This window comes from Echinicola shivajiensis (assembly GCF_018642165.1).
In the GTDB taxonomy this organism is placed as follows: domain Bacteria; phylum Bacteroidota; class Bacteroidia; order Cytophagales; family Cyclobacteriaceae; genus Echinicola; species Echinicola shivajiensis.
Window position 1 is genome coordinate 115,344 of record NZ_JAHHZM010000002.1, and the last position, 57,671, is coordinate 173,014.

Sequence of the window (57,671 nt, forward strand, 5' to 3'; positions counted from 1 at the left end):
ACAAGTATTATCAAATGTAAAAGCGGGTCAATTGGCCCAATTGAATGCTGATCAGATGAATAAGGTAAAGGAAGTTTACAATAATTATATTAAGGCAAGTGTTCACCAACTTTGGTAATGGTAGTAGGGGAATTGATTGTTTATTTTATTTATTAAGAATTTACAAAGTGAACTTGTAATGAAATACCATCAACTTGGAAAGTCATCTATCAAAGTTAGTGAGGTGTCCTTTGGATGTATGTCATTGAGAGGAAGAAAGGCAGATGATATGGCATTGATACGCGAAGCATTTGACCAAGGAATCAACTACTTTGATACTGCTGATCTTTATGATGCAGGAGAGAATGAGAAACTTGTCGGGGAAGCCTTAAAAGGAATAAGAAATGAAATTGTTCTGGCCACAAAGGTTGGAAATGAGTTAAGGCCTGATGGAAGTGGCTGGGACTGGAATCCCCGCAAATCCTATATTTTGAAGGCTGTTGAGAAAAGCCTTCAAAGTTTACAAACAGATTATATCGACTTATATCAATTACATGGGGGGACGATAGAAGACCCAATTGATGAAACTATTGAAGCTTTTGAGCAATTAAAAAAAGAGGGTAAAATCAGGGAATATGGTATATCTTCCATCCGCCCAAATGTAATTAGGGCATATTTGGAAAAATCCAGTATGGTTTCAGTAATGATGCAATATAGTTTATTGGATAGAAGACCGGAAGAGGAATGTTTGGAACTTCTTGCAAAGAATGATATCAGTGTACTTGTTAGAGGGGCTTATGCCAAAGGCTTATTGCTGGACAAACCTGTCAAGCCTTACTTGAACTGGTCGGAGAAGGAAGTGGGAAATATTAGGGGGAAATTGGATGAACTTAGTTCAGGTTTAGTGGAAAAGACTGAACTGATCTTGAAATACTTGCTCACGCAGCCAGCAGTGATATCGATAGTTTCAGGGATTAGGACAAAAGAACAATTGCATGAAACCTTAAAAGCCTTAAATAGCTCAGGGCAATGGGACCAGGTGATAGCACAATTAAAAAAGGAATTGCCAATTAATAAGTACGACACACACCGTTAATCAAGGAGCTGGAAGCGAATAAAAGTTTCCCAGCTCATTTAATTTTTGTTATTATTTAAAATTCACGGGAACATTTCTAGAAATATATCCGTAGGTTTTATAAACTTTTGCATACTTTTGAAAATAGTAAACTTGATTTAAAGATAGCCTTTGGCAGATTATACAACATATAGAAAAGCTGTTGCCACCATTTTTTTGGTGATTTTTGCATTATTGGTAGTGGGTCCAAGCGCCATAGCTTTGATCGACGACCAAATAGATGTTTCTATTTGTTATTCAATGGTAGAAGAAGAAGAGGAGGAAAGTGCTGAAAACCATAAGCCTGAAAAAGAAGAGTTTATGGATAAAACCCTTGGATGGGATGCTATCATAGCCCAATTGAATATTAAGTCCGATTTGAATTTTCACCGGATACAAGATTATCATTTTGTCCTTAGGGATCAGTTCTGCCCCCCTCCAGAATTATCGTAATATTTTGCAGCCACTATTGAGCTGAGTCTAGGCAAGCTAAAAAATCCTTTTTGAGTCAAGGGAGTTCCAAAGGAACAATTATTAAAATCGTTCCTAAGATTGTTTGCGCGCCTTTTAAAATTACGAATCAAAAAATTAAAAAATTTATGACAAAGAAGACTAATCTCTTTGCAAACCTCAAGTCAGACTTGCCATCTGGTCTTGTAGTATTTCTTGTAGCCCTACCATTATGTTTAGGGATTGCAATGGCATCCGGTGCACCGTTGTTCTCAGGTATCATCACCGGAATAGTTGGAGGTATTGTAGTTGGCTTTCTAAGCCAGTCCCATATTAGTGTTTCTGGTCCGGCCGCAGGTCTTACAGCTATCGTTATTGTTGCTATCCAGGATTTGGGTGGTTTTGATATATTCTTGGTGTCAGTAGTACTAGCAGGACTTATACAGCTTTTGCTAGGTTTTTTGCGTGCCGGAAGTATATCTAATTATATCCCAAGCAATGTCATCACAGGTATGCTTGCAGGTATAGGGGTGATTATCTTCATCAAGCAAATACCAGTTGCTTTAGGATCCAATGTAGAAATTGGGGGCGGTCTAGCTATCTTCTCTGATATTGCCGCTTCCTTTACAGATATTCAGCCAGGAGTGATATTGGTAACAGCCATTTCTCTAGGCATATTGATTGCGTGGGATAAGATTCCCGCATTGAAAAAATTAAAACTGGTACCCGCAGCTTTAGTAGCTGTAATTTGCGGTGTATTGGTGAATGAGTTTTTGATTATGTCAGGAAGTTCTCTGGCGATCGGAGAAAAATACCTGGTAAGTTTACCTGTTCCTACCTCTACAGAAGACTTTAAAAATTTAATTACCCTTCCTAAATTTGGAGCAATTGCCAATCCTGAGGTATGGATTGTTGCCATCACCATTGCCATTGTTGCATCGATTGAAACTTTATTATGCATAGAGGCGGCAGACCGTATGGATCCTATGAAAAGGGTAACCAATACCAATGTGGAATTGAAAGCCCAAGGGATAGGAAATATGGTCAGTGGATTGATTGGAGGCTTGCCGATGACTTCTGTAGTTGTCAGGACTACAGCTAATGTTAATTCAGGTGCCAAGTCTAAAATGTCAGCAGTAATACATGGTGTGTTTTTGTTGATAAGTGTATTGACAATTCCAGTTGTTCTAAATAAGGTTCCATTGGCTACCTTAGCCGCAATTTTGTTGTTGATAGGCTATAAATTAGCAAAGCCATCTACCTTTGCTTATTTTTGGAATCAGGGAAAATATCAGTTTTTGCCATTTATAGCGACTTTGGGTGCAGTGGTTTTCTTGGACCTGTTAAAAGGTGTAGCTTTGGGAATTGTGATCAGCGTATTCTTTGTATTGAAAGGCAATGCTAAGAGAGTATATTATTTCAAAAAAGAGGACTATAATGATGGAGATATTATTCATGTTGACCTTGCTCAGGAGGTGTCCTTTTTGAACAAAGCAGCTATCAAGCAGACCTTAAACCATATTCCAAAAGGAGCAAATGTGGTAATTGATGCATCTGATACAGTATATGTTACGCATGATGTTTTGGAACTTATCAGAGAATTTAAAGATATTCAGGCACCAGAAAAGGGAATATCCGTAAAACTAATAGGCTTTAAAGCATCGTATAATTTGGAGAATGACTTGGAGGAATCTAATCATGTCTCTACTGAGCACAAGGAAGTTTTATCCTATAGAAAAAACAGAAAAACATCTCATCAAGAAGTGATAACCGAATTGATTAATAATAATTCACAGAATTAATTAATAGAAATTTTAAAAATATGAGAGCACATACCGCTGAAACTCAAGCAACAGTAACTCCTGAAAAAGCATTGGCCTTTTTGAAAGAAGGAAACCAAAGATTTGTAAACAATCTGAAATACAATAGGAATTTGCTTGAACAAGTAAATGATACCAAAGATGGACAATGGCCTTTTGCCATAGTGTTGAGCTGCATTGACAGTAGGACTTCTGCAGAATTAATTTTCGACCAAGGTTTGGGTGATATCTTTAGTACTAGGATTGCTGGAAATATAGCCAATGAAGATATTCTGGGAAGTATGGAATATGCCTGTAAAGTTGCTGGATCTAGGCTTGTGGTGGTTTTAGGACATAGTAAGTGTGGGGCCATTAACGGCGCTTGTGCAGGAGTGAAAATGGGTAATCTTACTGGTCTTTTGGATAAAGTAAGTCCTTCAATCGAAGAAGTGAAAAAAGAGCAACCAGGGGCTTTGCCTTCTGATGCTGAATTTGTAGAGGCAGTTTCGCACCACAATATTATTCACACAATGGATGCCATTTTGGATAGAAGTGAAGTGTTGAAAGAATTGTATGAAGCTGGAGAAATCGGTATCGTTGGCGGATATTATAATGTGGAAACTGGCGAGGTGGAATTCACCAAAACTATGTTGAAAAGCTAATAATAGAAGCTGTTTGTATCAATAAAAAGGGCCGCGATCGCGGCCCTTTTTATTGATACAATAGACATCGTTTTTTAATCCTCGATTTGAACCTCATTGACAATATTCCCATCCACATCGTGGTGTTTGAGGATCAGCTTCGGGATATTATTTTCATATTTTAGTTCTGCACTTAAAAATCCTCCTTCAACCCTAAGAAACTCATGTTGAGGTAAGAAATCATCCGGATTCCAACCTTGAGCATGGGCATTGCTAGCAGGGCCTACGCTGAATTCCATTAAAGCAGTTTCAGGATCTTTTGAGACATATTGCCAGTGCCTGTCCCCACAGATTACTAGCATATGATTGTTATTGAGGAAATTTCTCAACCATTTTCCTTCTGTTCTGTAGGCATCATTGGAGTGGTTATCATTTTTACCAGTTTTACGGTCAGGGCCAATGACAGGTGTAGGGGAGGAAAGTATTTTTAACTTGGCATCAGATTCTGTTACTGTTTTTATAAACCAGTTTTTTTGTTCTTTTCCCCATATTGATTTATCCTCATTATCTGCTTGGCTATTTTTAGATCTGTAGTCCCTTCCTTCTACCAGCCATATTTCTAGATCCTTGCCCCATCTTATTCTTCTATAAGGTTTCTCAATGATGGGGGGTTCTTCCTGCCAAATCTTTTGGGCGGTAATGGCGGAAAGCTTACCATAATGTGTTTTCGAGGGATCATAATCATCCATAAGTAAATCATGGTCATCTTTTTGCATTAAGACGGGAACTTTGCTGAAAAAGTCTACTAGAGAAGGCCAACCATTGATCGCATGCCATTTATGACGTGCCTTTTTTGGTGATTTTGCCAATGGGCCAGGTTTGTCATAGTAAACATAATCCCCATTTTGGATAAAGAAATCAGGGTTTAGTTCATTCATGGCATCATATATTTTAAAACCTCTTTCTTTATCGTCAAAATCCCAGAAATACTGGCAGGTGGATACAGTAAACTTTACAGGACTGGGCATTTGATCTTCCGGAGCTGTTTTGAAGGAACCTTTGAACTGATTTGTCATTCCAGAGGTATGAAGTTTTCCCTCTACTATTACCTTGTATTTTTGATTGGGACGCAAATTCTCGATTAATACCTTTTGGGTATAGTCTGTGGAGGAATCAATTTTAACCCAATCGGTATTCAGAGAAAAGTTTTCGGAATTGATAGTGAATCGTAAATACCCTTCAGTTCCTTCTACAGCGCCATCCATTTTCTCAACAGGTATGTCATCGTCAAAAGCTATTGGGCTTTTAAAAGGAGCATCTTTCCTTTGGTGGCTTACTTTTATCGGCTGAGGAAATTTGCATAATCTACTCCACAAAACAACCGAATTTGTAGTGACCTCTCCAACTTTCAAACCATTGGTAAAGTAGGGTGTGTTCTGGGCGAGAGTACTCCAAGAAAGAAGGATAAATAATAGAAAAAAAAGGTTTTTTAGGTTCATAATGGAGTTGATTGAATGTTTTGGCTTTTTCAATAATCTGTATATCCGCAATTGCACCAGTAAGGTTCACCGTCCAAAATATGTTCTCAAAAATAGCCCATATCTAACCGAAATGAAGAATTAAATCAGTGTAAATCTGTGGAATCCGTGAGAAATAAGGTGACTGGTGTGAAAACGGATAATCATATTCAATAATTAAAAAATCAATTTGAATAAGTGCAATAATAACCAATCCATCAGAATTATAAATGAAACTGCATGATGAGGAAGTGAGTTTTTATGGTCGGGGCAGTTTTTATGGTTTGGCATTGAAGGTGATTGGATGGCAGGAGAGTAAAAGTGTCATTCCAAGATAATCTGAAATAATATTTTAAGGCTCGAGTTAAATTGCCCGAGCCTTAAAAATAACAGGTATTTTCCCATTAAGAATTAAGTAAGGGGCTTAGGCTTCGGCCTTGTTTTTATCTCCTAGAAGCACAAGGTCATTTACTTGGATTTCAGTGATGTATTTTTTTTGCCCTTCTTTATCTGTATAAGTTCGGTTGATCAATTTGCCTTCAATGGCTATTTCAGATCCTTTGTCGGTGTATTTATTGATGATTTCAGCAGTCTTTCCCCAGGCTACTAGCTGATGCCAGGTAGTGTCCTCAATGCGGTCACCTTTAGCATTTTTATATACCTCATTGGTGGCCAAGCTGATTCTGGCCATTGCGTTGCCATTGTCCAATACCTTAAAATCTGCCTTGGCACCTAATCGGCCAATCAGTTGAACTTTGTTTCTTAAAGTGTTCATAATAGTAAGAATTTAGGTTAAAGAATGAATTCCAATTATCGCATCAACGAAAATGCTTGATCCAATTTGGGTTTAGGAATGGGAAATAGTCGGGTATTAAATGTTTCTTTCCATTTGTAGTCGTTTGTAAGCGTTTGTTAATCTGTGCTTTGATTCGTAAATTCCATTAGTTTTTTCACATTAACCTTATTTTTTATGTATAATGAAAAGAAGCAATGTCTTTATTGCGAGGAAGTCATTCAGGGCAGGGCTGATAAGAAATTTTGCGATGATCAATGTAGAAACCATTATAATAACCAGTTAAAAGCGGTTAAGAATAATGAGATCAGGAACATCAATAATGCACTGAAAAAAAACAGGAGTATACTGGAAGATCTGTTGGGCAATGAGGATGGAACTTTCAAGGTGAACAGAGAGAAGCTCTTACAAGAAGGATTTCAGTTTAAGTACCATACCCATCATTATGTCAACAAGAAGGGTAATGTATATGTTTATTGTTATGATTATGGTTATTTGGAATTAGACCATGATTCGAATTGGTTTTTGGTCGTTAGGAAAAAATCAGGTTAAGTTTGAAAGTTAATCAATGAAGAACTATCGGTCTAATAGATTGTCGTTAGGATTAAATAATTGGTAAGGTTTAAAAGCGGAAATCGTGAAAAACAAAATAATTTATTTTTGGTCCATTCTCCAATCTACTTTTTGGTTTGTTCCCTTGCAATTGGTGCTCGCATCCATTATTGCCGCCACTTTCTTTATATATCTGGACAATGTGTGGGAGTTTGAGCCATCCGGAGTGATAAACTACTATGTTTTTGGTGGAGAGAATGCTGCGCGCAGTATTCTCTCCACCATTGCGGGAGCCATGATTGGCGTAGCGGGTACTGTTTTCTCCATTACGCTTGTAGCCTTGACTTTAGCCTCCTCACAATTTGGTCCCCGCTTACTGCAAAACTTTATGCATAACCGTATCAATCAAGTGGTTCTAGGATCTTATATAGCTACTTTTACCTACTGTTTGTTAGTTCTTAGGGCGGTAAAATCTGGAGGAGAAATGGCTTTTGTACCCAATATCTCGATTACCTTTGCCATTTTTCTGGCAATTATTAATATTTTCTTACTTGTGATTTTTATTCACCATATTTCTGTTAACATTCAAGCAGATCAGGTGATCTCCAATGTTAATCTAAATCTCCATAGAAATTTTAAAAGGCTGTTTCCCATAGAGGAAGACGAGGATACATTTCCTGAATTCGATGAGGAAAAATTATCCGATAAAAAATCCAAATTAAAAGAGAGGTTTGAAATATTTGCACGAAAGAGCGGGTATCTACAATCAGTGGACCATGCTGGTCTTTTTGATATGGCCAAAAGACTGGAAGGCTTAGTGGAAGTAAAAAAACATGCTGGTAATTTCATCATAGAAGGTCAGGTTTTGGTGTTGGTATTTAGCTCAGAAGAGTTGGAAGATGAAACAAAGTCACAAATAGAGTCTGCATTTATTATTGGAAGCAAAAGGACTTCAGCACAAGATGTGGAATTTTCGATAAGGCAGATGGTGGAGGTGGCAGCGCGAGCGCTTTCTCCCGGGGTAAATGACCCCTTTACCGCTATTACCTGCATTGATAAATTAGCTGATATTATTTGTTACTTGACTTCTGCTAAACTTCCAAGTCCGTACCATTTTGATGAGGATGGTGAAATATTTATGATTACCAAAACGATAAGTTTTGAGGATGTGATGAATGTTTCCTTCAACCAAATCCGTCAATACGGAAAAGATTCTCCAGCTGTTATTATTAGATTAATGGAGGCAATGCTAACTATTTATGGTTTTGCTAAAAAAGAGGATCAGAAGAAGATGGTTAAAAAGCATGCACGAATGATTATGCACTTGGGAGAAAAGAGTTTTGTCGAAGAAAGTGATTTGGATGATCTGAAGTCAAGATATGAGCGACTTACTTAGTGCTTGAGGAATAAGTAGAACTTCAAAAAAAGAATTAACAATGAAGGATAATTTCTCTGGACACGCGTCTGATTATAAGAAGTTCCGTCCAAAATACCCGAGTGAACTTTATGAATTTATCTTGACTAAGGTTCATGAAAGAGACGCTGCATGGGATTGTGGAACAGGGAATGGACAGGTTGCGGTAGTACTGTCTGATTATTTTGAAAGAGTTGAAGCTACAGATATTAGTGTCCAGCAATTGGCCCAAGCCCCGAAAAGGACTAATATTGCTTATAGTGTAAATTCTGCAGAAGAAAGTGGATTTGCAGAAAATAGTTTTGACCTAGTAACAGTGGCGCAAGCTGTCCATTGGTTTGAATTCGAAAGGTTTTTTCCTGAAGTTAAAAGAGTTCTTAAGCCCGAAGGAGTCATAGCCCTAATGGGATATGGATTGGTTCAGATGGAAAGAGGATGGGATGTCATGGAATATATTTATGAAGGCGTTTTGGGGGATTATTGGGATCCAGAAAGGAAGTACATAGATGATGAGTACCAAAGTATACCCTTTGAATTTAAACATATAAAATCACCTAAATTTTATATGGAATATGATTGGACATTGGATGAATTTATAGGTTACCTCAACACGTGGTCAGCGGTAAAACATTACGAAAAGGCAAAAGGAGAAAATCCGATTTACTTAGTCAAGGATCAATTTCAAAAAATATGGGGCAACCATAAAAGAATGAAGCTTAAATTCCCTGCAATTTTGAGGATTGGGATCAATATTAAATAGATAGCTTGATTTGGAAGTCTCGGTAAATGAATTTGAGTCTTAATTTTTTGTCCTTCCTTAAGTAGTTTTGCTATTTTTTCAACAGATAATTCATTTTATTATTTATTAGTTGACCTAACTGTTTTAATTTTATGGCATGTCTAAGGAACCAGAGAATTTGTCACCTTTTTTGGCTGATTTGGCCAAAGAATTAACCGGTGAGTTATATTACGATCAATTAATGAAAACCCTTTATGCCACAGACGCCTCGGTGTATAGGGAATTACCTTTGGCGGTAGCTATACCGAAAACCAAAGATGATATTAAAAGGCTTATTCAATTTGCTAATACTCATAATACTTCTTTGATCCCCAGGACAGCAGGGACCTCTCTTGCTGGTCAGTGTGTAGGGGACGGTATTGTGGTAGACGTATCAAAGTATTTTACCAAAATATTGGAGTTAAATAAAGAAGAAGGCTGGGTAAGGGTTCAGCCAGGTGTAGTTAGGGATGAGCTTAATGCCTATTTAAAGCCGCATGGTTTGTTTTTTAGTCCTGTTACATCCACTGCCAATCGAGCAATGATCGGTGGAATGGTCGGGAACAATTCTTGCGGCACTACTTCGATTATTTATGGTTCTACCAGGGAACACACACTGGAACTTCAAACGATCTTAAGTGATGGCTCAGAAGCCACTTTTGGAAAGGTTTCCAAAGAGGAGTTTGAGGAAAAAAGAAAGCAGAATGATCTAGAAGGGGAACTTTATAAAAAAGTATATGAGGAGCTAAGTCAAGCTACGAATCAGGAAAATATACGTAATCAATTTCCTAAATCCAGTATTCAAAGAAGGAATACGGGGTATGCAGTTGATTATTTATTGGAAACTGAGGTTTTTTCTGATACAGATACAGAGTTTGACTTTTGTAAGCTCCTTTGCGGATCTGAAGGTACACTGGCCTTTACCACTGAGATAAAAATTCATGTGGATCCACTTCCAGATCCCAAAGATGTGGTAGTGGCGGCCCACTTTGAAAGTATTCATGAATGTATGAAAGCCACACAGTTGGCGATGAAATATCATCCTACGGCATGTGAGATGATGGATAAAATTATTTTGGATTGTACCAAAGAAAATATCGAGCAAAGTAAAAACCGGTATTTTGTAGAAGGTGATCCAGAGGGAATCCTAATGATTGAATTCAGGGGGCAGACTGAAGAAGACGCCCTTATGGATGCCCAAAAGATGATTGATGGGATGAAAGAGGCCAATTTAGGCTATGCTTATCCAATCATTACAGGAGACAGGACCAATAATGTCTGGGCTTTGAGAAGTGCCGGACTTGGATTGCTAGCCAATATTCCTGGTGACAAAAAGGCGGTAGCTTGTATTGAAGATACAGCTGTAGATATAGATGATTTGGCCGATTTTATTGATGAATTTGGTGAAATCATGAAAGGCTTTGGACAAAAGCCTGTGCATTATGCACACGCTGGTGCAGGAGAGATTCACCTTCGTCCTATTCTTGACCTGAAAAAGTCAGAGGATGTAGAGGACTTTTATAAAATCACTGAAGCAGTTGCCAAGTTGGTGAAAAAATATGATGGTTCCTTGAGTGGTGAGCATGGAGATGGAAGGGTAAGGGCTGCTTTTATACCTATCATGGTGGGAGAGGAGAACTATCAGTTGTTTAGGAGAATTAAAAAATCCTGGGATCCCAATAATATATTTAATCCGGGAAAAATAGTTGATACAGCTCCAATGACCAGCTTCTTACGTTATGAGCCAGACATGGTCACGCCAGAATTTGAAACGGCCATGGACTTTGGTCATGTGGGAGGAATCCTAAGGGCTGCTGAAAAATGTAATGGTTCAGGCGATTGCCGTAAATTACCAATTTCTGGTGGTACCATGTGCCCAAGTTATATGGCTACCAGAAATGAGAAGGATACCACGCGTGGAAGGGCAAATACCTTAAGGGAATTTTTGACTAAAAACACCAAAGAGAATCCTTTTGATCACCCAGAGGTGAAAGAGGTGATGGATCTTTGTCTTTCTTGTAAGGGCTGTACATCTGAGTGCCCTTCCAATGTGGACATGGCCAGCCTAAAGGCAGAATTCCTCTATCAATATCAGAAGACCAACGGTGTGCCATTGCGTAGTAAGGCCTTTGCCTATATCAATAACCTTAATGAGCTAGGTAGCTTGGTGCCAGGATTGACCAACTTCATGATGACCAATAAGTCAACAGGAGGGATGATGAAAAAAATCTTGGGAGTAGCTGAGCAAAGATCCTTGCCAACCATAGCCAAGGTGAATCTAAGGAAGTGGTATAAAAAGAATTATAGCAAATTGCCTGTAGCTGCAAAGGCAAAAGGCAGGGTAAATTTCTTTTGTGATGAATTTACCAATTTCAATGATACTGAAATTGGAATCAAAGCCATCAGATTGCTACATCATTTAGGTTATGAAGTAGTGATGAGAGAGCATCCAGAAAGTGGCCGCGGAGCCATTTCCAAAGGATTATTGGACCATGCCAAAAACTTGGCCAATAAAAACGTAGCAGTGTTTAAGGATGTGGTGACCATTGATGAACCACTGGTAGGAGTAGAACCTTCTGCTATTTTAAGTTTTAAGGATGAATATCCAAGGTTGGTGAAAACAGATTTGGTGGAGGCTGCCAAAAAGTTGAAGCAAAACAGTATGATGGTGGATGAGTTTTTGGCTAAAGAAGTGATAAGGGGAAATATTACGGCTGATCAGTTTACCAAAGAAAGCAAGAAAGTCTTGCTTCATGGTCATTGCCATCAGAAGTCCCTGAGCTCTGTAAACTTCACACAAAAGCTATTGACTTTGCCCGAAAACTATACCTTGGAAACTGTACCATCAGGCTGCTGTGGTATGGCTGGTTCTTTTGGCTATGAGGAAGAACATTATGAGGTAAGTATGAAGGTCGGAGAGATGGTATTGTTTCCTACAGTAAGAAAGGCTGGTGAAGATACCATAGTAGTGGCACCAGGAACTAGCTGCAGACACCAGATTGCTGATGGGACTGGAAGAAAGGCCTTGCATCCGGTAGAAGTGCTGTTTGATGCGGCAGGATTGAAATAAAGTATATATTTGGTTGACAGTTGTCTATCTGGCTGTCAACCATTATTTTACTTTTTGATTTTTTGGTCGAATATTTGATGATGAACAATAAGTTGTATTTATAATTCATCCCTGAGATATATTCCTTCATTTTTTAGGTTTATATTTGCATTTTTAAAGGAAAAAATTGATGCCAAAGTTAATCCGTGTAAGTACTGTACCGATATCCCTGAAATTGCTTCTTTCAGGTCAAATGAAATACATGAAAGATGCAGGTTGGGAGGTGCTGATGGTAAGTGCAGATGGTAAAGAGGTTAGCGAGGTAAAACGTAAAGAGGGCTGTGAGCATGTGGTGATTCCTTTCAGTAGGAAAATTACGCCATTTCATGATTTGATTTGCCTCTGGAAATTAATTCAACTTTTTAAGCAGGAAAAGCCAGATATTGTCCATACCCATACCCCAAAAGCGGGATTGCTCGGTATGATTGCCGCAAAGTTTTCAGGGGTAAAAATCCGTATCCATACTGTGGCAGGAATGCCCTATGTGGTGACAAAGGACAACAAGCGGAAGCTTTTGGAGACCATGGAAAGGTGGACTTTTGGCAATGCAACCCATGTTTGGCCCAATTCCAATTCACTAAAGGATTTAATTCTCAAAGAAAAACTATGTGTTCCCGAAAAAGTGGAGGTTTTGGGAGATGGCTCTTCCAATGGTGTGGACTTGGAAAGGTTTAACCGTGATAATTTAAAGGAAAACCACTTGGTTGCGGCAACGATGAGAGTGATGCCTGGTGAAAAAGACTTTATCATTTTGGCGGTTGGAAGATTGGTGAAGGATAAGGGAATAGAGGAGCTGGTAAATGCCTTTCTAAATTCTAAGATTATCAATCAGTCAAAGTTGGTCCTATTGGGAGATTTTGAACAGGAACTTGATCCATTAGAAGAAGATATTATCCGTAAGATTGAGGATCACCCTAGAATTGTTCAGGTAAACTGGTCAGATCATGTGGAGCATTATATGGCTATTTCTGATGTCTTGGTGCATGCTTCACATAGAGAGGGATTTCCCAATGTACTTTTGGAAGCAGGGGCCATGCAACTCCCCATTATTTGTTCTGATATTATGGGCAATATAGACATCGTCTCTAATAAGAAAACTGGACTAGTTTTTCCGGTAAAGGATAAAGCTGTGCTCAAAGAAGCCTTGGAATTTGCCTTTGTTAAGAGGGAGGCCATGCAGACTTTGGCAGACCACCTTTATTTAGAAGTAACGGCCAAGTATGGCCGTAAAAAGATGCATGCTTTGATTTTGGAGAAGTACAGGGCACTGACTGCCAAGTAGCTTTTTGGCATAGAATGCCAATCTCGTACAAAATCTTATATTTGTTTCATGGAAGAGAGCAAGAAGGTACTCATCATCACCTATTATTGGCCTCCTAGTGCCGGATCTGGCGTGCAACGTTGGCTAAAATTTGCTAAGTTTTTACCGGAACATGGTTGGGAGCCAGTAATTTTCACCCCCGAAAACCCTGATTTTGAACTTAAGGATGAAACCATGGCCAAAGAGGTTTCTCCAAACTGGGAAGTGATAAAATTCCCCATTTGGGAGCCATATGGTGTTTTTAGGTTTTTAAAGAGGAAGAAAAATGGTAGGTTGGCTGATCCTTCGAAACTGATGGAAAAGCGAAATAGAAATTGGTTTGACCAAACTTCCATGTGGCTGCGCGCCAATGCCATGATTCCTGATCCAAGGGTTTTTTGGGTAAAACCTTCCGTGAATTATTTGCTGGACATACTTGAAAAAAATAAAATTCAGGCTATTATAACCACTGGGCCTCCTCATAGTATGCATCTAATTGGTAGGGACTTGAAAAGAAAATCCGGTTTGCCATGGATTGCAGATTTTAGGGATCCTTGGTCCACCTGGGAGTTTTTGGATACCTTGCCCATGATGAAGACCATTCGCCGAAGACATGAGCGCCTGGAGCAATCCGTATTTAGGGAGGCAGATAATGTTGTTACCATTTCGCCAACATTTCAGGAGGAACTTACCAAAATTTCCAATAGAAAAATCGATCTGATTACCAACGGTTTTGATTCTGCAGATTTGCCTAAAAACTTTAATAAACAGAAGCTTAGATCGGAGGGTTTTGAGATTGTATACACCGGAATTATTGATGCTATCCGTAATCCCATCCCATTTTTGAAAGCCTTCAAAGAGACTTTTGAGGCTATTGAGGAAAAAGGGAAATTGACTTTTGTAGGAAAGGTGAGTGAAAAGGTGACGAATTATATCAAAGCGGATGCTTGGTTAAAGGAACGGGTGGAATTTCCAGGTTATTTACCTCATGAAAAAGTCTTTGATTATTATGAGAAGGCTAACATGCTATTACTGATCCTTACCAATACCAAAAATGCTAAGGGGAATATTCCTGGTAAATTATTTGAATATATCGCTACAGGAAGGACCATTGTGGCCTTGGGAGACCCAGACGGAGATGCCAGCCAAATTATAGAAGAGGCGGGCGCGGGAAAAGTGTTTTCCCATGATTCTGTAGAAGAAATCCAGCAATTTTTAATGGATCAATTGGCCCTGGGAAATGGAGAGACGATAGAGCGGGATATCAACAGATTCGAGAGAAAAACACTGACCCAAAATTTAGCACAAATACTTGATGAAAAAATCAATACCCTTTCTTGAGCTTGTTCCCATGCATGCTGATTTGGCGGATGAGCTAAGATCAAAGTTTGCCAGTATGCTCCAGAAAGGGATTTTCTCTGCTGGTGATGAGGTAGAGAAACTCGAAAGAAATCTTGAAGTATATTTAAAATCACCCCACGCTATTGCTTGTGCCAATGGTACCGATGCCTTGGAGTTGGCTTTACGCGCCTTGGAAATAGGTCCTGGGGATGAGGTGATTGTGCCTGCCATGACCTGGGTTTCCACGGCTGAAGTAGTTAAAATGGTTGGAGCGGAATTGGTTTTTTGTGATGTTGATTCCGATGGTCTAATCAATATTGACCAAATGGAAAGTAAGATTAGCAGTAATACGAAGGCTGTAATTCCTGTTCACCTTTATGGGAAAATGGTAAATATGGAAAGGTTACTTTCCATTACAAAGCCGAAAGGAATCAAGGTGGTTGAGGATGCCGCACAAGCATTTGGAGCCTTTCAACAGGGAAGAAGTGTAGGGGCCTTTGGAGATATTGGCTGCTTTAGCTTTTATCCCACCAAAAACTTGGGAGCCTTGGGGGAAGCAGGTCTTATGCTTACGGAAGATGATGCTTTAGCTAGAAAATTAAGGTTATTGCTTACACATGGGCAGCCTGAAAGGGATGTTCATGAACTGATTGGTAGGAACAGTAGAATTGATACATTGCAGGCAGGTTTTTTGAATGTGAAGCTGGATTATTTTTTGCCCTGGCAACAAAAGAGAAAACAGCTTGCAGGAAAATATCTAGAGCATTTACAGCATCTAAAGGGAGTTACAGTACCCGATGGGATTTTAAGGGAAGATCATAATGCCCATATCTTCGCCATCAAACTGGAAGAAAGGGATAAGCTAAAAGCTTACCTGATTGAAAAGGGGATAGGCACAGCTATACACTATCCTTCAGCTGTGCCTGCAACGGAAGCCTTTAAGGAATATGGAGATTTTGAAGGGGCCAATGAGATTGCTCGAACGACACTTTCATTACCGCTTCATCCTTATTTGGGAGAAAGAGAGGTAAGGCAGGTTTGCGAAACTATTCATCGATTTTTTCGCTAGTAAATCCCTACTTTATCAATGATTAGTGACCTAGATCACAGTTTAGTGACAAGCTATTTTGTATTTTAAGCTTGAATCAAACCAAAACAAAAACCATGAATTACTTCTTTAATAAAACACTTCATAATACCACTTTTGATAAAGTAATTGACCAGGTGACAGAAGCTCTAAAATCTGAGGGTTTCGGGGTACTTACTGATATAGACGTAAAAGCTACCTTTAAGAAAAAGTTGGATGTGGATTTTAGGAATTATCGTATTCTTGGAGCTTGCAATCCTAATTTTGCCCATAAAGCCATAGGTGCTGAGGATAAAATTGGCGTGTTTTTACCCTGTAATGTAGTGGTGCAGGAATTGGGAAATGGAGACGTAGAGGTGGCAGCGGTCGATCCAATAGCTTCCATGTCAGCAGTAGAAAACCCTGCTCTTGGGGAAATAGCTGGCCAGGTCCAGGAAAGTTTGAAAAGGGTAGTAGCTGGACTTTAAGATATAATGAAATCAAGGGCCTAAGCTTTAAAGTTTAGGCTTTTATTTTATCCCAAACTTCTTCAAATATTTATCCATTACCACATTAAAGTCAGGTGAGCATTTTGTGAGATAAACAGCAGGCAAATAAAACACTAATACCAGACTTCCTTTAACCAGCAGGTTAAGGTAAATGTTTTCGATATTTGGGATTGTATCAATGATCAGCCAGATAATCCCAATTATGGTCAGAGTTTTGAGGCTTTCCCATGAAAAAGGAGTCAAATTGTATTTGTTTCTTAGGAATAAGTAGCGCATTCCATTGATCAAGATCATGCTGATCAAGGAGGCCATGGCAGCACCACTTACCCCCATTAAAGGGACTAAAAGATAGTTGGAAAGGATCAATAGGGCTAAGGTCAGGAAGCCCATAAACAGGTTATAATAATAATGCTTTGAAACAGCTATGATCTGGTAATTGACAGAAGTGATATTGTCCACTAACTGTGCCAGGGCAGTAAAAAGCAATACAGGTAGTGCAATGGCATAACTTTCCCCTAAATACCCTCCAATGCTATAGCGGTTTCCCCAAATACAGAGGAAAATCAATCCGCCGATGACCAATAAGGTTTGACTGCTTTTCCGGTAGATGTTTTGGATTTTATCGTAATCTCTAATAGCCATGGATTCTGAAATGGTTACGATAGACACTCGCCTAATCGCCTTAGCAGGTACACTAATTACAACTCCAAAAAAGAATAAGGTTGTATAAATGCCCACTGCTTCTTCACCAATCAACCATTGGATCATATAAGTATCTATGTATAAAATTAGCCCTCCGCTCAGAATCTCAAGAATCCCAGAAGACGAAATTCCAACAATAGTGTGTTTTTCAGACTTGTTAAAGGGACCAGGCTTTCCGAGGGTAAATGCCCTTGATCTTTTTAGAAAGAAAAATGACATCATTACAGGAATAAAGAAAATGCCCAAATTGAAATAAACCAGCTGCTGGAAATCAATCCAGCGCAAGTAAAATAAAACCAGCCCTATGATCGGAAGGGATTTTTGGATAATACTATCAGCAAAAACACCTGGTAAGGGTTGATGGTTGGTACGAAGGTAGGCGTCTAGAATATATTGAAAGATCCTGAATCCAATTACCAATAATATTCCCCCGTAGAAAGTAGCATTATAGTGAAAGCCCTCAAGCCCACCATCTTGTGTTTGGAAGATAAAATTTTTGCTTCCTAAAAATGCTGGAATGGCCAATAAGGTCCCAACCATTCCTACCAAGAGGGAAAAGGTGATAAAGCTTCTTTTTTTTTCGGGATTATCCTTGAATTCAGGAACCATTTTCAATGTGGTCAAGTTGGTGCCCAAAGTGAAAATGGATGCGAAAAGGGCTGTGGTGTTCAAGACTAATTGAAGCAGGCCAATTTCTCCCTCAGTTAATATTTTTGGTCGCAGGAGAGCAGACCCAACAAAACCGATCAGGATTCCTGCATAGGCGATGATGGTGCTTTGAGAAGATTGTTTCCTGATAATCCCCATGGTTTACGGTTTGATCCAAAAAGTAGTATCAGAAAGGCCAGTGGTGCAAGTGAAATGCTCCCAATCTTTAAGCACTTTAAATGCAAGCTGATAACTTGGCCGATCAGAATTGTCCAAAATCATCAAGCCACCAGATTTTAGTTTGGGAATAGAATTGAGCAGGCAGGCGACTCTTGCTCTTCCATCCACCAAAATAAAGTCAAAATAGGCATTTTCAAATTCATCAGCTACATGAAAATATTCCCAAAACTGGGGCTTAAATACATAATCTTCTTTTTTTAAATGTAGCTTTTCGAAGAATTGTGGTAATTCATTTGTCTGAAAATTGAGGTCTTCGGCGATGAAACGGTAGTCGATATTATCGAGTTGGTTTTCCTTAAACCATTTGGAAACATGTTCATACCAACCTTGGTGATGCTCTACACTAACCAGTTTTTTGATTCTTTGGGCAAAGAATTTAGAGCTTGCCCCACTTCCAAACTCCAGTCCAATCATATCCTTTTTCAACCACTCTTTAAAGAAATTCACTGCAGAAGGGGCAAACCAAGGTGTGGGGTTATTCCACCATCTAAAGGTATAGAAAACACTTTTGATCAACGGACGGCATATACGATAGCGTAAGTACGAAATGCCATCGCTTTTTTCTCTCCGCCAATTGTCATTAGGAAGTATGCTTTTATCTTGAGCTTTTTTAAGCTGTTGAATGATTTGATGTGCCATGCTATTGGATATGCCCTGTACTTATTAGTGATCAAACTTATAAAAAATCAGCTTATTTACCGCTGATCTTTTGAAAGATGTTTTTCCAGCGATAGGAACGGATAAATCTACCTTCTTCTTTGGAAACCACTGGGACGGTATTGCCCAAATTAGCACTGATATAGCCAATCATACTATGCAAAAGGTAAAGTGGTTTTTTTTGTTTGATACTTACTTTGGCCATGGATAAGAAAGCAATGCCCAAGCCGTAGCGCATTTTGTACATGGCTTGCCCTTGCATGTATTTAGCTTTTTTGGAATAGGAAGATCCTGTTGGGCGGAGGTGCCTGACTTTTAACTCAGGAAGGGTGATGACCTCAAAGTCATGGTATCGGCAAAGCAATTCATCTATGGTGTCCCAGCCTATACTACAACGTAATCCGTTCATTTTCTCAAAAAGGGATTTGGAATAGGCCTTGAAAGCACCTCTCACATGATCCTTGCCCATTGGATGGTTTAGTTTCCATTTGCCATTTTCCATTTCATAAGCAAATCCCCCTACAATCCCTGCTTTTTGGTTTTCTTTAAAGACTTTTGAAACCGTTTTGAAATAATTTTCAGGAAGGATAAGGTCAGCATCCAGTTTGACAATAAAATCAAAGTCTTGGTTTAGGATCTTAAATCCCTTTTCAAAGGCAGCAACTACTTTGCTTCCTGGCAATCGGGATGCTTCGGTAAGACTGTTGACCTTGCTGATCCAAGGGAATCGAGCAGCATAGGTATCAATTATATTCTCTGTTTTATCAGAGCTATGGTCATTGACAATGACAGCCTGGGAGGGAAGCAAGGACTGCTTGGCCAGAGAATCCAATAGTCCTGGTAAAAACTGCGCTTCATTGTGCGCAGGGATAATAACACTGTATTTTAGCATAAGGTTGGTTTGCGCTGCCCTTTACATCAGCAAATTCATCAAGTTAAATTGCAGCTTTTCCTTTTTGAGTGCCCATTTCTTTTTGGGAGTTGGCTGGCCCAATGTTTTTAGTGGTTTGAAAATAAAATATTGGAAATCATTTTCCTCATAAAAAACAGAATAAGTCATACTCTTTTCCAAGTAAAATCCATTATCGGTAATACTTTTTATCAAATCACCAATGTTTACAATGGGTTCAATAAACTGTAGGGATTCAGGGTCATTTTCTGCTTTCCAGGATGAAAATTCTGGGGTAGGCAAATTGATGAAAATGACAGAATCCTCATGTGAATGACGCTTTATTCCCTCAAAAATCCTGAAATGGTGATCCTTGGAAACCTGTTGCAAAATTTCAGAAATAATGAAAAAATCATATTTATTTCCCTTGCTTTCATAGGCTTTCATTTCGGCGATTTTAAAACTCAGGTTTTCCTGATTTTTCCAGAGCTCTTGCGCTTTAATCACGCTTTGAGGACTGATGTCAATGCCCAGAACATGACCGTTTTTGGTTTTTTGAGCTATAAGATGACTTAACTCTCCCAAGCCACATCCTATTTCCAAAACATGATGGTTTGATTTTAAACCGGCAGCAGCCAATTTTTCTAAAATGTGCAGGTAGCCTACATCTACCTTGTCCTTTTTGGGTTGAATATCAAAACGGTCGTAGTAACTGAAATATTTATCCTTTTTCTCTTCCATATTTTGGGTGCTTTGTGAATGGCAGTATTATCCCTGCCAATAGCAATAATATAATAAAATATTGGGAAGAAACTGCAATAAAAGAACCCTTAAAATAGGACTTGGGTTCAAAACTGAAAGTGATATTTGATTGGCCTTCAGGAACCATTAATCCCCTTAGGAGGTAGTTTGTGCGGATAATCTCTGCAGGTTTTCCATTGATGTTTGCTGTCCAACCAGCCGGGTAATAGATCTCAGAAAACACGATCAAGCCAGCCTTTTGGGCATTGACAGTGTATTCCAATCTATTAGGTTTGTAATTCACCAATTTAACAGAACCTGCACCAGCACTAGCTTCAAACTCATCTGTATTTACAGTGGCCTGGGTCTTTGTATTCATATTGGGAAGAGCCTTGATTTCTTCTTCATTTGAATTTAAAGGAATGATTTCTGAGGGAAACCAAGCTGGCCCATTTCTTTCAGGATTTTGGAAGACCGCATTTTCAGCTTGACCTGCTATGATATACTTCGTATTAAGCATATTGACAGCGTTGAGACTTTGGTAATCAAAATTACCTTCTTGTGCTTTTTGGACAAACTGGCTGATTTCTCCTTGCAAGACCCTGTCGATAAGGTCTTGGTACCTTCTCATTTTTGCACCATGATAACCTCCAATACTATTGAACCTATAACTGGTCCTGGCTTCTTGAAAGGTGTTTTGTAAGTTGAGCACTCGGAAATAGCCCTCGTCCTGCATGATTTTTTTGTCAGCACCATTAGGCGCAAAGTAAGTTTCACTAGGATTTTTTCTTAGGGATTCATCGTTGAGGTAGCGCTTGTTTACCGTCCATACATCTGCAATGACCATCACGGCTATACCCAAAGTTGCATAGAGATAAGTGGTTTTTTCTTTGATGGCCAGATAGATCAGAAGCCCACTTGCCACAATAAAGGCTAAGCTCCTTAAGGCGTCTTTTTGTAAAAGCGCCTTTCTGTCTGCCCGCATTGCCTTTGCCAACCATTCAGGGAAATTAGCATCTGCAGCACCTTTGAATCCAAACGCACCTGCTAAAAGAATCAATAAAAGTGTAAATCCTCCAACTATGGCCAAGGCAAGTAAAAAGGCTTTGAATTTTTCCTTCTGGTCTTTTTCAGCAAAGAGGTTTTCCAAACCAATACATCCCAACAATGGGATGGCAAAAAGGGTAATGCCCAAGGCCATGGAAACTGCCCTGAACTTATTATAGCCAGGCAAGAAGTCGAATAAGGTATAATTAAACCAAGCCAGGTTCTTTCCCCATGCAAGCATGAGTGAGATTATGGTGATAGCAATAAAAATATTTCTATACCTTTTTGGTGCATATATGATACCTATTACAAATAGAAATACCATAATGATGCTTCCATAGATAGGGCCTCCTGTAAAGGGTTGATCTCCCCAGTAGGTAGGTGCTCCTTGGATGAAATTGTTTAATTGTGCCCCAGAAACCCCATTTTGTTGAAGGGCCTTTTCTGTATTGGAATCGTCACCAAGGTCTTCCTGACTGGCACCGCCAGAAAAGTTCGGTACCAAAAGGGTCAAGGATTCTAATTTTCCTTGGGACCAACTGAAAGCATAGTCTTTGCTTAGTCCACTTTCGTTTTGGGTGTTTGCCTCCAAGGTTTTTTCACCGCGGATGGAATATTCTCCGTATTCTAAAATAGAGAGCAAACGGTTGGCATTGCCAGCGCCTGCAAGAACACCAGCAAGGACCAGGAGCCCGGCAATTTTCCCGAATTCAGTCAACCTTTTTTCTTTACTATAATAAACAAGTTGTCCTATTCCATATATCAAAATAACGATCAGGGTATAGTAGGTGATTTGTAAATGGTTAAACCGAATCTGCAACATTAAGGCCAAAGCAGTAATGGCAAAGCCCAATATTTTTTTTCCGTTGAAGGCCATGTGGATTCCTGCGAGAATCAATGGTATCAGGCATATAGCCCAGATTTTGGCATTATGGCCAGCCTCAAGACTGAGCATGTTAAAGGTGTTGAAGGCAAAGGCCCAGGCTCCCATAACAGATATTTCAGGTCTGACCTTAAAGCAAAGCAGAAGTATATACATGCCTACCATTCCAAAGAAAAGTCCATTGATAGGATGAGGCAGCCCCAAGGTTAGGATGGATATAACAGCTCTAGAGATATCACCAGGGTATTCAGTGTTGATCAGGTAAGCAGGCATTCCCCCAAACATGCGGTTGGTCCACAGTGCTTCCTCACCCGTTTCTTCGCGAAAGTCCAGTACCTCTTTAGCAGAACCTTCCCATTGGAGAATGTCATTTTGGAAAATCATTTTCCCATCAAAAAGGATGGGTGAGAAATATAAAACGACCAGGGTATAAAAAGAAACGATCCCTAAGAGGTGAGGCAAAACCTCTTTTTTAAAATTAATTTGCATGCTGCTTATTTGGTTATCCCTAATTTAAAATGATGTGCAAATTAAAAATTAATAGGGATTTCTAATAAGGAATATAGGGGAGAAGTTGGCTTTCGATAGGCAATGATGTTATTGGAGCAGAAGTGATGGATTGTGGGAAAAGAAATGTTGATATAATAAAGGTGAAAGACTTTGGATATTAACTGTTAGATTTTATGGGAAGGTATTAATTGAAGGGTAATTAATACCTTCCGTAAAGGTTGGTAAGGCTTCAAAGAATGAAATAGAGTTTAATCCTTGGAAAATTTAAACAGTTTTTCTGTGATTTTATCCAACTCCTCATCAACTTCACTTTTTGAAATATAGCTCAGAGCATCTTCCTTAAGTTTGGTCATGTTCTCAATGGAACCATTGTCCATAGCAGTATCGGCCTGGATAAGCTCGGGTTCCAGACGATGATAGTCCTTCATATCTTGTGGCCTGAGAGTTTTATATATCTGGTCCAGATGATGATGCACAGTTTTGGCATTTCCTGACATCATGATTTCAATAATAGGCTTTATCCAGCCAGCAGCTCCCCAGTCTTTGGCTTTTTTATATTCATATTTTTGACTAGTGCTTCCAGTACCGAGGGAGACAATCATCATATCCTTGGCGGTGGGAAGGTGTTTTATCCCTTCGAAATTCATTGTCCGAACTTCGGAATAGGCTACCAAAGCAGGGTTGTTTACAAAAACTCCCCCATCTATTAAGGGATAAGGCGTTCCCAAACTGTTTTTTATTCTGGAGGTCTCAAAATAAGTAGGGGCTGCAGAGGTTGCTCTGGCTACATCCCTGACCTTAAAGTTATAAATCTCATTAGACGACTTATGCTGTTTGAAAAAATGAGGTTTGCCATTCCTAATATCATAGGAACTGATGATACAAGGCTTTAGCAGTTGTGAAAGTTCGATATTCTGGAAAGTATCCTTCAGCGCCTCTTCCAATTCAGTAGCATCGAATTTCTCATCTAAAATCCCCATTCCGCTTTTTATTTTTTGCCATTTGCTGACGTCAAAAATTTCATCCCCGCGGTCCAAATAAATGTTGACAGCTTGATCTGCGGTCAGTTTGGGCCGATTTTCTTCATTTGGCGTTAAGTAGGCCAATGTGAGAATCCCCCCTGTACTTGTACCTGCCATAAAATCAAACATATCACATAGCCTAAGATTTTCATCCTTGCCTTTGTTTTGGATTTTCTTTTCCAATTGGCTGAGAACAACTCCAGGTAGAATCCCGCGGATCCCACCTCCATCGATGGATAATATTCTTACTTTTTTCATGATTTATGTGGTTTATTGTGCATATAAAAAACTTATAAAAATGGTTGAGATTTTCTTATCGTTTTCAATGGTACTGCTGTAGGACGATGCAAAACGTTTTGCCCAAGAGGTCTTTATTATTGGACGAAAACTAGGAGCGAAGATCAGTTCCTAGTAAATGGTTATCAGAAGTTGAAAATTTATGGCATTATCTCCTTCTATGAATAATTGCTTGTATTGTCAAATTTTATGATTAACTAAAATATAAAAAATATAGGTAATTCGTTGACATTGTGGAGGAAATGATGCATTAAGTGTCAGGGTATTCTCCTTGTCAAAACATTTGGCATTATATCTAGTTTTATATAGTTGAAAAAATATTTAACAGTGGTAGATGAAGGGGGAAAATGCCTTGGTGAACTAATTATAAATATTTAAATTAATGGATTACATATCAATACAGTTTTTTAATTCAATTCTATTCAATATTCTTTAAATCATTGTTCAGACCAAAATAACGTTAAAAATGGAAAATAGCATGCATCCCAATAAGTCCTCAAACGGTTCTAATGGAGAAAGCAAGTGTCCTTTTATTGGAGGGGCATTAAAGCAAAGTGCAGGTGGCGGAACCCGAAACCGGGACTGGTGGCCAAATCAGCTGAATTTGGGTATTCTTCGTCAGCACTCTTCTTTGTCCAACCCTATGGAGGCAGATTTTAACTATGCGGAGGAGTTTAACAAGCTTGACCTGAAGGAAGTAAAAGCAGACCTTTTTGAATTGATGACGGATTCTCAAGATTGGTGGCCTGCTGATTATGGCCATTATGGGCCATTTTTTATTCGGATGGCTTGGCACAGTGCGGGGACCTATCGTATTTCTGATGGACGAGGTGGAGGAGGCTCAGGTTCTCAACGATTTGCTCCATTGAACAGTTGGCCAGATAATGCCAATTTGGATAAGGCCCGTTTACTGTTGTGGCCAGTAAAACAAAAATATGGTAAGAAGATTTCATGGGCTGATCTGATGATCTTAGCTGGAAACTGTGCTTTGGAGTCCATGGGATTAAAAACCTTTGGCTTTGGTGGAGGTAGAGAAGATATTTGGGAGCCAGAAGAGGATATTTATTGGGGCTCAGAAGGTGAATGGATGGGAGATAAGGATAGATACAGTGGAGGAAATGGCCGGGAACTGGAAAATCCATTAGGAGCTACACATATGGGCTTGATCTATGTAAATCCAGAGGGACCGGAAGGAAAGCCTGATCCTATAGCTGCAGCACATGATATTAGAGAGACATTTGGCCGCATGGCCATGAATGATGAAGAAACAGTGGCTTTGATAGCTGGTGGACATACATTTGGTAAGACTCATGGGGCTGGAGAGGTTGAAAAATATGTGGGACCAGAACCTGCTGGAGCCAGTATAGAAGAGCAGGGCTTGGGCTGGAAAAATACTTTGGGTAGTGGTGCGGGCATAGATACCATCACTTCAGGATTAGAAGGAGCATGGACCAGTACACCAACCCAATGGAGTAATAAATTTTTTGAGAACTTGTTTAGCTATGAATGGGAATTAACCAAGAGTCCTGCTGGTGCTTATCAATGGAAGCCCAAAAACGATGCAGGTGCAGGAACTATTCCCGATGCCCACGACCCTTCCATCAAGCATGCCCCATTTATGTTGACTACGGATCTTTCGCTAAGAATGGATCCTATTTACGAGCCCATTTCAAGGAGATTTTATGAAAACCCTGACGATTTTGCAGACGCTTTCGCAAGAGCTTGGTACAAATTGACGCATAGGGATATGGGACCAGTAGAAAGATATCTTGGTCCAGAAGTTCCAGATGAGGAGCTTTTATGGCAAGATCCCATTCCTGCGGTTACGCATAAGTTGGTGGATGAAAAGGATATTGCTAGCCTTAAGGAAAAAATTCTTACTTCAGGGTTGACTGTTTCAGAGTTGGTATCTACAGCATGGGCCTCTGCATCTACCTTCAGAGGATCCGATAAACGTGGAGGTGCCAATGGTGCTCATATTAGATTGTCACCTCAAAAGGATTGGAAAGTAAATAATCCAGCCCAACTTTCTAGGGTACTGTCAAAACTAGGGGAAATTCAGAAAGAATTCAATAATGCCCAAGGAGATGGTAAGGAAATATCTATGGCTGATTTAATAGTCTTGGCAGGCAGTGCGGGAATTGAAAAAGCCGCGGGAAAAGGAGTGTCGGTGCCATTTACACCGGGACGTGGTGATGCTAGCCAAGAACAAACAGATGTGGAATCATTTGCTGCCCTTGAGCCAGGTTCGGATGGTTTCAGAAACTATTACAACCGTACCCATAAGGCATCCGCAGAAGAGATGTTGGTAGATCGTGCCCAGTTGCTTACCCTCACTGCACCGGAAATGACTGTGCTTTTGGGTGGTTTGCGTGTATTGAATACAAACTATGATGGCTCAGCAAATGGAGTATTCACCAAAAGACCAGGGGTATTGAGTAATGATTATTTTATCAATTTACTTGATATGAGTACCACTTGGAAACCAACCTCTGATGCCCAGGACCTTTTTGAGGGAAGTGATCGCAAAACTGGTGAAATCAAATGGACAGGGACAAGGGTTGATCTTATTTTTGGATCAAATTCAGAATTGAGGGCATTGGCAGAAGTTTATGCTTATGAAGATGGTCAGGACAAGTTTGTAAATGACTTTGTTGATGCTTGGGTTAAAGTCATGAATTTAGACCGTTTTGATCTTGATTGAATAAATTTTAAATGATTGCCCTGTATTGAATAGGGGGGTATGTTTACAAAGTAATTAGGGTGGTGTTGGCCACCCTTTTTTATTAGTTGAATTGATATAAAGGTTAATCATTAACAAATAAGTTTTTAATGGCTTAGGGGGATTATATACCTGCAATTGGTGAAAATAATTGTGTCATATGCGTTTTAATTGTTAATTAATTCAACTAACTTATATTCAGTAACTTATCGATGTTGGTTTCTAGTTGGAGATGGCATTTTGTTGATTGAGGGAGTTTAGAAAAGATGGATAGGTCATCGAAGGGTACATTTAAATTTTGCATAAGGCACTATAAATACCCAAAATATAATGAAAACGTATATGAGTTCCTTTTTGTCGGTTTTATCAATTATCATTCTTTTCCAATGTAGCGAAAAGAAATCCGGCAGTATTGTAGAAGAGGTTCCTATGGACAAAACACCCCTTTATAATGGGTTTGAAAGCCAAATTAAATTCGGGGAACATTTAGTACTCGTAGGAGGATGTAATGATTGCCATACGCCCAAAAAGATGACTGATCATGGGCCTGTATTGGATTCAGCATTATGGTTATCAGGGCACACGACTGATATGCCAAAAATAGAAGTTAACAAAGCAGAAATGGAAGCCAAGGGACTTGTGGTCACCCGTGATTTAACAGAATGGATAGGACCTTGGGGTGTTTCTTATGCAGCCAATCTTACCCCTGATGAAACGGGTATTGGTAACTGGAAAGTAGAGCAGCTATATAAGGTCTTTAGAGAAGGGAAATATAAAGGCTTAGATGGATCCAGGATGATATTGCCACCTATGCCCTGGGAAATGTTTCAGTTTTATACTGATGGGGAAATTGATGCTATTTTTGCCTATTTGAAAAGCATTAAGCCAATTAGTAATCAAGTTCCACCACCTTTACCACCTGTTTCTGTAGGTAAATGAAAGGGCCATTCAAGGAATTTGATAGGGCTAATTACAAAATGAAAAAAGGCTATTATGAATCTAATTAGATGCATAATAGCCTTTTTGTTTGTTTTGAAATAGAAAGACGTAAGAAATAAAAACTTAAAATCTTTTGAAACGAAATAAATATATTGTTTTATATTTCATTTTGCTTTATTTTAGTTCTCGTTAACCTTAGACTAAAATTAAAGTATGAAAATCAAAGCATTGTTTTCCTTATTATTTTCTTCCCTGATAATAATTAGCTGTACGGAAAAGGGAAGGACTTTTTCAGCTGAAGAATTATTGATAGTTCCTCAACCAAACAGTATCGAGTCTGGAGAAGCATCTATGGTGTTGAATGGTAAACTGACAGTTTCCACTAATGATGAGGAACAAAAGGAAGTTGCTGAATTATTGGCTGATTACCTCAAGGATGAAATTCAAGTTGAAATTAATGAAGGAGGACGTGCGCAATTGAATTTTATAAAAAATGAGGGTTTAGCTTCTGAAGCCTATGTACTAAGTGTAAATCCCAACCAGATCAGTATTGAAGCAGCAGGAACAGCAGGATGGTTATATGGAATTCAGAGTCTTAGACAAATCATTAGCAAGGAACCTTCTGAAGGCAGCCAAGCTCAAACTTGGTTGGTACCTAGCATTAAAATAGAGGATAAACCTCGATTTGGCTGGAGAGCTTATATGTTGGATGAGTCAAGGTATTTCCAAGGGGAAGAATTTGTAAAGAAAGTCTTGGACCAAATGGCTTTGTTAAAAATGAATAGGTTTCACTGGCACTTAACCGATGATGCAGGTTGGAGGATTGAAATAAAAAAATATCCTTTATTGACTGAAGTAGGCTCCAAGAGATCGGATTCTGAAATAGGAACTTGGGGCAGTGGAGAGACATCTGGAGAAGCCCATGAAGGTTTTTATACCCAAGAGCAAATTAAAGATATTGTTGCTTATGCAGCAGCTAGGAATATTACCATTGTTCCCGAGTTTGAAATGCCAGGCCACTCAAGTGCCGCTATTGCTGCCTATACTTGGTTGGGGACAGCAGGAAAGGATATTGATGTTCCTGTAAAGTTTGGAAGACATTATGATAATTATGATGTTACGAAGCCCGAGTTTGTCCAGTTTTCCAAGGATGTTCTTAATGAAATTTTTACGTTATTTCCTTCAGAGGTCATCCATATTGGTGGTGATGAAGTGGGGTACAAAGTTTGGGAGGAATCCGCCCACGTGCAGAAGTATATGAAGGAGCATGGTATAAAAACTCCAGCCGATTTGCAGATTAGTTTTACCAATGACATTTCTAAGTTCATTGAAGAAAATGGCAGAAGAATGATGGGCTGGAATGAGATTATGGGAACAAACATCCATACAGATTTCAGTGAGAAAAAGAACGATGAAGAAGCAGAAACTGAACTGGCAAAGAATGTGGTGGTGCACTTTTGGAAAGGCAATCTTGAGCTGGCCACTGAGGCAGCAGAGAAAGGTTACGGAATTGTGAATTCCCTGCATAGCAATACCTATTTGGATTATAGTTATAAAAGTATCAGCTTGGAAAAAGCCTATAATTTTGATCCTATTCCAGAAGGATTGGATGCTAAATATCATCAGAATGTATATGGAACTGGCTGTCAAATGTGGACAGAGTGGGCTCCTAATAATGAAAAAGTAGAATACCAGACCTTCCCTAGAATAGCAGCATTTGCAGAAGTGGGTTGGACTGAATTGGACAATAAGGATTTTGCTGACTTTAAGCAGGCTTTAGCAGTAATTCAAACTAAATACTGGGACAAGGCGGGCATCAATTATGCAAAGGTATTGGAATAAGAAAACTAATATTTTTTAATCTATTAAGTTTAATACGCATCGATTACCGACAGGTATTGGAGGTTTTAGCTTCTGGTACCTGTTTTTTTAGGATTTACATTATTCAGCTAGGGATGATCTTATTTGATGAAATAGGGGGGGTAAAACAAATTAATTTAATTAATTTCGATTATTTAGGAACAAGCAACTACCAACAGATATGAAGATCATAGAATGTCCCCGTGATGCCATGCAGGGGAGAGAAGAATTTATCGATACAGCCATAAAGGCAGCATATATCAACCAATTGTTAGAGGTAGGCTTTGATACGGTGGATTTTGGAAGTTTTGTGAGTCCCAAAGCCATGCCCCAAATGCGTGATACAGCTGAATTGTTGGAGCTATTGGATCTATTCCATTCTAAATCAAAATTATTGGCAATAATAGCTAATAAGAGAGGGGCAGAAGATGCCTTACATTTTGAGGAGATTGATTATTTGGGTTTTCCTCTATCCATTTCAGAAACTTTCCAGCAGCGAAATACCCATAAAAGCATTGCAGAAGCGCTAGAAACAGTTGAAGACATTCAGAACCTTTGTGAAATCAAAGGTAAAACCTTGGTCACCTATTTAAGTATGGGCTTTGGCAATCCTTATGGGGAGACCTTTTCCACTGAAATAGTAGCGGAATTTGTAGGGAAATTAGATGCTATGGGAATTAAGATAATTGCCCTGTCAGATACGATTGGAGTGGCAGAGCCCAAGCTGATAGAGGAACTGTTTAGCACTAATATTCAAGCCTATCCATCAATAGAATTTGGGGCTCACTTTCATAGTAGGCGAGAAAGCATTGAAGAAAAAATTAAGGCTGGATTGAAAGGAGGCTGTGCCCGTTTTGATGGGGCTATCAAGGGTTTTGGGGGTTGTCCGATGGCCAAGGATGAATTGGTAGGGAACGTGGCTACTGAGGTAATGATAGAAGTGCTTGAAAAAGAAGGACACCATCTAAATTTAGATATGGAGGAGTTTGGGGAGGCTATGAAACTAGCCAAATTTGTTTTTGGGTGATCTTAAGCTATTCCCCCTTTTTAATGGCGAATTTTGATGTGGAGGATTTAAAATCCACCATCATTTTACTATTCGGGATTCCAAATCCCGAATAGTAAAATTTATACTTAGCACAAGCCATATTTTTTCCCAGGAAAGGACTTTACCAATCCTTGAAATTCCAAGTTGAGCAGGAGAGAAGCCAACTGGGAAACGGGAATTTGGGATTGCCAGCTGAGTTGGTCGATTTCCAGTGTTTTTTCTTCTAGTAACAGTTTGATTATAATTTGTTCAGTTGGGGAAAATTGTTCCAGCTCCAGTTTTGGTTTATTCTTTTGATAGGACGGGTTTTTATTTTCCTTGTCCCATGAAAGTGCCTCTTGAATATCTTTTGGCCCTGTATAAATACTGGCCTTCATGGATCTGATCAGGTTGTTGCAGCCTTCACTGTAGGTGTTTTGGAGATTACCTGGCACTGCAAAGACTTCACGGTTATAACTGTAGGCGATTTCAGCTGTAATCAATGCACCACCTCTTTTTGCCGCTTCCACCACGATCAGAGCATCAGAGAGAGCAGCTATAATTCGGTTTCTTGCGGGGAAATTATTGGCATTTAATGTGGTGCCAACCTTGTATTCGGAGACCAAACCTCCATTTTCCATCATATTGAGGGCTGTACTCTTGTGGCTGGCAGGATAAATAGATTCAAGTGAGTTGCCCAAGACTGAAATGGTAGGTAATCCAAAATCCAAGGCAGCCCTGTGCGCGGTAATATCAATCCCGTAAGCAAGACCACTTATGACTGTTGGCTGGAATGTGGATAGACTTTCAACTATCTTACGAGTCGTCAGTTTGCCGTAATCCGAGGCGTTTCTTGTTCCTACTATACCAATGGTCCTTTCTGGATTAAGGTTGATGTTTCCCTTGGTAAATAGAAGTACAGGGGAGTCCAAATAAGATTTTAACCTCGAGGGGTAATTAGGATCAAGATATGTATGGATGTTAATTTGATGTTTTAAACAGTCCTCTAACACTTTTTCCGCTTTCTGCAGAAATTGCAGTTTCTGTTTCCTGATTTCAAGTAATTTGGGGCCTATTCCGGGGATTTTGGCAGCCTTGCCACGTGTTAGGTTAAAAAAGTTTTCAGCCGTTCCACAATAGCTGATGATGGTTTTGTAAATATTGGGCCCCAGTTGGGGAATAAGGCTTAGTGCTATGGAATAAAGTAGTTTTGTTTCATCCGTCGTTTTCTGCATGTAGATTGTCCCTGATTTCGATTAAAAAGCTCCTGATTTCTTTCAGGCGGTTGACCATGCCGGCTTTATCGGAAACCTCATATTGGTCCTTTTTGATGATTTCCTGTGCACCTTGTAAGGTGTAGCCTTTTTCTTTTACCAAATGAAAAATGAGACCGATTTTTTCGATGTCCTCCTTGGTAAACCTGCGGTTACCTTTTTTGTCCTTTTTGGGTTTGATGATGTCAAACTCACCTTCCCAATAGCGGATCAGGGAAGTGGCTACTTTGAACATTTCAGCAACTTCACCTATGGAATAATACTTCTTTTCTATTTCTTTTTCTTTGTATGGCACCGCTCAAAAATTTAAAGATTCAAAATAACGAATTTATAAGAAAGATGGCAATTGTAAGAGGTGATTTAGTAAGCAGGAGCTTCTTTTTTGATAGTAAAATAAAATGCCAGACCTTGTATAAGCCTGGCATCTCTTGTCCACCGTACAAATTTTGATATCAGTCTTCCAGTAATTTTTTATAACTGGACTCGATTTTTCCGAAATCAAATTTGGCAATGGCTTGATCCATTTTTTGTTTGATTTCATCCAGACAAAGTTGACCTATGCTTCCTTCATGGCTATGGTTAACTTTATGCTCTGGAGTAAAATTATCACTTTCTATATCCAGGCCAACCTTTTTATAGGCATCTCGGAATGGCATGCCTTGTAATACCAATTCGTTGACCACTTCTACGCTGAAAAGGTGTTTGTAAAATTTGTCGTCAAGAATTCCTGATTTTACCTCAATATGCTCTAACATAAATTCGGTAATCTGTAGACAGTCCTTTAATTTCTCAAAATCAGGGAATGTGGTTTCTTTCAATAGTTGCAAATCGCGGTGGTAACCAGTGGTGGTATTGGTCATTTGCATCATCAAATTTTGAGGACCACTTTGGATTTGATTGGCCTTAGCTCTAATCAATTCGAAGACATCAGGATTCTTTTTATGCGGCATGATACTGGAACCTGTGGTTAGGTTATCAGGAAACTTCACAAAACCAAAATGCTGGTTCATAAAGATAATAGTGTCTGAAGCCAAACGATTCAGCGTTCCTGCTAAGCCTGCCATGGCAAAGGCTATCGCTTTTTCCGTTTTTCCACGGTTGTTTTGGGCATTGATCACATTATAGTGCATTTCCTTAAAGCCCAATAGTTCTGTGGTCATTGTCCTGTTGAGAGGGAAAGAAGAGCCATAACCGGCTGCTGAGCCCAATGGGTTTCTATCGGCAAGGTTATAAGCTGCCTGAAGCATTTCAAGGTCTTCTGCCAATGATTCTGCCAAAGAACCAAACCAAAGCCCAAAGGACGAAGGCATGGCCAATTGAGTGTGGGTATAACCTGGCATCAAATCATTTTGATGCTTTTCAGCCAATTTCACCAAAAGGTCAAAAAGTGATTTGGTTGCTGCAAGTACCGCTTGGATTTCAGAACGGTAATAAAGTTTGAGGTCTACTGCTACTTGGTCATTTCTGGATCGGCCACTGTGTAGCTTTTTACCTACATCACCATATCTTTCTGTAAGTAGAAATTCAACCTGAGAATGCACGTCTTCAACTCCTGGATCAATTTTAAAGGTTCCAGCTTCAATTTCTGCATAGATTTCTCTTAAGCCCTTTTTCAAGGTGGCCAGCTCATCCTTAGTCAAAAGCCTGATGCTTTCCAACATGGTAGCATGTGCCAAGGAACCCAATACGTCAAAGGGAGCCAAGATAATATCAAATTCTGGGTCACGCCCAATGGTGAACTGTTCTACTTCCTTGGTGCTGGTGGTATTTTTTTGCCAAAGTTTCATGCTTGTATTTGCTGTTCCCAAATTGATGGGAAGGTTAATTTCTAGTTTTGATCAAAATAATGTTGCAAAATAGCAATATATCTATCGATTCCCTGATCGATTTCATCCAAATAAATGAATTCATCTGGAGTATGTGAGCGTGCGGAATCCCCTGGACCAATCTTGATCGATGGATAAGGAATCAAAGCCTGATCCGATAGGGTAGGGCTGCCATAACATTTCAAGTTCATTGAATGGATGGTATCCCAAATTTTGTGATTTTTAGGAAGGGCAGAACTATTCAGTCGCATAGATCGTGGCTGCAAATCTGCCTTTAATACTTCTTTTAGCTCATCCAAAGCTTCCTGTAAGGTATAGCTGTCTGTAACCCTCACATCCAAGGTATAAACACATTTGTCAGGAACGACATTATGTTGGCTGCCGGACTGGATAATCGTAGCGGAGACTTTGCTTTCCCCTAAATAATCAGATATCTTTTTAAACTTATAGTTCTTGATGGTATTCAGGTCAGGAAGTGCCTCATATAATGCATTGATGCCTTCGTTTCTGGCAGCATGTCCAGCTTTTCCTGTAACCGTTGCATCGATAACCATAAGACCCTTTTCTGCTACGGCCACATCCAATAGAGTGGGTTCTCCAACAATGGCCAAATGGATTTCAGGAAGGTCCTCAAGCAAATAGGCAATTCCTTCTTTGCCACTGATTTCCTCTTCCGCTGTTGCAGCAAGTATTAAGTTAAAAGGAAGTTTTTTTTCATAGAAATGAACAAAGGTGGCTACCAGACTTACCAAGCAACCTCCAGCATCATTACTGCCCAATCCATATAATTTTCCAGTTTCAATGATGGCCTTAAAAGGGTCCTTGGTATAACCATTATTGGGCTTTACCGTATCATGGTGGGAATTCAGTAGGATATTGGGTTTCTGAGAATCAAAATGCTTGTTGACCGCCCAGATATTATTTTTTTTGCGTTTGATATCTACTCCTTTTTGAAGGAGGTAATCTGCCAATACCTTGGCGGTATTTTCTTCCTCTCGACTTAGGGAAGGAGTTTCGATCAATTGCTGTAGAAGCTGTTTGGCTTCTTCTTTGAGCTTATGCATAAATCAGCAAAAGTGATTTAAAGTTTTATTTATTGCTTTTTATATTCCTGAAACAAGGATCAATAAAGGTCATATTTATGCCTTTCAATATTGGTCCCTGATTTTTTTCCTTTAGCTGCCAATATCAGGTTTTCAGCTTTTCCAAGCCAAACATTACTAACCCCTTTTTGCAGGGCAGCAAAAGCATTGTCCAATTTAGGAATCATGCCTGAATGGATGACATTGTCCTTTTTCAGCTCTTCGTAAATTTCTTCGTTGATACGGGGAACTACTGAATCATCATTGTTTTCATCAATGAGCACTCCTGCTTTGTTAAAGCAGAAATAAAGCCTAACCATGTGCTTTTTAGCCATGGAAGTAGCTATTTCAGAGGCAATGGTATCGGCATTGGTGTTCAATAGGTTTCCTTTTCTGTCATGGGTAATAGCAGAAACTACTGGGACAATATCCTTGGCCAACAATATGTCCAAAAGATCAGTGTCAACATCCTTTACATCGCCCACAAAACCATAATCAATTTTTCCAATCGGTCTTTTTGAAGAGCGAATAAGGTTACCGTCTGCACCGGTAAAGCCCAAGGCATTTTGCTTTAGACCTTGAAGTTTTGCAACTATTTTTTTGTTGATCAGGCCCGCATAGACCATGGTTACCACATCAAGGGTTTCAGCATCGGTAATTCTTCTGCCATCTACCATCTTTGGCTTTATTCCTAAGCTTTCACCAAATTTAGAGGCCATTACACCGCCGCCATGCACAAGGATTTTTTTTCCTTCCAGTCGGGCAAACAAAGCTAAAAATTCTTCCAGTTTTTCCGGATCATCAATGACGTTACCGCCAATTTTTACAATACTGATATTCATATTGGGTCAATAGGTTGTTAGGGGAAAAGCTTATTTTAAAATATGGCTAAGTGCTGCTTGAGCTGCATAAATTCTGTTTTTGGCTTGATGTTGTACCAAACTTCTGGGACCATCCAAAATCTCATCCGAAAGCTCTACATTTCTTCTTACAGGAAGACAATGCATGACTTTAGCATTTGGAGCTTCTGACAGTTTTTGTTCGTTCAGCATCCAGGATTCATCGGTACAAAGGATTTTTCCATATTCATTGAAGCCACTCCAGTTTTTAACATAAACGAAGTCTGCATCTGCAAGCGCCTTGTCCTGATCGTATTCAATTTTGGCTCCTTTGGTGAATCTCTCGTCCAATTCATATCCCTCAGGGTGGGTGATGGTCACATCATGTCCGCAACCTACTGACCATTCTGCAAATGAATTGGCCACAGCATGGGGGATAGCTTTGATATGCGGTGCCCAAGTAAGGACTACTTTTGGCTTATCTTTTTTCTTGTGCTCATCTATGGTGATCATGTCAGCCAAACTCTGCAATGGGTGACGGATAGCACTTTCCAAACTCACTATTGGAAGACCGCTGTGCTTGATAAACTGGTTAAGGATATAATCTTCACTGTCCTCCTTTTTATTGGTTAGGGAAGGGAAGGCTCTCAGTGCCAATACATCAAAATAGCTGCCCAATACCCCTGCTGCATCGCGGATATGTTCAACTTTTCCCTGGTTCATGATAGCACCATCTTCCATTTCCAATGCCCAGCCTTCTTTGTCCATATTGAGCACGATGGCACTCATGCCTAAATTGGCAGCAGCAATCTGCGTGCTTACACGGGTTCTAAGGCTAGGGTTCAAAAATATTAATCCAATTCTCTTTCCGGCCCCAAGATTCTGGTCCAATAAGGGATTGGCTTTATATTCCAAGGCTTGTTGGATCAGTTGATCGGCTAGGCTTTTGTTTTCAAATTGGGTGTAGTATTTCATGGGTAAATTAAGTTTTAAGAATAATAAAAACCTTTAATACAAAGCGTTCATCTTTTTGAAAAAATGAACGCTTTGATATCATTGGTTTTATTTTGTCCTATTGGACTTTATTAATGGTTAATACTGTTTTTAACTTTTGAATAAATAAAGTTAATGCTTTTGACTCAATATTCAGCGGGGGAAGCAAACGAATGGTGTGTTTTCCACCTGAGCTACCAGTGAATATTTTGTGTTCCTTAATCAAAGCTGCCCTTACTGGTGCTGCCTCAATTTCCAGATCAAATCCGATCATCAGGCCTTTGCCGCGTACCTCCGTAACACCTTCAATAGCTTTCAGTTCTTTGATTAAAGCTTCACCACTTTCAAGTGATTTTTCGATAAGGTTTTCCTCTTCAATTACTTCCAATACAGCCAATGCTGCTGCACAGGCCAAATGGTTGCCTCCAAAAGTAGTTCCCAATAATCCATGGGAAGCTTTGAAGTCAGGGCTGATCAAAACTCCTCCAATTGGGAAGCCATTACCCATTCCTTTAGCTACAGTGATCAGGTCGGGTTTTAATCCTTCCACCCACTGGTGGGCAAAGAATTTTCCTGTCCTTGCATAACCAGACTGTACTTCATCCAAGATTAGTCTCGCTCCATATTGCTTAGCCAATTTAGAAAGGCCCAATAGGAATTCGGCATTAGGTACCTGAATGCCTCCAACACCTTGGATTCCTTCTACAATGATCCCTGCGATATCACCTTTGGCCAATTGCTTTTCAACCGCATCTAGCTCATTGAAGGGAAGAATATGCACGTGCTCATGTTCATTGAAAGGAGCGATGATCTTTGGATTGTCAGTTAAGGCTACTGCACCTGCTGTCCTGCCATGAAAACCTTTAGTAAAGGAAATAAAGCCTTTCTTGCCTGTGTCAAAGGACGCAAGCTTTAAGGCATTTTCATTGGCCTCTGCACCTGAGTTACATAGGAATAAATCGTAATCAGCATAGCCAGAAACTTCTCCCAATTTTGTTGCCAATTCCTTTTGGATAGGAATCTGTACAGAATTGGAGTAAAAGGCAATATTGTCCAATTGATCCTTTATCCGCTTGGTATAATGTGGATGGCTGTGCCCAATAGAAATCACAGCATGGCCACCATATAAGTCTAAATATTCTGTTCCCTGATCATCCCAGATTTTGCTGCCAGCAGCTTTTACCGGGGTTACATTGATCAAAGGGTAAACATCAAATAGTTTCATCTTTAGGAATTTAAAAAGCTACGCTTTTAAGTTTCAAACCTGCTTTTTCATCTAGCCCAAAGGCCAGGTTATAATTCTGGACAGCTTGCCCTGAGGCCCCTTTTAAAAGGTTGTCAATGGCTGAATAAACTACCAATTGTCCTTCCTCTTTTTTCAGGTGAACAATGCACTTATTGGTGCTTACCACCTGTTTAAGGTCAATGTCCTTTTCTGAAACGTGCGTAAATGGCGCATCGGCATAGAATTCCTTATAAACTTTATAGGCATCTTCTAAAGTGCCTTCGTATGGAAAGTATGCAGTGATCCAAATGCCACGGGAGAAATTGCCCCTGTAGGGTACAAATAGTAAGTTCTGGTCAAAGCCGTCCTGCAACTGCCCAAAAGTCTGTTTGATTTCTTTTAGGTGTTGATGGGTAAATAGCTTATAAACTGACACGTTCTGGTTTCTCTGGCTAAAATGAGTGGTTTCACTCAGCTTTTTGCCCGCACCAGTACTTCCAGTGATTCCGGTAATATGGATGTCATTTTTGGCCAATCCAGCAGCTATGGCAGGCACCAAGGCCAATTGGATACCAGTGGCAAAACAGCCTGGGTTGGCAATGCGCTTGGCGCCTTTATTTTTAGAGGCATTGATCTCTGGAAGCCCATAAAGGAAGCCGTTGGATTCATCTCTGAAATCGGTGCTCAAGTCGATGATGACGGTATTCTCATCGAATTTGTTCTCTTCCAAAAAAGACTTGGCTTGTCCATGGGGCAAGCCCAAGAAGACGGCGTCCAAACCTTCAGTTTTTACTTCATCCGTGAAGATCAAATCGGAGTCACCGATCAGATCTGGGTGTACTTCATCTATTTTTTTGCCTTTTTGGCTATTGCTATGGATGTATACCAATTCACAGTTGGGGTGGTTTACCAAAATTCTTAGCAATTCCCCTCCAGTATATCCCGCAGCGCCAATAATGGCCGTTTTAATTTTAGTCATTTTCTAAGGTTTGGTTCACTTTGTGGAAAATAGCTGTTTGGTTGCCAAGGATTTTGGTGAATCCTTTAACATCTTCAGCAGTATAACCCTTATTCATTTCACCATAGCTGCCGAATTTGGCAGACATCAAATCATGTTCGGACTCAATACCAATTAATTGGAATTGATAAGGTTTCAAAGTCACTTTTACGGTACCCGTAACGAAGGTTTGAGTATCCTGGAGGAATGCTTCCAGGTTTCTCATTACAGGATCCAGATAATGTCCCTCATGAAGGTGGTTGCCATAGAATTCGGAAATCTGGTTTTTCCAGAAAGTCTGCCATTTGGTCAAAGTGTGTTTTTCCAATAGCTGATGGCCCTTAATAATGATCAATGGAGCAGCAGCCTCAAAGCCTACACGCCCCTTGATACCAATGATGGTGTCACCAACGTGGATGTCACGACCAATGGCATAAGGATCAGCCAATTCCTGAACTTTCAAGATGGCGTCTACAGGATTATCGAAATTTTGTCCATTGACACCTTTTAGCTCTCCTGATTCGAATTGCAAGGTGATGTTCTCAGGTTCTGTTTTAGTTAATTGGGTAGGGTAGGCCTCTTCTGGTAAGGTATCACCAGAAGTAAGGGTTTCCTTACCACCAACAGATGTTCCCCAAATACCTTTATTGATGGAATAGGCTGCTTTTTCGAAATTCATTTCCACACCGTGCTTTTTCAGATATTCGATTTCGGCCTCGCGGCTCAATTTCAAATCACGGATCGGGGTAATGATTTCGGCTTCAGGAAGGATGGTTTGGAAGATCATGTCAAAACGCACCTGATCATTACCAGCACCAGTACTTCCATGAGCTACAGCTTTTGCTCCGATTTTTTTAGCATATTCTGCGAGGGCCTTGGCCTGAAGGATCCTCTCAGCACTAACAGAAAGCGGGTAGGTTTGGTTTTTCAAAACGTTACCAAACACCAAGTATTTTATGACTTCATTATAATAGGTTTGAGTAACATCCAAAACCTCAAATGAAGCAATCCCCAGTTTTCCTGCCCTTTCTTCGGTGGCTTTTAACTCTTCTTCGCTGAATCCGCCAGTGTTTACCAATACGGCATGAACTTCATAACCTTTTTCTTGGGACAAGTGAATTGCGCAAAAAGTGGTGTCCAAACCACCGCTATATGCTAAAACTACTTTTTTCATTTTTATATTAATTCTAACGTTTTATTGGTCTTTTTTTTTATGCCTGTGAAGACGGCACGCTTCATACGCACTAGTCGCTCAAACAGGCTTAGGTTTTTGTCAAAATCCTTGCGCATGGCCACTTCTTTTTTCTTTTGATCCTTAGGAACATAAAGCATGGCTGTGCAAAGGCAATTGCTGCGGTTCTTGCTTTTTAGGATTTCATAGTTGACACAACTCTGACAGCCCTTCCAGAATTCCTCATCGTCGGTTAGGTCTGAGTAGCTGACCGGTACATATCCCAATTCAGAGTTGATTTTCATCACGGCAGCACCTGTGGTCAACCCAAATATTTTAGCATCTGGGAATTTACTACGGCTAAGCTTGAAAACCGCTTTTTTGATTTCACGGGCAAGGCCTGATTTTCTGAAATTAGGGGAAACGATCAGTCCTGAATTGGCCACAAACTTCCCATGGCTCCATGCTTCAATATAGCAGAAACCAGCCCATTCTCCAGTTTTGGATAGCGCGATCACAGCTTTTCCTTCCCGCATCTTTTGAGTGATGTATTCAGGGGAACGTTTGGCAATGCCTGTTCCTCTGGCTTGGGCGGAAGTAGCCATTTCATCCACAATTTCTTGGGCATATTTACAGTGCTGCTCTCCGGCAGGCTGTATGATAAATTGACTTTTTGTCATGTTTGGTATTTATCGAGGGAGTCGTGATTGGCTCTAGTTCCCGACATTGTTTTGCCAACTGATTGACTCCTGTAAGTAATAAAGAAAATAAATTTGATTTGGGTAGAAAGACATCCGCGTGAGATATCCATAATAATAGCAGGGACTAGGCCCTAAAAAGACTCCTGAAGTCTTTCCTTATTGAAAAAGTAGGCATAGCAATGCTGTTAATGGATAGGATATCCATTGAAGTACTGTGCGCTGCTATGTTGATTAAATGACTCATTGTTCTAATGCGGTACAAATGTTCGAATTAATGGTGAAATAAACAAAATATTTTAATAGAAATTTTATTAAAGCAAGGATGTGTATAGGCTTTGACCTGAGTTCTTCATGGTTCAAATAATTATATTTTGAAACTCAAGAGTGGGCTTCAATAGATTGTTTGGTAATAAATTGGATTGAACGATGGTTTTAATCCGATTTTGGACTAATAGTCTATTGTCCAATACTTTATTTGTTTGGGTGTTGGGGTAGGATTATATTATAAATATTTTTAAAATCTAAAAAATTGACTTAAATTGTCAAAAATATAAAAGTCAAATGGAGACATTAGCAGCTGTTTTGATGGATAGTAGGGAAAGGCGAGCACTAGCTTTAAAGGAAGTGGTAAGTCTGACAGGTATAGATGCAGGATTGCTCAGCAAGTTTGAGCGCGGAAAAAGGTTGCCATCAGAAAAAAACCTGATAAGTTTGGCGGAAGCCTATGAATTGTCATTTACTGATTTGAAGAAGATATGGTTGGTAGAGAAAGTGTTGAACTTAGTACAGTATGAAGTGGATTCTGCTGAAATACTGGCATTGGCAGAAAGTAGGGTAGAATACCTTGCAGGGAAGCAATCACTAGTACTCCAAAAGATTCCATCTGAAATTTTATCCAAGTTGGAAAAGGTGGATATGCTTAAAGAAAAATGGCAAAGTAGAAGACCATTGGGAGCAGTTCAGCTTAAAAAGATGAAGGAGTACTTTAATGTGGCTTATACCTTTGAAAGTAATAGAATTGAAGGAAATACTTTGACCTTGCAAGAAACCCATTTGGTAGTAAATGAAGGAATTACCATTGGTGGTAAGTCCATGAGAGAACATTTGGAAGCTATCAACCATGCCGAGGCAGTTGAATATTTAGAGAAGTTGGCTTCTGATAAGGTGGAGCTTTATAAAAGGAGTCTTTTAGATCTGCATTATTTGGTCTTAAAGGGGATAGATAAAGAAAATGCTGGCAAATATCGTTCTGTTCCTGTGAGGATTAGTGGTAGTCAGCATGTTCCGCCTCAACCTTATTTGATAGATAAAATGATGGAGGACTATTTCCTGCATTACCAACAACAAAGGAATGTACTGCATCCAGTGCTTTTGGCTGCAGAACTTCATGAGCGTTTGGTGAGTATTCATCCTTTTGTAGATGGAAATGGAAGGACCAGTCGATTGATTATGAATTTGATCCTGGTCAGTAATGGGTACACCATTGCCAATTTAAAAGGAGATAATGCATCTAGGCTTGCTTATTATCGTGCTTTGGAAGCTGTGCAAGTGAACAATGATCCAGTTCCATTTTATCATTTGGTAACAGATGCTGTTTTGGAGTCTTTGGAGCAACATTTGGAGATGGTTTAGTTAAGATAAAGGTAGTTTTATTATTTGGCACCTTTATCCTTTATAGGGTGTTTTAATCTGTTTTTCACAACAGATACATAAGAATAAAAAGAATAGCCAACAGAATAGCGGCCCATTGAAAGAGTGGGCTACGTTTTGGAAACTCATATTTGCAAATGGGACATTCTTTTGCTTTGGCATCTACCTCCATCGCACACGAGGGACATTCTCTAGTTTTCATATAATTTTTGAACTCAAACGCTTCAAAATTGATTTACCATTAAGATAATCAAAATTAACTATGAAAATAGAAATCTGGTCGGACATCATGTGTCCATTTTGTTACATCGGAAAAAGAAGATTGGAAGCTGCACTGGAGGAATTTCCTCATAAAGACAAGGTGCAGGTGGAGTGGAAAAGTTTTTTGTTGAATCCTGAAATGAAAACTGAACCTGACAAAAGCATTGCTCAGTATTTGGCAGAAACCAAAGGTTGGAGTTTAGAACAGGCTGAAGAGGCAGGTGAGCAGGTAGCAGCAATGGCTAAGGAAGAAGGTCTGGATTATGATTTCAGTAAAGTGGTTGTTGCCAATGCTAGAAAAGCACATAGACTTTTGCAGTACGCAAAAATAAGTGGTAAAGGTGATGCCCTAAAGGAGAGGTTGTTTCATGCTTATTTTACTGAAGGTGCCAATATGGATGATGATGCCACCTTGATCCTCTTAGCTAAGGAGGTTGGATTGGAAGTGGAAAAAGCTGAGGCTGCCATACAGTCTGCTGATTATGATGCAGCTGTTAACCACGACATCTATGAATCCCAGCAATTAGGGGTGAGAGGTGTTCCTTTTTTTGTACTGGACCAGAAGTATGGTGTTTCCGGAGCACAGGCAAAAGAAACTTTTAGCCAGGCATTGGATACTGCTTGGAAAGCTTATGAAGCGGAGAGAGCTCCTTTAAAATCTGTTGAAGGAACTGAAACAGGCAGTGCCTGTGATATTGAAGGAAATTGTGATTAATGTAAATTTTGTGATTTAGTGTTAGAATATTAGAAAGGTGGGGCTTGAGTTCCACCTTTCTTTTTTACTGATATTTAGGAGGATTTTAAATCTTCCTAACTTGAGTATAATTTATACAAAGTTGAAACTTATCATCTTACAAACCTCCCAGTAAAAATTATTGAGCCTGTTTTATTGTCAGTTATAAAAAATATAAAAGGGCGACTGGCATGGAATTGCTTTATCGTCTTTTTGGGCTTGGATCCTAAGCCGCTGTAGCCAACAATCACCATTTTATTTAAGGAAGCTGCTGTGGCTTCACTGTTTATTTCATTGGTTTCAAAAGTGGTCTTATGGATGATTTCACCTATTTTCAAAGAATCTTTGCTTGAAATACCGCTGAAATCTGCTTTGTCAGAAAACATTAAAGAATAACCCATCTTTTTAATGTCCTTGATCGGGTTGATCTCGGATTCAATCTTCATTTTTGGAAGGGTCAACTTAATCTCTTCTTCAGCACTTAGGCTGTCTATTTTTGAAAGGTAATCCAGGTTGATCTTTTCCTCCAATTCCAAGAGACTTTTATGACTCTTTGGTAAAAGTACCATCATAGAGTATTGATTGGATTGATAAGGAATATGAATAGCCTGAAGTTCTGGATCTTCATAATACTGGTAATTGGACTGATTATACATAAAGTCTATACTAACCATTTCCTTTGTAATGGTATAAAATAGGCTCAAAGAATTCCTGTTGGCTTCAAATGGCTTTTCCCATTGTCCAAAAAAATAAATTGCATTCAAAAGGCTCAATTTGACATTTTTCCCTAATCCATTTAATCTCTTTATTTTGTTTTGGGTTTTGTTTGATAACCAGTCATTTAACTTTTGGTTGGGATCCGTATTATTACCCATGTTAAAGCTAAAGACATCGGCCATATAGTCTGTCTGAATTTTATCTTTGTATTGGGGATTTATCTCAAAATTGTCTTTTATCCATAAGGAGTTGGCTATGATGAGCTGGTTGTTATTGCTGCCATCATCATTTTTGATGTGCTGAGGTTGAATTTTGGGAGCTTCATTATTTGATGGTCCATTTAAACCAAAGTTTTCACTGGACTCCTTTTCAAGATTATTGATTGATAATAAACTTTCCAATTCCTGCTTGGTGGATGATCCTGCACCTTCCATGGTCATAGCTAATGCTAAATTGAGACTGTAAGGGGAAATGAAATAGTTGCTGGAATCTGGTTTGGTCGCCTTGTATATTCTAAAGGCGAAATTATTATTTGGTTCCTGGGGTGAGTTTTGAGAAAAACTATAATGTTGAATTAATAAACTCAGGATAAAAATAAAGGGCTTTTTCATAAGTTTTAAAATAATTTTTACTGACTCTAATCTGAATAAAAAGTGATTTTTAACTAAAATTTAAGCATTGTCAAGATTTATCACCTCAAATAAGATCAAGTACATTTTGGGTTTATTTGAATTTGATTGTAAGGTAAATAATGCTGTAATCCCATAAAATACCCCATGTGGGGTATTTTTAGACTTTGTTTGCCTAAGCCAATTATAAAAATGCCAATTAGGGAAAGTTTTAAAGTTTTTTATGGCTCTCTCTCAAGTTGATAAGCTCGAAGGTCGCAAACAAAACAAAAAGAGCCAAGCCTAAAGGGGTAATTGTAGGCGGAAATGGAAGTTTAGAATCAAGTGAATCCATTGATTCGTTGATAGCATCTTTTAAAAAATACTAGTCCCTTAAAAGTTAATAGACTTGAATCTTTTTCATTTTGCAGAAGTTAAATTATTTGTAATGTTTGGAAAGGTAGAGCTTAGACAAGCTGTTTTGAAGAAAGGTTATAGGAAAATGATTTTTTTATGGGACTTCCAATGACTGGAGTTATGCTTACTGGCACCTGGTTTTGCCACAAATCATGAATTATTCCACCTTTCTTTATAATTTTGCCCCAAATCAATCCCTAATACTTTGGCTACTAAAGTTCTCTTCATCACCCCTCCATTTACCCAGCTGAATACTCCATATCCAGCAACGGCCTATCTAAAAGGTTATCTAAATACCTTAAACATTACGTCAAATCAGGCTGATTTGGGTTTGGAAGTGATTTTAGCCTTGTTTTCAAAAAAAGGGCTAATGCAGGTTTTTGAATTGGCAGAAGAGCAAGGACTCCAATATTCAGACAATGTAAATAGAATATTGAGGATGAAGGCTGCTTATTTGCAGACGATAGATACAGTGATTGATTTTTTGCAGGACAAGAATCCAACACTGGCCTATCATATTTCCGAGGGAAATTTTTTGCCCCAGGCAGCTCGATTTGAGCAGTTGGGAGATGTGGACTGGGCCTTCGGGACAATGGGCCTAAGGGACAAATCCCGTTACCTAGCTACCTTGTATTTGGAGGATTTAGGAGATCTGATTACTGAGGCCATAGATCCCCATTTCGGTTTTAGTCGCTATGCGGAGAGCTTGGGTATGTCAGCAGGCAGCTTTGATGAAATGGAGAAAGCTCTTCAGGAGCCAGTGAGTCTTATCGATACAATATTGCTTGATTTATTGGAGGAAAAAATAAAGTCATATCAGCCTGATTCGGTAGCTTTCTCAGTTCCTTTTCCAGGAAATCTTTATGGAGCATTGAAGTGTGGTCAATACCTAAAGGCAAATCATCCAGAAATTAAAGTTTGGATGGGTGGTGGTTATCCGAATACAGAGTTAAGAAGTTTGAAAGATGCAAGAATTTTCGATTATGTAGATTATATCACCTTGGATGATGGTGAAGCCCCCGTTCGTTTGTTGTTGGAACACTTGGAAGGGAAACTGCCTTTGGAAGCTTTAAAGCGAACATTTGTTTGTTTGGAGGGTGAGGTAAAAATGATCAATGGGGCTACAGATAAAGATGTACCTCAGCGGGATGTGGGAACTCCTGATTATAGTGACTTGCCTTTGAGTGAATATCTTTCGGTGATTGAGGTAGCCAATCCTATGCATCGCTTATGGAGTGATGGTCGTTGGAATAAGTTGACTCTGGCCCATGGCTGTTATTGGGGGAAATGTACTTTCTGTGATATCTCCTTGGATTATATTGGTCGCTACGAACCCATTACTGCTGCTATCCTTTGTGATAGGATTGAGGAAATTATGGAGCAAACGGGAACCAATGGTTTCCACTTTGTAGATGAAGCGGCACCACCTGCTTTGATGCGGGATTTGGCTCTTGAGATCTTGAGAAGGGGGCTTGTGGTCGTTTGGTGGACCAATATCCGTTTTGAAAGTAATTTTACTGCTGATCTTTGCCGATTGTTGAGGGCTTCTGGCTGTATTGCCATTTCAGGAGGGTTGGAAGTTGCTTCTGATCGATTGCTTGGCTTGATCAAAAAGGGAGTAACCGTGGCGCAAGTGGCGCAAGTTACCCATCATCTTACACAAGCAGGGATTATGGTGCATGCCTATTTGATGTATGGTTATCCTACCCAAACTGCTCAGGAAACCATTGATTCCTTGGAAATGGTGCGTCAGCTTTTTGAGGAAGGTGTTTTACAATCAGGTTTTTGGCACCGTTTTGCCATGACCGCCCATAGTCCAGTTGGCTTGGACCCAAAGGCTTTTGGTGTGCAAAGAACTGATTTGGAATTGGCGCCATTTGCCAATAATGAGGTAGGCTATGAAGATCCTGTCGGGGTTGACCATGCAACATTCTCGGAAGGCCTGAGGAAGTCCCTATTCAATTATATGCATGGAGTAGGCTTTGAGATTCCATTGAAGGAATGGTTTGACTTCAAGGTGCCAGCGACCACTATCCCCAAAAACTATATCCAAAGGAAAATTGCGGAAGAACCCGGATTAGTCTATAAGAAACATCAAAGGATTGTTTGGATCGGGGCGCAACCTGATCTACTTGATTCAGGAGAACCTGGTTTTGTTGAGTTGGTCTTTTCGGGTAAGCAAGAAGATTTTGCTATGGAGTTGCCAGAGGAATTTGCAGAATGGGTGGCCAGCCTATTAGCCAACGTATCCTATGATCAACCTTTGAGTATGCTTAAAGAAATTTGGGAAGATTATGAAGCCAATGTCGGTGATTTTGAAGAATTGGTGGAATCGGAAGTTTGGGAGATATTGAGAGAGCAGGGGTTGTTGGTTTTTTAGGGACCACAGAGATCACAAGGAACATCAGAGGGGGGCTTTAAGGGATCAGTCTACCGGATCTTATAATAACGGTGTATTTTAAATTCTCCTCAGCTGAAGAAATTGCCTAATGAGGTGAATTGATTAATTCAATCCCTTTCAATAGATATTGGTCTCGCAGAAAGTTGGAAGTGGTTTCTTTTACATAATAATCGATTTTTAAGCCTATTCTTTGTGCTTCTGTTCCATCTGGATAGAATGCTCCCAAACTCGTGAAATTAATTTCTGACTTATCTGGTAAGATAAATGAAGCTACGTTCATTTGGGCTCCAGCGGTATTTTCTCCTACAGTTATACAGTTTGGCGAGACTTGTATGGCCATACCAATATATTCAGCTTGACTCATCGTAGTTTTATTAACGAGTAATAAAACCTTTCCTTTATAATACTTTGGATTTTTGCTACCTGCTATAAAGGGGTTTTTTATGATTTTTAGCGGCGCTTTGTCATAATGTGCTAACGAAGGTCTGTTGGGAATTGGAGAAATAGTCTGGATGAATTTTTTCTTTTTGGGATAGAGGTGTTTTGCAAGTGTATTGAGATAGATGTTTCTTGGATAATTTCTTAAATCAATGATGATTCCTTTTGTACTGGAAAAGCACTTGAATGCATTTTTCAGATCATCATTTGAAATGGTTTTTAAATTTAGATAGCCAATATTGCCCTTGAGGATTTTCCATTTTTCAGTAGGCGTGGAAGATTTGAGTGCGGAGTATTCATTTGTTCTACTAAGATTGTCCAGGTTGAGTGATGCTTTTAAGATTTGATTGTCTCGCTTGATGCTTAGTTCCAAGTTTACTTTGTTACTGAAAATTATCCAGTTGGCCCATTTTTTCAAGTAGGTGTCATTTGAGGAAGAAAGAAATGGTTTTACTTTTTCGTTCAGGTTAGCATGAATGCTTTTTCCGTCCACCTCAAAAATTAAATCACCCAGCTTTAAATCATATTTCTCTTCTAGAGTTTTTGTTACGAATGAGATGACTAAGGTGTCATTAATCATATTTACACCAAATGGAGGTTTGTAGGTCATTAAAGAATCACTCAATTCCTGGCTGTAATAGAAAGAATGTGAATCATTTAAATGTGTAAAAAGATTAGCTTTGGTTTTTTCGTAGTCAAATTTCGATTTACAGTCTGAAAATTTCACGATAAATTCATCCAATATATCTAACCAGTTTTTATCAATTAGGTATTTATTGACATAATAATATTGTATTACATTCCAGAAGCTAAAGAGAGATAAAAGCCGATGACTTTTAAGGGTATAATTAAAACTGTCAAAGCCATTTTCATTATCAAAGGAGGGAATTGAAGAGAAAGTATGTCTCGTGATATAATGGCTTTTAATATTGGTATTGTCCCTTAGATTAGATAAATGAGAATAAAGATCAGGAGAGAATTTGTACTTTTCGATCCATTTATAGTCATAGTTTTTAGTGAAAAAGTCATAAAGGTTTGTTGAGACTTTAATTTTGCCAGGGTCTACACTGTTTACAAAATCAAGTAATAATTGATTCAGTTCTGCTTGGATTTTGATGTTATCTAATTTGCTAAAGTTTTCTATAAATACATTGTCCCAATCGTAATTCCCTTTGCTCACTTGGGGATGGTGGTATTTTATCAATCCCCAGACTAGACCAAACTGTTTTATTTTTTCGGTTTCGCTAAGTGACTGCTTGGTTTGCGTACTTGCATCTGCAATAAAACAAAGAATAAGTAGGGCCGTCATTAAAAAGCTCTTTGAATTCATCAGTTTACATCAAAATTAAAAAACATTAGTACCCAAAATGGATTCACAGTTTCGGAAAAATCATTGAGTATTGAAATATAAAAGATGTTAAAAGAGGACAGTTAGTGTTTTCTATGGTTATTAGTTTATTTTTTTCCTGTTAAAGTTTTTGGAGGAGGGGGGACCATTCTGTATTTTAAATCCCGAACCATAAATACTGGAGGATTTTAAATCCTCCATAGCTAGTTCCCGTTATTCTTTTTTTGCATCCTTAATCCCCAATTCCTCCAAGGAAATCCTTTCAAAGGTCATTTGTGCCTGGCTGCCTTCGTATAATATACCTATGGTATTGTTGTCAATAGAGGTAATGCTGGAATATCCACCTTGGAGGCTTAAGTCATCCAATAGCAACCAATTTTCTTCCGGCCAGCTCTGACCATCATCAAAACTTACTTTAATGGTCATGGATTTTCGCTCATATTTTGAATTGGGATTTGAAAAAAGAAGCACTGATTTTTTCTCTCCCTTATTATCAATGTATTCATGTTTATAGATGGAGGCCATGCATACTGGCTCTATTAGGGAATCATGATTGGTAGGGTGCATTTTCCAAGTATTCCCCAGATCCAAAGTAGTATAAATCGCCCTGCCATTTGTTTCAGATTTGTCCTGCCGGTTTCGATTATCCCGCATATTTTGCATTATGCTACCATCACTGAGTTGGACCACCATATTTTCGGTGGTGTTGGTATAGGAAGGTTTACTGGCCATCCAGCTTTTTCCGCCATCCTTACTGAAAATGATATTGGAAAAGGGGATTTGATTTTCGTCCTTTCCCTGTGATGGTATTACCAAAGTGCCGTCTTCTAAGGTGATTCCAGACCCTGGCGCTGGAGCGGCCAGATGCCAATCAGCATGTTTGATACTTTGGGTGATATTGATAGGTTCTCCCCAGGTTTTGCCATCATCGGTAGATCTTGCAATAATAAATTGGGAGGTTTTGTCAATGTCAAAGCCTTGAAGTGACCCGTTATTCCTCCATTGGTGGTTCCAGTTGCTGGAGCTTTCATTCAATCCGGTGATTTTTTCACCTGTTTTTTCATCAATGACTCCATGCATCCAACAGCCCGCAAGGTAAATGGTATCGCTGTTTTTGTCTACCAAAATACAGGCATCGCTGACCCCGTTAAACTTTTGAGGTAGTCCTCCATATTCACCCATATCCAAACCTATGCGCATGGGTTCCCAAGTATTGCCTCCATCTGTACTTCTGCTTACTCCTATATCAATATCACCTTGGAGATCACGACCATTATCCCTTCTAATATCATAAATGGCCAAGAGGGATTTTTGATTGGTTTGTGCCAGTCCTGGAATTCTATACCTGACCACTCCATCATCACCTCCATTTCTTAATGCAATACCAATTCTTTGTTTCAAGACCTTTGGCTTTTTAGAAAGTTTTAGGGTTTTGGAATTCGAAAGTAGGACTTGTTTTAGCTCAGCAGCGATAAAATGGTCCAGAGGCGCTTTATCCGATAGTTTTACTGCCACTATAAAGAAATGTTGGTCTTTCGCCAGTGGTACTGATAGCTTGATGGAGCATTCTGCTTTGATTAATGGGGATTGCACCAATAGTTTTCCTTTTTCCACTTGCCAACTACTGTCTTGTCCCAAATCAAAAATGCTGATGGACTCAATGTCAGCTAAGTCAGTACTTTCCTTGAAGGACAAGGTTACATTTTTGATTTCAAAGTCATAGGCCGTGTTAAGGCTGAACTGTAATGTCGGGGAATGTGATTTAGATTTTAGAACAGGGATTTGGAGCTGTTTAATTTTTAGGTTTTGTCCTTGGCCAGTGTTTATAATTAATGCGAGCGAGATAAAAAATAATATTAATCTATTGATCATGGTTTCGTGATGAAGTTTTAGATAAAAATTTATACTTAGAACTTTTGGCATTTTTTAAAGTGTTGAACCTAAATGGTTTTTCATTGTTTTTCCTTTTTGGGTATTAAGTAAATGGGTGAGCTGTTGGAAAGATAGGCACTATCAGTAGCAATCAAATGATTATAATCCATCAAGCCCCTGATAGTTTTTACATAGTCTTCACCTCGTTCAGAGTATTTGGTTAATTGCCCTGCCAATTCATAGCCACTTAATTTTTTTGACTCTTTTCGTAATTCATTTCTTTTGTTTCTAAAGCTACTGTAGGCATTATGGGTATTGAGGTTGAGCATATAGGCGCAAACCGATTGTTGCAAGGTTTCAAAAGCTGCTATTCCATAGTTTCCTAAACCTTTTCTTTGGTTTTCAGGAGTAATTGCATTTTCTCCCCAACTCCATTGACCATAAAGGGAATTACCTTCAGCAGCAAATCGGGAAGTGCCCCATCCACTTTCCTCAGCAGCTTGTGCCAAGGCCAAAGACACAGGTATGATGTCAACCTTTTTGGATAGTTCTTCAAGGGTACTAACTGTTAATTGATCATTAGTTAAATCGACTTGATATACTTTGGCTAGTTTGATGATCCATTTATGATCATTGTTTGATAATTCTTCATTTTGAGAATGTGCTTGAATAAAGCTTTTGAGTTTGGACTGGTCTTCCTTTATCAGTTCATTTGAACGTAATAGGAGTGGGGCAAGCCCTCGGAAAAATATGCGTTTTTTATTATCTATGGAAACCTCTTTTGAGCTGGTAGATCCCCATTTCTCTCCGATTATTTGGAGGTATACCCTAGGTACTTCCCTGATTCCGGCTTGCCAAGCCTCTTGTGTATAGTTCAGTTTTTCAAACAGGGCAAGCAGCTCTTTGTAAGAGCTTATCTTCACTTCGGAAGAATCTTTAACACCATCTAAAACCATTAAATAATTTTTAGGGTCAGAATAAATCAAGGTGTCATTAACCTGGTTATTTAATTCAGGCTTTACCAAATCAATATTATTTTTTCTTTCGGATTGATTGCATGCGAAAAGAATGCTTATGGCGATTAGGGGGAGAAAAAGCTTTTTGATTCGCATGTTGATATCTGATTTGTTTTTATTTCATTTTAAATAAAATATTGATTTTTGGGAATATATCATTGCTTGGACTCAAAATAAAATGTTTAAAGAAGGTCTTTTTTCATTAACCAAACAAAATTGGGATTTAAGACAAGGTAAAAAAAGGTCAAATAAAAAAGGAGGATTTAAAATCCTCCTTAGCATATTAAAAGAATAAATTAATCCTCGATAATATCTTCCAGTTCCCTCAAATCCACAGGTACCACCCTTGATACACCAGCTTCAATCATAGTGATACCGTAGATAATATCGGTACTGGCCATAGTCCGCTTATTATGGGTCACAATGATAAACTGGGACTCGTTGGAGAATTTCTGGATGATCTGGTTGAACTTGTCAATATTGGCATCATCCAATGGTGCATCCACTTCATCAAAGATACAGAAAGGTGCCGGCTTCAATAGGTAAATAGAGAAGAGTAGGGAAGTGGCTGTCAAGGTCTTCTCACCACCCGAAAGTTGGTTGATGGTCAATGGTCGCTTGCCCTTTGGCTTGGCCATGATCTCAATGGTGCTATCCAATGGGGACTCAGGATTGGTCAACTTTAAGTCACAGTCATCTTCAGCTGTAAACAATGAACGGAAAACCTTAATAAAGTTGGTTTTTATTTGATCAAAGGCATTCAAGAAAGTTTTCTTGGCCACCGTATCTATTTCCTTAATGGTATCCATTAAGGAGTTCTTGGCTTTTTCCAAGTCTTCTTTTTGTGATGAAATAAAGGTATGACGTTCCTTAATTTCATCATAAGCCTCCATAGCCATTGGGTTGATTGGGCCTATTTTTTCCAACCTTTGTTTGGCCTTTTGGACTTCCTCACGGATTTGTTCTTCATCCTTTTCCTGGTATTCAGGATCCACTTCGGGATCTTCCTGAATCAGGTTGTCAAGATCAATTTCAAATTCCACACTTAGCCTTTCCTTCATACTGGAAAGCTTAAGCTTGATCTCGTTAAGCGTATTTTGCAATTCCATGATCAGGGCATCGATCCCTTCTTTTTGTTTGGACAGTTCACGGATGCCTTTTTCCATTTCGTCGATATTACCCCTGGAAGCATAGTAATCTTTTTCTGCTTCAGTAACACCGAGTTCAATAGTTTCCTTCTCAGTATATAACTCGATCAATTCATCATCCTTGATTTCATTATTGTCCAGAAGTCCCCTAATTTCTTGATCAATTGTACTCAGTTCGGATTGGGATTCCTCTATCCTTTCCTTACTGTTTTCAAAAGCACTTTTCTTAAAGGAAATTTCCTGTCCAAGGCTATTGACTTTATTTAAGTGCTGATGGTATTGGATGTTTTCTTGGTTGTAATTGCTGGAACGGACGGACAAGCTTTCCTCTTCAGTGAGCAATTGCTCATTGATGATTTCGATCTCTTCCTCCATGCCGTCAAAACCATTTTTCTCTTCTTCCAGTTTTGGACCTATTTCATTGACTTCTTCACTTAAGCTGTCAATCTTTTCAAGGATATCTTCCCGTTTATTGGCATTGGTGGATAGCATCTCTGCCAACTGCTCCTTTTTGGTTTTGATGGAGATATATTGCTGGTTGACCTCAGAAATTTCAGATTGAAGGTCTTCGATATCCTTCTTGTAGGAAACTTCTTTCAGTTTCATCAGGTCACTGACTTTTTTGTCCAAGTTGGACCTTGCAGCACTGACCTTTTTATTCAGCTCCTTGATTTGGACCTCTAGCTTCTCAAGATTTTTTGCACGGCCAATTCGCTTACCTTCGAAGAGCCCAACTGAACCACCCGAAATGCTGAATTTACGCTTGGTGAATTTTCCGCTTTCCGTGATGAAAATGGTGTCATTATCATCTGGAATGTCTTTGATCTCACCTTGGACGATATAGACATCGTCCAAGATATAACTGATTAGCCTGGCATATTTTTCATCATATTCAATGATTTCTGTGGCAGCCGTAGCATTTGCAAACAGTTTATTGGTGGAGGGCTTGAAACGCTCAAAATGCTCAAGAACAAAGAAGTTGGCTTTTCCTCTTGCGGCATCACTCAACAGGTTTACTGCGGCAATGGCTTGGGCCTCTGTATCCACCACATAATAGTTCATATAGCTTTCAAGATAATTCTCAATGGCCACTCGATAGTTTTCACTGGTGGTCAGAATATCCGAAAGCAGGGGAGTGTCCTTGCCCCAATCTGAATTCTTTTTCAGGAACTTGATGGCTTCAGGGAAACCCTCTAGGTTTTCAACCAAGGATTTTGTCAAGTTAAATTCATTGGATTTAGCATCCAATTTCCGCCCCAACTGGGTGACCTCTTCCCTGATCAGTTCTATGGTATGATTTAATTCTTCTATTTTATGATTCTGGTCCTCCTCCTTGGCTTTCAGCTGGGTGATGCGATCGGTTTTTTCATCCAATTCATCTTTAAGGACCAGCATTTTTTCTTCAAATTCAGCAAGGTTCGCTTCTTGGCTATTATCATCTGAAGCAGTTTTTTCCAATTCCTGCTTAAGGGAGGAAAGCTGAATCTGCTTGATTTCCAGTTCTTTACTGAGTTGGTAGATAGCGTCCTTGCGAGAGGAGAAATCCTTGCTGAGCACTTTTTGCCTTTCTTGAAGAATGGCATGGGCAGATTTTTGCTCCTCGTATTCTGCTTTTAGATTTTCTACAGTAAGCTCCTTTTCTGCTAAAAGTTTTTCTGCGACTTCTTTTTCTTGCTCTAGGGAACGAATACTAAAGCCCGCACGGTCATTGGATTTTCGGTCTTGATCGATCTGCTCACGGAGCTTCATTGAACGGTCTTCCAAGAATCGAAGACGTTCGTTTTTGATTTTTTTCTCACTCTCAAACTGCCTGATCTTGTTGACATGCTCGTTGAGCGTTTTTTGTCTGGAGGAGAGGAGTTTTTCTTTATGGATCTGTTCAGACTTGGATTTTTCCAATTCTGCTTCTTTGGTCGTTATCTGGTTGTTGAGCTGTAATTTGCGATCATTTTCCGCATTGATCCTTTCATTGGCACCAATGAGGTTATCCGTGTGGGTTTTTACGCTGATCTTGGCCAGGGCAATGCTTGATGCCTTATAGGATTTTTTGATCTCAAAGTATTTGGCTGCCTGCTTTGCCTGCTTTTCCAGGGACTTGAGGTTTTTCTCAATTTCATATAACAGGTCTTCCACCCTGTCAAGGTCCGCATCGGTATCTTCCAGTTTTTTAAGGGTCTCCTTTTTACGGGTCTTGAATTTGGAAATACCGGCTGCTTCCTCAAATAGGTCCCTTCGTGAGTTGTTCTTGTCATTGAGCAACTCATCAATCATTTTCAGTTCGATGATGGCATAACTGTTAGACTGGATACCAGTGTCCATAAAGAGGTTGTTGATATCCTTTAGACGACAGGCAATGCCATTGAGTAGGTATTCACTTTCACCGGATCGATAGTAACGACGGGTAATGGTGACATGGGTGTATTCGGTAGGGAGCAGGTTTTTGGTGTTTTCAAAGGTCAGGGACACCTCAGCCAAATTGGTGGGTTTCCTGTTTTTTGTACCATTGAAAATCACATTTTCCATTTTATCGGATCGCAGTGCACGGGTTTTTTGCTCACCCAGTACCCAGCGGATGGCATCCACAACATTGGATTTTCCACATCCATTGGGGCCTACAATTCCTGTAATGCCCTTGTCAAAATGGATAGAGACCTTGTCCCCAAAACTTTTAAAACCTTTGATTTCAAGCTTGGTTAGCTGCATGTATGCTCAAATAAAATAGATTAAGACAAACAAAATTAATCAGATCGGGCTAATAAGCAAATGAGAATTTGCAGTTAGTTGTAAATGAGTTTGTTATAAAAAAGTCAAAGAAATTATTCTTTTCTTTAAGGGAAATACTTGGAGTTTGAATTACTTGGGAAAAGCTTTTTGAACTATATATTGGGTCATTTTTAGTACAGAAATTCCAATTCACTAACCCCTAAAATCCAGTTCTGAAAAGATTAATACCAATCATATAAATGCTGCAGTTCAATTGAGCAGTCTAATCCAATTTTAAATTTTTTATCTTTCAAGGTATAGGATTACACTTATTTGCTAGTTTAACATTCTACCGAGCCGACCTGATGTAAACATTGAAATATTTTTACTACCTTAGTTTTAACCAAAAAACAGCGAAGCAGTGGATAATGGAACTTGGATCTATATTATCATTTCGATAATATTTTTTATAGTCAATGCACTTACCAAAAAGAAAAAGGGGAATGGTCAGGAGCTTGATGAGACGGGCGAGGAGCTATCAAATGATGAGCCTAGAAGGAAGCCTGTATCTTTTGAGGAACTATTGAAAGAAATTCGCCAGGAACAGCAAGGAAGGAATTTTGAAGAAACCGAGCAAGAAGAATTGTTTGATGAAGAACCCAAAGAAGTCGTTTATCCTAATGTTGAAGTAGTTACTGAGCCAACCAAGAGACCATCTGAAATTAAATATTACGAAGGTACTTACCAAGCTGATCATTCAGGCAAAGGAAAGGGACTGGTCAAATTGGATGATCAGGTAGAAATAGATCCAGATAAGAAGATTCTCAAAGAAGTGGAGGAAGTAGCTGAGGATAATGTAGGTTCTAACAGATACAGAAGGATGTTAAAGGACCCTCAATCGCTCAAAGATGCCATTGTGGTTGCTGAAATTTTAAAAAGAAAAGTGTATTGATTCAAAAGCGCGCTGGTTTTTTAAATTAAGACTGTTAAAATATTATTCAGGAAAGCTATTTGCTTAATAATGTTTAATTTGAAACTTTAGTCCCTTCAAAACTTTATTTAATTTGCTTACCTGAGCTAGGCTTTTCATTGTGTTTTTTTGCAAGTCTGTAAATTCTTTCCTTAAATTCTTATAACTGCTCTCTAAATAGATACGAGGTAATTGCGTAAACCTTATGAGTAACGCTAAGCCTAGTCTATAACCCCGAAATAAATATGCATTAGCTTTCCTCTTACAAGCTTAAAATGTTTCAAAATCAAACGCTTCGCTGTATTTAACTCATTCACCATAGTGGTACTATGTTTCTTTCGTTAAATAATTGATTTTCTTGCATTTTAAACTTTCACGACAGATTCTAATGCAGAATCCGGGATAATCCAATTGTTCTTGAGAATGCGTAAGTAAAGTCATGAAGCAACTTATAAACGCAAAATCAGGAAAGCTCCCTCAGGAAAGAAGGGATTTTCTAGTTAAGACAGGCTCGCTATCTGTGATGTCCCTATTTGGATTGTCATTTTTTACAGCATGCAGCAGTTCTGAAGATATGGATCCCTCAAATCCAGATAATTCAGGAGGCGGTGGTTTGGGGGATGGAATCGATGTTTCAGGTAATAATGTAACAATTGATTTAAAGAAACAGTCTGGCCTCAAAACCAATGGGGGATGGCTCTTGATCAGTGAAGCAAGAGTTTTGGTGGTGAATAT

The 57,671-nt window shown here is 39.2% G+C and carries 45 protein-coding genes (2 of these 45 cut by a window edge); 22 read left to right on the forward strand and 23 right to left on the reverse strand.

Annotation, left to right across the window (positions count from 1 at the left end):
* The 5 genes from KMW37_RS04990 to KMW37_RS05010 all read left to right on the forward strand — a co-directional run.
* Nucleotides 1-118 carry the end of an aldo/keto reductase gene (locus KMW37_RS04990; protein ID WP_215223518.1) on the forward strand. 869 nt of this gene lie to the left of the window's left edge, so 118 of the gene's 987 nt are visible here — the last part of the coding sequence; its start codon lies beyond the left edge, outside the window; its stop codon occupies nucleotides 116-118.
* A 60-nt stretch (nucleotides 119-178) separates the two neighbouring features.
* Entirely contained in the window at nucleotides 179-1,075 is an 897-nt protein-coding gene (locus KMW37_RS04995) for an aldo/keto reductase (protein WP_215223519.1), read from the forward strand.
* A 150-nt stretch (nucleotides 1,076-1,225) separates the two neighbouring features.
* Nucleotides 1,226-1,546, forward strand: a complete 321-nt coding sequence (locus tag KMW37_RS05000; protein ID WP_246581350.1) for a hypothetical protein — start codon at nucleotides 1,226-1,228, stop codon at nucleotides 1,544-1,546.
* 146 nt (nucleotides 1,547-1,692) lie between these two features.
* Nucleotides 1,693-3,345 (forward strand): SulP family inorganic anion transporter, encoded by a 1,653-nt coding sequence (locus KMW37_RS05005; RefSeq protein ID WP_215223520.1) that lies wholly within the window; start codon nucleotides 1,693-1,695, stop codon nucleotides 3,343-3,345.
* 20 nt (nucleotides 3,346-3,365) lie between these two features.
* Nucleotides 3,366-4,004 (forward strand): carbonic anhydrase family protein, encoded by a 639-nt coding sequence (locus KMW37_RS05010; protein ID WP_215223521.1) that lies wholly within the window; start codon nucleotides 3,366-3,368, stop codon nucleotides 4,002-4,004.
* Nucleotides 4,005-4,078: 74 nt separating this feature from the next.
* On the opposite strand, the gene KMW37_RS05015 is transcribed toward KMW37_RS05010, so the two are convergent.
* A complete protein-coding gene (locus KMW37_RS05015; RefSeq protein ID WP_215223522.1) occupies nucleotides 4,079-5,482 on the reverse strand; it encodes an alkaline phosphatase D family protein in 1,404 nt (467 codons plus the stop codon).
* Between the two features lie 442 nt (nucleotides 5,483-5,924).
* The gene (locus tag KMW37_RS05020; protein ID WP_215223523.1) at nucleotides 5,925-6,275 is read right to left on the reverse strand and encodes a single-stranded DNA-binding protein; all 351 of its coding nucleotides are present in this window, start codon (nucleotides 6,273-6,275) and stop codon (nucleotides 5,925-5,927) included.
* 195 nt (nucleotides 6,276-6,470) lie between these two features.
* Here KMW37_RS05020 and KMW37_RS05025 point away from each other — a divergent pair, with 195 nt between their 5' ends.
* The 8 genes from KMW37_RS05025 to KMW37_RS05060 all read left to right on the forward strand — a co-directional run bounded on the left by KMW37_RS05025 (nucleotide 6,471) and on the right by KMW37_RS05060 (nucleotide 16,341).
* On the forward strand, nucleotides 6,471-6,845 hold the full coding sequence (locus KMW37_RS05025; RefSeq protein WP_215223524.1) for a hypothetical protein: 375 nt from the start codon (nucleotides 6,471-6,473) through the stop codon (nucleotides 6,843-6,845).
* An 85-nt stretch (nucleotides 6,846-6,930) separates the two neighbouring features.
* Nucleotides 6,931-8,241 (forward strand): DUF2254 domain-containing protein, encoded by a 1,311-nt coding sequence (locus KMW37_RS05030; protein WP_215223525.1) that lies wholly within the window; start codon nucleotides 6,931-6,933, stop codon nucleotides 8,239-8,241.
* A 40-nt stretch (nucleotides 8,242-8,281) separates the two neighbouring features.
* Nucleotides 8,282-9,019, forward strand: a complete 738-nt coding sequence (locus KMW37_RS05035; RefSeq protein WP_215223526.1) for a class I SAM-dependent methyltransferase — start codon at nucleotides 8,282-8,284, stop codon at nucleotides 9,017-9,019.
* 136 nt (nucleotides 9,020-9,155) lie between these two features.
* Entirely contained in the window at nucleotides 9,156-12,107 is a 2,952-nt protein-coding gene (locus KMW37_RS05040) for an FAD-binding and (Fe-S)-binding domain-containing protein (protein WP_215223527.1), read from the forward strand.
* 169 nt (nucleotides 12,108-12,276) lie between these two features.
* On the forward strand, nucleotides 12,277-13,428 hold the full coding sequence (locus KMW37_RS05045; RefSeq protein ID WP_215223528.1) for a glycosyltransferase family 4 protein: 1,152 nt from the start codon (nucleotides 12,277-12,279) through the stop codon (nucleotides 13,426-13,428).
* 48 nt (nucleotides 13,429-13,476) lie between these two features.
* On the forward strand, nucleotides 13,477-14,787 hold the full coding sequence (locus KMW37_RS05050; protein WP_215223529.1) for a glycosyltransferase family 4 protein: 1,311 nt from the start codon (nucleotides 13,477-13,479) through the stop codon (nucleotides 14,785-14,787).
* Nucleotides 14,762-15,856: a DegT/DnrJ/EryC1/StrS family aminotransferase gene (locus tag KMW37_RS05055; protein WP_215223530.1), complete on the forward strand. Its 1,095-nt coding sequence runs from the start codon at nucleotides 14,762-14,764 to the stop codon at nucleotides 15,854-15,856. Before KMW37_RS05050 ends, KMW37_RS05055 begins: the two co-directional genes overlap by 26 nt.
* A gap of 95 nt (nucleotides 15,857-15,951) precedes the next feature.
* Nucleotides 15,952-16,341, forward strand: a complete 390-nt coding sequence (locus KMW37_RS05060) for a DUF302 domain-containing protein (RefSeq protein WP_215223531.1) — start codon at nucleotides 15,952-15,954, stop codon at nucleotides 16,339-16,341.
* Nucleotides 16,342-16,383: 42 nt separating this feature from the next.
* Here KMW37_RS05060 and KMW37_RS05065 read toward each other — a convergent pair whose 3' ends face one another.
* From KMW37_RS05065 to KMW37_RS05090, 6 genes are all read right to left on the reverse strand, one after another.
* Nucleotides 16,384-17,871 (reverse strand): lipopolysaccharide biosynthesis protein, encoded by a 1,488-nt coding sequence (locus tag KMW37_RS05065; RefSeq protein ID WP_215223532.1) that lies wholly within the window; start codon nucleotides 17,869-17,871, stop codon nucleotides 16,384-16,386.
* 3 nt (nucleotides 17,872-17,874) lie between these two features.
* On the reverse strand, nucleotides 17,875-18,591 hold the full coding sequence (locus tag KMW37_RS05070; RefSeq protein WP_215223533.1) for a class I SAM-dependent methyltransferase: 717 nt from the start codon (nucleotides 18,589-18,591) through the stop codon (nucleotides 17,875-17,877).
* 52 nt (nucleotides 18,592-18,643) lie between these two features.
* On the reverse strand, nucleotides 18,644-19,501 hold the full coding sequence (locus tag KMW37_RS05075; RefSeq protein ID WP_215223534.1) for a glycosyltransferase family 2 protein: 858 nt from the start codon (nucleotides 19,499-19,501) through the stop codon (nucleotides 18,644-18,646).
* 21 nt (nucleotides 19,502-19,522) lie between these two features.
* Complete coding sequence (locus KMW37_RS05080) at nucleotides 19,523-20,239, reverse strand: SAM-dependent methyltransferase (protein ID WP_215223535.1); 717 nt, start codon at nucleotides 20,237-20,239, stop codon at nucleotides 19,523-19,525.
* Nucleotides 20,220-22,658: a YfhO family protein gene (locus tag KMW37_RS05085; RefSeq protein WP_215223536.1), complete on the reverse strand. Its 2,439-nt coding sequence runs from the start codon at nucleotides 22,656-22,658 to the stop codon at nucleotides 20,220-20,222. Before KMW37_RS05085 ends, KMW37_RS05080 begins: the two co-directional genes overlap by 20 nt.
* Before the next feature lie 269 nt (nucleotides 22,659-22,927).
* Nucleotides 22,928-23,959, reverse strand: coding sequence for a patatin-like phospholipase family protein (locus tag KMW37_RS05090; protein WP_215223537.1), 1,032 nt, complete (start codon nucleotides 23,957-23,959; stop codon nucleotides 22,928-22,930).
* 505 nt (nucleotides 23,960-24,464) lie between these two features.
* Here KMW37_RS05090 and katG point away from each other — a divergent pair.
* The 4 genes from katG (at nucleotide 24,465) to KMW37_RS05110 (ending at nucleotide 30,546) form a co-directional block, all read left to right on the forward strand.
* Nucleotides 24,465-26,702: a catalase/peroxidase HPI gene (gene katG / locus KMW37_RS05095; RefSeq protein ID WP_215223538.1), complete on the forward strand. Its 2,238-nt coding sequence runs from the start codon at nucleotides 24,465-24,467 to the stop codon at nucleotides 26,700-26,702.
* 348 nt (nucleotides 26,703-27,050) lie between these two features.
* Nucleotides 27,051-27,659, forward strand: coding sequence for a cytochrome c (locus KMW37_RS05100; protein WP_215223539.1), 609 nt, complete (start codon nucleotides 27,051-27,053; stop codon nucleotides 27,657-27,659).
* Between the two features lie 213 nt (nucleotides 27,660-27,872).
* Nucleotides 27,873-29,501: a beta-N-acetylhexosaminidase gene (locus tag KMW37_RS05105; protein WP_215223540.1), complete on the forward strand. Its 1,629-nt coding sequence runs from the start codon at nucleotides 27,873-27,875 to the stop codon at nucleotides 29,499-29,501.
* A gap of 199 nt (nucleotides 29,502-29,700) precedes the next feature.
* Complete coding sequence (locus KMW37_RS05110) at nucleotides 29,701-30,546, forward strand: hydroxymethylglutaryl-CoA lyase (RefSeq protein WP_215223541.1); 846 nt, start codon at nucleotides 29,701-29,703, stop codon at nucleotides 30,544-30,546.
* A gap of 107 nt (nucleotides 30,547-30,653) precedes the next feature.
* On the opposite strand, the gene dprA is transcribed toward KMW37_RS05110, so the two are convergent.
* The 10 genes from dprA to KMW37_RS05160 all read right to left on the reverse strand — a co-directional run bounded on the left by dprA (nucleotide 30,654) and on the right by KMW37_RS05160 (nucleotide 40,633).
* Nucleotides 30,654-31,781, reverse strand: coding sequence for a DNA-processing protein DprA (gene dprA, locus KMW37_RS05115; protein WP_215223542.1), 1,128 nt, complete (start codon nucleotides 31,779-31,781; stop codon nucleotides 30,654-30,656).
* A complete protein-coding gene (locus KMW37_RS05120) occupies nucleotides 31,762-32,115 on the reverse strand; it encodes a MerR family transcriptional regulator (protein ID WP_215223543.1) in 354 nt (117 codons plus the stop codon). Before KMW37_RS05120 ends, dprA begins: the two co-directional genes overlap by 20 nt.
* 157 nt (nucleotides 32,116-32,272) lie before the next feature.
* Nucleotides 32,273-33,607: an argininosuccinate lyase gene (gene argH, locus KMW37_RS05125; protein WP_215223544.1), complete on the reverse strand. Its 1,335-nt coding sequence runs from the start codon at nucleotides 33,605-33,607 to the stop codon at nucleotides 32,273-32,275.
* A gap of 41 nt (nucleotides 33,608-33,648) precedes the next feature.
* Nucleotides 33,649-34,710: a M20 family metallo-hydrolase gene (locus KMW37_RS05130; RefSeq protein ID WP_215223545.1), complete on the reverse strand. Its 1,062-nt coding sequence runs from the start codon at nucleotides 34,708-34,710 to the stop codon at nucleotides 33,649-33,651.
* A gap of 59 nt (nucleotides 34,711-34,769) precedes the next feature.
* Nucleotides 34,770-35,570 carry an acetylglutamate kinase gene (argB, locus tag KMW37_RS05135; protein WP_215223546.1) on the reverse strand — a complete coding sequence of 267 codons (801 nt, stop codon included), beginning with the start codon at nucleotides 35,568-35,570 and terminating at the stop codon, nucleotides 34,770-34,772.
* A 30-nt stretch (nucleotides 35,571-35,600) separates the two neighbouring features.
* Nucleotides 35,601-36,542 (reverse strand): N-acetylornithine carbamoyltransferase, encoded by a 942-nt coding sequence (locus KMW37_RS05140; protein ID WP_215223547.1) that lies wholly within the window; start codon nucleotides 36,540-36,542, stop codon nucleotides 35,601-35,603.
* 97 nt (nucleotides 36,543-36,639) lie between these two features.
* Nucleotides 36,640-37,785 (reverse strand): aspartate aminotransferase family protein, encoded by a 1,146-nt coding sequence (locus KMW37_RS05145; RefSeq protein ID WP_215223548.1) that lies wholly within the window; start codon nucleotides 37,783-37,785, stop codon nucleotides 36,640-36,642.
* A gap of 10 nt (nucleotides 37,786-37,795) precedes the next feature.
* Nucleotides 37,796-38,764: an N-acetyl-gamma-glutamyl-phosphate reductase gene (gene argC, locus KMW37_RS05150; protein WP_215223549.1), complete on the reverse strand. Its 969-nt coding sequence runs from the start codon at nucleotides 38,762-38,764 to the stop codon at nucleotides 37,796-37,798.
* Nucleotides 38,757-39,956 (reverse strand): argininosuccinate synthase, encoded by a 1,200-nt coding sequence (gene argG, locus KMW37_RS05155; RefSeq protein ID WP_215223550.1) that lies wholly within the window; start codon nucleotides 39,954-39,956, stop codon nucleotides 38,757-38,759. The genes argC and argG overlap by 8 nt, the downstream gene beginning before the upstream one ends.
* Nucleotides 39,957-39,958: 2 nt before the next feature.
* Nucleotides 39,959-40,633, reverse strand: coding sequence for a GNAT family N-acetyltransferase (locus tag KMW37_RS05160; protein WP_215223551.1), 675 nt, complete (start codon nucleotides 40,631-40,633; stop codon nucleotides 39,959-39,961).
* Between the two features lie 582 nt (nucleotides 40,634-41,215).
* Here KMW37_RS05160 and KMW37_RS05165 point away from each other — a divergent pair.
* Together KMW37_RS05165 and KMW37_RS05170 are read left to right on the forward strand one after the other, a co-directional pair.
* Nucleotides 41,216-42,286, forward strand: coding sequence for a Fic family protein (locus KMW37_RS05165; RefSeq protein ID WP_215223552.1), 1,071 nt, complete (start codon nucleotides 41,216-41,218; stop codon nucleotides 42,284-42,286).
* Nucleotides 42,287-42,566: 280 nt separating this feature from the next.
* Nucleotides 42,567-43,280, forward strand: coding sequence for a DsbA family oxidoreductase (locus KMW37_RS05170; RefSeq protein ID WP_215223553.1), 714 nt, complete (start codon nucleotides 42,567-42,569; stop codon nucleotides 43,278-43,280).
* Between the two features lie 131 nt (nucleotides 43,281-43,411).
* Here the strand turns inward: KMW37_RS05170 and KMW37_RS05175 are convergent, their stop codons facing one another.
* Complete coding sequence (locus tag KMW37_RS05175; protein ID WP_215223554.1) at nucleotides 43,412-44,626, reverse strand: serpin family protein; 1,215 nt, start codon at nucleotides 44,624-44,626, stop codon at nucleotides 43,412-43,414.
* A gap of 619 nt (nucleotides 44,627-45,245) precedes the next feature.
* Between KMW37_RS05175 and KMW37_RS05180 the strand changes: the two genes are divergently transcribed.
* The gene (locus KMW37_RS05180) at nucleotides 45,246-47,420 is read left to right on the forward strand and encodes a B12-binding domain-containing radical SAM protein (protein ID WP_215223555.1); all 2,175 of its coding nucleotides are present in this window, start codon (nucleotides 45,246-45,248) and stop codon (nucleotides 47,418-47,420) included.
* A gap of 106 nt (nucleotides 47,421-47,526) precedes the next feature.
* On the opposite strand, the gene KMW37_RS05185 is transcribed toward KMW37_RS05180, so the two are convergent.
* From KMW37_RS05185 to smc, 4 genes are all read right to left on the reverse strand, one after another.
* The gene (locus KMW37_RS05185; protein ID WP_215223556.1) at nucleotides 47,527-49,209 is read right to left on the reverse strand and encodes a S41 family peptidase; all 1,683 of its coding nucleotides are present in this window, start codon (nucleotides 49,207-49,209) and stop codon (nucleotides 47,527-47,529) included.
* A gap of 231 nt (nucleotides 49,210-49,440) precedes the next feature.
* Nucleotides 49,441-51,099, reverse strand: a complete 1,659-nt coding sequence (locus tag KMW37_RS05190) for a sialidase family protein (protein WP_215223557.1) — start codon at nucleotides 51,097-51,099, stop codon at nucleotides 49,441-49,443.
* 80 nt (nucleotides 51,100-51,179) lie between these two features.
* Nucleotides 51,180-52,211, reverse strand: coding sequence for a glucosaminidase domain-containing protein (locus tag KMW37_RS05195; RefSeq protein ID WP_215223558.1), 1,032 nt, complete (start codon nucleotides 52,209-52,211; stop codon nucleotides 51,180-51,182).
* 200 nt (nucleotides 52,212-52,411) lie between these two features.
* Nucleotides 52,412-55,966 (reverse strand): chromosome segregation protein SMC, encoded by a 3,555-nt coding sequence (smc, locus tag KMW37_RS05200; RefSeq protein WP_215223559.1) that lies wholly within the window; start codon nucleotides 55,964-55,966, stop codon nucleotides 52,412-52,414.
* Between the two features lie 421 nt (nucleotides 55,967-56,387).
* Between smc and KMW37_RS05205 the strand changes: the two genes are divergently transcribed.
* Nucleotides 56,388-56,918, forward strand: coding sequence for a hypothetical protein (locus KMW37_RS05205; RefSeq protein WP_215223560.1), 531 nt, complete (start codon nucleotides 56,388-56,390; stop codon nucleotides 56,916-56,918).
* Nucleotides 56,919-57,375: 457 nt separating this feature from the next.
* A protein-coding gene (locus KMW37_RS05210; protein WP_215223561.1) for a QcrA and Rieske domain-containing protein crosses the window boundary here: on the forward strand, nucleotides 57,376-57,671 show its 5' portion. 208 nt of this gene lie beyond the right edge of the window; the window shows 296 of its 504 coding nt (coding positions 1-296); the start codon lies at nucleotides 57,376-57,378; its stop codon lies beyond the right edge, outside the window.

Excerpts from the sequence above, each read along its gene's own strand:
- KMW37_RS04995 (WP_215223519.1), top strand. The coding sequence starts at position 179 with ATGAAATACCATCAACTTGGAAAGTCATCTATCAAAGTTAGTGAGGTG.
- KMW37_RS05005 (WP_215223520.1), top strand. The coding sequence starts at position 1,693 with ATGACAAAGAAGACTAATCTCTTTGCAAACCTCAAGTCAGACTTGCCA.
- KMW37_RS05010 (WP_215223521.1), top strand. The coding sequence starts at position 3,366 with ATGAGAGCACATACCGCTGAAACTCAAGCAACAGTAACTCCTGAAAAA.
- KMW37_RS05015 (WP_215223522.1), bottom strand. The coding sequence starts at position 5,482 with ATGAACCTAAAAAACCTTTTTTTTCTATTATTTATCCTTCTTTCTTGG.
- KMW37_RS05020 (WP_215223523.1), bottom strand. The coding sequence starts at position 6,275 with ATGAACACTTTAAGAAACAAAGTTCAACTGATTGGCCGATTAGGTGCC.
- KMW37_RS05025 (WP_215223524.1), top strand. The coding sequence starts at position 6,471 with ATGTATAATGAAAAGAAGCAATGTCTTTATTGCGAGGAAGTCATTCAG.
- KMW37_RS05035 (WP_215223526.1), top strand. The coding sequence starts at position 8,282 with ATGAAGGATAATTTCTCTGGACACGCGTCTGATTATAAGAAGTTCCGT.
- KMW37_RS05040 (WP_215223527.1), top strand. The coding sequence starts at position 9,156 with ATGTCTAAGGAACCAGAGAATTTGTCACCTTTTTTGGCTGATTTGGCC.
- KMW37_RS05045 (WP_215223528.1), top strand. The coding sequence starts at position 12,277 with ATGCCAAAGTTAATCCGTGTAAGTACTGTACCGATATCCCTGAAATTG.
- KMW37_RS05050 (WP_215223529.1), top strand. The coding sequence starts at position 13,477 with ATGGAAGAGAGCAAGAAGGTACTCATCATCACCTATTATTGGCCTCCT.
- KMW37_RS05055 (WP_215223530.1), top strand. The coding sequence starts at position 14,762 with ATGAAAAAATCAATACCCTTTCTTGAGCTTGTTCCCATGCATGCTGAT.
- KMW37_RS05060 (WP_215223531.1), top strand. The coding sequence starts at position 15,952 with ATGAATTACTTCTTTAATAAAACACTTCATAATACCACTTTTGATAAA.
- KMW37_RS05065 (WP_215223532.1), bottom strand. The coding sequence starts at position 17,871 with ATGGGGATTATCAGGAAACAATCTTCTCAAAGCACCATCATCGCCTAT.
- KMW37_RS05070 (WP_215223533.1), bottom strand. The coding sequence starts at position 18,591 with ATGGCACATCAAATCATTCAACAGCTTAAAAAAGCTCAAGATAAAAGC.
- KMW37_RS05075 (WP_215223534.1), bottom strand. The coding sequence starts at position 19,501 with ATGCTAAAATACAGTGTTATTATCCCTGCGCACAATGAAGCGCAGTTT.
- KMW37_RS05080 (WP_215223535.1), bottom strand. The coding sequence starts at position 20,239 with ATGGAAGAGAAAAAGGATAAATATTTCAGTTACTACGACCGTTTTGAT.
- KMW37_RS05085 (WP_215223536.1), bottom strand. The coding sequence starts at position 22,658 with ATGCAAATTAATTTTAAAAAAGAGGTTTTGCCTCACCTCTTAGGGATC.
- KMW37_RS05090 (WP_215223537.1), bottom strand. The coding sequence starts at position 23,959 with ATGAAAAAAGTAAGAATATTATCCATCGATGGAGGTGGGATCCGCGGG.
- katG (WP_215223538.1), top strand. The coding sequence starts at position 24,465 with ATGGAAAATAGCATGCATCCCAATAAGTCCTCAAACGGTTCTAATGGA.
- KMW37_RS05100 (WP_215223539.1), top strand. The coding sequence starts at position 27,051 with ATGAAAACGTATATGAGTTCCTTTTTGTCGGTTTTATCAATTATCATT.
- KMW37_RS05105 (WP_215223540.1), top strand. The coding sequence starts at position 27,873 with ATGAAAATCAAAGCATTGTTTTCCTTATTATTTTCTTCCCTGATAATA.
- KMW37_RS05110 (WP_215223541.1), top strand. The coding sequence starts at position 29,701 with ATGAAGATCATAGAATGTCCCCGTGATGCCATGCAGGGGAGAGAAGAA.
- dprA (WP_215223542.1), bottom strand. The coding sequence starts at position 31,781 with ATGCAGAAAACGACGGATGAAACAAAACTACTTTATTCCATAGCACTA.
- argH (WP_215223544.1), bottom strand. The coding sequence starts at position 33,607 with ATGAAACTTTGGCAAAAAAATACCACCAGCACCAAGGAAGTAGAACAG.
- KMW37_RS05130 (WP_215223545.1), bottom strand. The coding sequence starts at position 34,710 with ATGCATAAGCTCAAAGAAGAAGCCAAACAGCTTCTACAGCAATTGATC.
- argB (WP_215223546.1), bottom strand. The coding sequence starts at position 35,570 with ATGAATATCAGTATTGTAAAAATTGGCGGTAACGTCATTGATGATCCG.
- KMW37_RS05140 (WP_215223547.1), bottom strand. The coding sequence starts at position 36,542 with ATGAAATACTACACCCAATTTGAAAACAAAAGCCTAGCCGATCAACTG.
- KMW37_RS05145 (WP_215223548.1), bottom strand. The coding sequence starts at position 37,785 with ATGAAACTATTTGATGTTTACCCTTTGATCAATGTAACCCCGGTAAAA.
- argC (WP_215223549.1), bottom strand. The coding sequence starts at position 38,764 with ATGACTAAAATTAAAACGGCCATTATTGGCGCTGCGGGATATACTGGA.
- argG (WP_215223550.1), bottom strand. The coding sequence starts at position 39,956 with ATGAAAAAAGTAGTTTTAGCATATAGCGGTGGTTTGGACACCACTTTT.
- KMW37_RS05160 (WP_215223551.1), bottom strand. The coding sequence starts at position 40,633 with ATGACAAAAAGTCAATTTATCATACAGCCTGCCGGAGAGCAGCACTGT.
- KMW37_RS05165 (WP_215223552.1), top strand. The coding sequence starts at position 41,216 with ATGGAGACATTAGCAGCTGTTTTGATGGATAGTAGGGAAAGGCGAGCA.
- KMW37_RS05170 (WP_215223553.1), top strand. The coding sequence starts at position 42,567 with ATGAAAATAGAAATCTGGTCGGACATCATGTGTCCATTTTGTTACATC.
- KMW37_RS05175 (WP_215223554.1), bottom strand. The coding sequence starts at position 44,626 with ATGAAAAAGCCCTTTATTTTTATCCTGAGTTTATTAATTCAACATTAT.
- KMW37_RS05185 (WP_215223556.1), bottom strand. The coding sequence starts at position 49,209 with ATGAATTCAAAGAGCTTTTTAATGACGGCCCTACTTATTCTTTGTTTT.
- KMW37_RS05190 (WP_215223557.1), bottom strand. The coding sequence starts at position 51,099 with ATGATCAATAGATTAATATTATTTTTTATCTCGCTCGCATTAATTATA.
- KMW37_RS05195 (WP_215223558.1), bottom strand. The coding sequence starts at position 52,211 with ATGCGAATCAAAAAGCTTTTTCTCCCCCTAATCGCCATAAGCATTCTT.
- smc (WP_215223559.1), bottom strand. The coding sequence starts at position 55,966 with ATGCAGCTAACCAAGCTTGAAATCAAAGGTTTTAAAAGTTTTGGGGAC.